48 protein-coding genes (1 of these 48 running past the window's edge) are annotated in these 57671 nt (G+C 73.9%); 27 read left to right on the top strand and 21 right to left on the bottom strand.

Translation table 11 applies throughout. The annotated features are described in order from the left end of the window. Positions 1-107: 107 nt before the first annotated feature. Entirely contained in the window at positions 108-539 is a 432-nt protein-coding gene (locus tag QC282_RS14375; protein WP_279549722.1) for an ATP-binding protein, read from the bottom strand. Between the two features lie 292 nt (positions 540-831). After that, positions 832-1470, bottom strand: a complete 639-nt coding sequence (locus QC282_RS14380; RefSeq protein ID WP_279549723.1) for a hypothetical protein — start codon at positions 1468-1470, stop codon at positions 832-834. Between the two features lie 221 nt (positions 1471-1691). Here QC282_RS14380 and QC282_RS14385 point away from each other — a divergent pair, with 221 nt between their 5' ends. Then, positions 1692-3221, top strand: a complete 1530-nt coding sequence (locus tag QC282_RS14385; RefSeq protein WP_279549725.1) for a transcriptional regulator — start codon at positions 1692-1694, stop codon at positions 3219-3221. 24 nt (positions 3222-3245) lie between these two features. Here QC282_RS14385 and QC282_RS14390 read toward each other — a convergent pair whose 3' ends face one another. Further along, positions 3246-4988 carry a pyruvate dehydrogenase gene (locus QC282_RS14390; protein WP_279549727.1) on the bottom strand — a complete coding sequence of 581 codons (1743 nt, stop codon included), beginning with the start codon at positions 4986-4988 and terminating at the stop codon, positions 3246-3248. Between the two features lie 77 nt (positions 4989-5065). Continuing rightward, entirely contained in the window at positions 5066-6409 is a 1344-nt protein-coding gene (locus QC282_RS14395) for a protein phosphatase 2C domain-containing protein (RefSeq protein ID WP_279549728.1), read from the bottom strand. Between the two features lie 450 nt (positions 6410-6859). On the opposite strand from QC282_RS14395, the gene QC282_RS14400 reads away from it, so the two are divergent. Together QC282_RS14400 and QC282_RS14405 are read left to right on the top strand one after the other, a co-directional pair. Then, positions 6860-7849: a LuxR family transcriptional regulator gene (locus tag QC282_RS14400; RefSeq protein ID WP_279549730.1), complete on the top strand. Its 990-nt coding sequence runs from the start codon at positions 6860-6862 to the stop codon at positions 7847-7849. 156 nt (positions 7850-8005) lie between these two features. Continuing rightward, a complete protein-coding gene (locus tag QC282_RS14405) occupies positions 8006-8488 on the top strand; it encodes a DUF456 domain-containing protein (RefSeq protein WP_279549732.1) in 483 nt (160 codons plus the stop codon). 46 nt (positions 8489-8534) lie between these two features. Here QC282_RS14405 and QC282_RS14410 read toward each other — a convergent pair whose 3' ends face one another. The 4 genes from QC282_RS14410 to QC282_RS14425 form a co-directional block, all read right to left on the bottom strand. Then, on the bottom strand, positions 8535-9113 hold the full coding sequence (locus tag QC282_RS14410; RefSeq protein WP_279549734.1) for a methylated-DNA--[protein]-cysteine S-methyltransferase: 579 nt from the start codon (positions 9111-9113) through the stop codon (positions 8535-8537). Continuing rightward, positions 9113-10498: a DNA-3-methyladenine glycosylase 2 family protein gene (locus QC282_RS14415; protein ID WP_279549735.1), complete on the bottom strand. Its 1386-nt coding sequence runs from the start codon at positions 10496-10498 to the stop codon at positions 9113-9115. Before QC282_RS14415 ends, QC282_RS14410 begins: the two co-directional genes overlap by 1 nt. A gap of 460 nt (positions 10499-10958) precedes the next feature. Continuing rightward, positions 10959-12035 (bottom strand): ribosome small subunit-dependent GTPase A, encoded by a 1077-nt coding sequence (rsgA, locus tag QC282_RS14420; RefSeq protein ID WP_279549857.1) that lies wholly within the window; start codon positions 12033-12035, stop codon positions 10959-10961. A gap of 354 nt (positions 12036-12389) precedes the next feature. Then, positions 12390-13835 carry an NCS2 family permease gene (locus QC282_RS14425; RefSeq protein WP_279549736.1) on the bottom strand — a complete coding sequence of 482 codons (1446 nt, stop codon included), beginning with the start codon at positions 13833-13835 and terminating at the stop codon, positions 12390-12392. 276 nt (positions 13836-14111) lie between these two features. Between QC282_RS14425 and QC282_RS14430 the strand changes: the two genes are divergently transcribed. Both QC282_RS14430 and QC282_RS14435 read left to right on the top strand, forming a co-directional pair. After that, a complete protein-coding gene (locus QC282_RS14430) occupies positions 14112-14789 on the top strand; it encodes a helix-turn-helix transcriptional regulator (RefSeq protein ID WP_279549737.1) in 678 nt (225 codons plus the stop codon). 100 nt (positions 14790-14889) lie between these two features. Next, a complete protein-coding gene (locus tag QC282_RS14435) occupies positions 14890-16101 on the top strand; it encodes a cysteine desulfurase-like protein (protein ID WP_279549739.1) in 1212 nt (403 codons plus the stop codon). Positions 16102-16149: 48 nt separating this feature from the next. Here the strand turns inward: QC282_RS14435 and QC282_RS14440 are convergent, their stop codons facing one another. Further along, positions 16150-17652, bottom strand: coding sequence for a cellulose-binding domain-containing protein (locus QC282_RS14440; RefSeq protein ID WP_279549740.1), 1503 nt, complete (start codon positions 17650-17652; stop codon positions 16150-16152). Between the two features lie 202 nt (positions 17653-17854). Next, the gene (locus tag QC282_RS14445) at positions 17855-19174 is read right to left on the bottom strand and encodes a radical SAM protein (protein WP_279549741.1); all 1320 of its coding nucleotides are present in this window, start codon (positions 19172-19174) and stop codon (positions 17855-17857) included. Between the two features lie 230 nt (positions 19175-19404). Between QC282_RS14445 and QC282_RS14450 the strand changes: the two genes are divergently transcribed. From QC282_RS14450 to QC282_RS14460, 3 genes are all read left to right on the top strand, one after another. Then, entirely contained in the window at positions 19405-20658 is a 1254-nt protein-coding gene (locus tag QC282_RS14450; RefSeq protein ID WP_279549742.1) for a D-arabinono-1,4-lactone oxidase, read from the top strand. A gap of 161 nt (positions 20659-20819) precedes the next feature. Continuing rightward, positions 20820-22064 (top strand): ROK family transcriptional regulator, encoded by a 1245-nt coding sequence (locus QC282_RS14455; RefSeq protein WP_279549743.1) that lies wholly within the window; start codon positions 20820-20822, stop codon positions 22062-22064. A 496-nt stretch (positions 22065-22560) separates the two neighbouring features. Further along, positions 22561-25437, top strand: coding sequence for a glycoside hydrolase family 2 TIM barrel-domain containing protein (locus QC282_RS14460; RefSeq protein WP_279549745.1), 2877 nt, complete (start codon positions 22561-22563; stop codon positions 25435-25437). Positions 25438-25498: 61 nt separating this feature from the next. Here the strand turns inward: QC282_RS14460 and QC282_RS14465 are convergent, their stop codons facing one another. Further along, on the bottom strand, positions 25499-26011 hold the full coding sequence (locus QC282_RS14465; RefSeq protein WP_279549746.1) for a hypothetical protein: 513 nt from the start codon (positions 26009-26011) through the stop codon (positions 25499-25501). Next, positions 26008-27717: a PHP domain-containing protein gene (locus QC282_RS14470; RefSeq protein ID WP_279549747.1), complete on the bottom strand. Its 1710-nt coding sequence runs from the start codon at positions 27715-27717 to the stop codon at positions 26008-26010. Before QC282_RS14470 ends, QC282_RS14465 begins: the two co-directional genes overlap by 4 nt. 286 nt (positions 27718-28003) lie before the next feature. Between QC282_RS14470 and QC282_RS14475 the strand changes: the two genes are divergently transcribed. Beyond that, on the top strand, positions 28004-28582 hold the full coding sequence (locus tag QC282_RS14475) for a TetR/AcrR family transcriptional regulator (RefSeq protein ID WP_279549748.1): 579 nt from the start codon (positions 28004-28006) through the stop codon (positions 28580-28582). Between the two features lie 21 nt (positions 28583-28603). Here the strand turns inward: QC282_RS14475 and QC282_RS14480 are convergent, their stop codons facing one another. From QC282_RS14480 to QC282_RS14500, 5 genes are all read right to left on the bottom strand, one after another. After that, on the bottom strand, positions 28604-29353 hold the full coding sequence (locus QC282_RS14480) for an isocitrate lyase/phosphoenolpyruvate mutase family protein (protein ID WP_279549749.1): 750 nt from the start codon (positions 29351-29353) through the stop codon (positions 28604-28606). A gap of 58 nt (positions 29354-29411) precedes the next feature. Then, a complete protein-coding gene (locus QC282_RS14485; protein ID WP_279549750.1) occupies positions 29412-31121 on the bottom strand; it encodes a DUF2264 domain-containing protein in 1710 nt (569 codons plus the stop codon). Between the two features lie 92 nt (positions 31122-31213). After that, positions 31214-32257: a rhamnogalacturonan acetylesterase gene (locus QC282_RS14490; RefSeq protein WP_279549751.1), complete on the bottom strand. Its 1044-nt coding sequence runs from the start codon at positions 32255-32257 to the stop codon at positions 31214-31216. 208 nt (positions 32258-32465) lie between these two features. Continuing rightward, the gene (locus QC282_RS14495) at positions 32466-33875 is read right to left on the bottom strand and encodes an RICIN domain-containing protein (protein WP_279549752.1); all 1410 of its coding nucleotides are present in this window, start codon (positions 33873-33875) and stop codon (positions 32466-32468) included. 1 nt (position 33876) lies between these two features. Continuing rightward, the gene (locus QC282_RS14500) at positions 33877-34968 is read right to left on the bottom strand and encodes a glycoside hydrolase family 43 protein (protein WP_279549753.1); all 1092 of its coding nucleotides are present in this window, start codon (positions 34966-34968) and stop codon (positions 33877-33879) included. Positions 34969-35157: 189 nt separating this feature from the next. On the opposite strand from QC282_RS14500, the gene mmuM reads away from it, so the two are divergent. Next, a complete protein-coding gene (mmuM, locus tag QC282_RS14505) occupies positions 35158-36096 on the top strand; it encodes a homocysteine S-methyltransferase (RefSeq protein ID WP_279549754.1) in 939 nt (312 codons plus the stop codon). Between the two features lie 369 nt (positions 36097-36465). Here mmuM and QC282_RS14510 read toward each other — a convergent pair whose 3' ends face one another. Further along, positions 36466-38046 carry a carboxylesterase/lipase family protein gene (locus QC282_RS14510; RefSeq protein WP_279549755.1) on the bottom strand — a complete coding sequence of 527 codons (1581 nt, stop codon included), beginning with the start codon at positions 38044-38046 and terminating at the stop codon, positions 36466-36468. 225 nt (positions 38047-38271) lie between these two features. Here QC282_RS14510 and QC282_RS14515 point away from each other — a divergent pair, with 225 nt between their 5' ends. Beyond that, positions 38272-39336, top strand: a complete 1065-nt coding sequence (locus tag QC282_RS14515; RefSeq protein ID WP_279549756.1) for a LacI family DNA-binding transcriptional regulator — start codon at positions 38272-38274, stop codon at positions 39334-39336. An 80-nt stretch (positions 39337-39416) separates the two neighbouring features. Then, on the top strand, positions 39417-39932 hold the full coding sequence (locus tag QC282_RS14520; protein WP_279549757.1) for a DUF3515 family protein: 516 nt from the start codon (positions 39417-39419) through the stop codon (positions 39930-39932). Between the two features lie 239 nt (positions 39933-40171). On the opposite strand, the gene QC282_RS14525 is transcribed toward QC282_RS14520, so the two are convergent. After that, positions 40172-40816 (bottom strand): ThuA domain-containing protein, encoded by a 645-nt coding sequence (locus tag QC282_RS14525; protein ID WP_279549758.1) that lies wholly within the window; start codon positions 40814-40816, stop codon positions 40172-40174. 145 nt (positions 40817-40961) lie between these two features. On the opposite strand from QC282_RS14525, the gene QC282_RS14530 reads away from it, so the two are divergent. Together QC282_RS14530 and QC282_RS14535 are read left to right on the top strand one after the other, a co-directional pair. Then, entirely contained in the window at positions 40962-41585 is a 624-nt protein-coding gene (locus tag QC282_RS14530) for a VOC family protein (RefSeq protein ID WP_279549759.1), read from the top strand. A gap of 238 nt (positions 41586-41823) precedes the next feature. After that, positions 41824-42243, top strand: a complete 420-nt coding sequence (locus QC282_RS14535; RefSeq protein ID WP_279549760.1) for a VOC family protein — start codon at positions 41824-41826, stop codon at positions 42241-42243. Positions 42244-42400: 157 nt separating this feature from the next. On the opposite strand, the gene QC282_RS14540 is transcribed toward QC282_RS14535, so the two are convergent. Beyond that, positions 42401-43084 carry a helix-turn-helix domain-containing protein gene (locus QC282_RS14540; RefSeq protein WP_279549761.1) on the bottom strand — a complete coding sequence of 228 codons (684 nt, stop codon included), beginning with the start codon at positions 43082-43084 and terminating at the stop codon, positions 42401-42403. Positions 43085-43201: 117 nt separating this feature from the next. After that, positions 43202-44338: a YihY/virulence factor BrkB family protein gene (locus QC282_RS14545; RefSeq protein ID WP_279549762.1), complete on the bottom strand. Its 1137-nt coding sequence runs from the start codon at positions 44336-44338 to the stop codon at positions 43202-43204. 121 nt (positions 44339-44459) lie between these two features. Between QC282_RS14545 and QC282_RS14550 the strand changes: the two genes are divergently transcribed. The 13 genes from QC282_RS14550 to QC282_RS14605 form a co-directional block, all read left to right on the top strand. Next, positions 44460-46094, top strand: a complete 1635-nt coding sequence (locus QC282_RS14550; RefSeq protein ID WP_279549763.1) for an acyl-CoA dehydrogenase family protein — start codon at positions 44460-44462, stop codon at positions 46092-46094. 316 nt (positions 46095-46410) lie between these two features. Next, a complete protein-coding gene (locus tag QC282_RS14555; RefSeq protein ID WP_279549764.1) occupies positions 46411-47733 on the top strand; it encodes a GAF domain-containing protein in 1323 nt (440 codons plus the stop codon). Positions 47734-48220: 487 nt separating this feature from the next. Next, positions 48221-49612, top strand: coding sequence for a hypothetical protein (locus QC282_RS14560; RefSeq protein WP_279549765.1), 1392 nt, complete (start codon positions 48221-48223; stop codon positions 49610-49612). A gap of 175 nt (positions 49613-49787) precedes the next feature. Further along, positions 49788-50360: a GNAT family N-acetyltransferase gene (locus QC282_RS14565; RefSeq protein ID WP_279549766.1), complete on the top strand. Its 573-nt coding sequence runs from the start codon at positions 49788-49790 to the stop codon at positions 50358-50360. A 127-nt stretch (positions 50361-50487) separates the two neighbouring features. Then, a complete protein-coding gene (locus QC282_RS32325; protein WP_310591794.1) occupies positions 50488-50571 on the top strand; it encodes a putative leader peptide in 84 nt (27 codons plus the stop codon). Between the two features lie 152 nt (positions 50572-50723). Then, positions 50724-52421: a nitrite/sulfite reductase gene (locus tag QC282_RS14570; protein WP_279549767.1), complete on the top strand. Its 1698-nt coding sequence runs from the start codon at positions 50724-50726 to the stop codon at positions 52419-52421. Further along, positions 52418-52600 carry a hypothetical protein gene (locus tag QC282_RS14575; protein WP_279549768.1) on the top strand — a complete coding sequence of 61 codons (183 nt, stop codon included), beginning with the start codon at positions 52418-52420 and terminating at the stop codon, positions 52598-52600. Before QC282_RS14570 ends, QC282_RS14575 begins: the two co-directional genes overlap by 4 nt. After that, positions 52597-53307 carry a phosphoadenylyl-sulfate reductase gene (locus QC282_RS14580; protein ID WP_279549769.1) on the top strand — a complete coding sequence of 237 codons (711 nt, stop codon included), beginning with the start codon at positions 52597-52599 and terminating at the stop codon, positions 53305-53307. The genes QC282_RS14575 and QC282_RS14580 overlap by 4 nt, the downstream gene beginning before the upstream one ends. 86 nt (positions 53308-53393) lie before the next feature. After that, on the top strand, positions 53394-53930 hold the full coding sequence (cysC, locus tag QC282_RS14585; RefSeq protein WP_279549770.1) for an adenylyl-sulfate kinase: 537 nt from the start codon (positions 53394-53396) through the stop codon (positions 53928-53930). Beyond that, positions 53927-54871: a sulfate adenylyltransferase subunit CysD gene (cysD, locus tag QC282_RS14590; RefSeq protein ID WP_279549771.1), complete on the top strand. Its 945-nt coding sequence runs from the start codon at positions 53927-53929 to the stop codon at positions 54869-54871. The genes cysC and cysD overlap by 4 nt, the downstream gene beginning before the upstream one ends. Positions 54872-54873: 2 nt before the next feature. Beyond that, a complete protein-coding gene (locus tag QC282_RS14595; protein ID WP_279549772.1) occupies positions 54874-56208 on the top strand; it encodes a sulfate adenylyltransferase subunit 1 in 1335 nt (444 codons plus the stop codon). A gap of 223 nt (positions 56209-56431) precedes the next feature. Continuing rightward, positions 56432-57535, top strand: coding sequence for an aliphatic sulfonate ABC transporter substrate-binding protein (locus QC282_RS14600; protein ID WP_279549773.1), 1104 nt, complete (start codon positions 56432-56434; stop codon positions 57533-57535). A gap of 36 nt (positions 57536-57571) precedes the next feature. Beyond that, on the top strand, positions 57572-57671 hold the 5' end (the start) of the coding sequence (locus tag QC282_RS14605) for an ABC transporter ATP-binding protein (RefSeq protein WP_279549774.1). The gene runs 689 nt beyond the window's last position; the window shows 100 of its 789 coding nt (coding positions 1-100); its start codon is at positions 57572-57574; its stop codon lies beyond the right edge, outside the window.

Below are 57671 nucleotides of genomic sequence, written 5' to 3' on the forward strand. Positions count from 1 at the left end.
GCCTGTTCGGGCCGCGCCCCGCCCCGTTGAGTGTCCTTCGTGTCCTTGAGCGGGCGTCGACCCGGGCCGCACAGCGGCCCGAACGGACATCGACCCCGGTGCGGGCCTCAGGCGGCGCCGGCGTCGAGTTCGAACCACACGGCCTTGCCCACGCCGTGCGGCCGGACCCCCCAGGAGTCCGCGAGGGACTGCACGAGGACGAGGCCCCGGCCGTTGGTCCGCTGCGCACCGTCGTCGGCGTGCGGTACGCGCGGAGCGGGCCGGCCGGCCACGAAGTCCCTGACTTCGACGCGCAGTCCGCCCGGCCGGACGGTCGCGGTCAGGACGGCGTCGTCGTCGGTGTGGACGAGCGCGTTGGTGACGAGTTCGCTGGTGAGCAACTCCGCTATCTCGGACCGTCCGGGCCGCCCCCACTGGCGTAACAGCTCGCGCAGCGCCCTGCGGGCCTCGGGCACGGCCCGCAGGTCCGCGCGCCCGAGTCTGCGTCTGAGCTGAGGGGCCGGGGCCCGCTCCGGTCCGCCGTCGGGCTTCTCCTCCATGGTCTGTGCCGAGGAGACGCCGGCCGCTGCCGGAAATCCCCCTCGTGACTGTCTCTTCATGATCCCCCGAGCGACGATGGTCGGTCCCTCCTCATCGAACACGTACACGGGGATCATTGCCCGATCGGGCACGGGACAGTCATGCGGAATGGTGAACGCCGGAAGGAACCGGTCCAACAGGCCGATGACGCCTGCCGGTCCGGCCGGGGCCGGGAGCCTCGCGGCAGGCGTCGTGGCGGGGCCGCCACCCCCACCCCCGGGCGGGAGGGCGGCCCCGCCGGTGGGCTCGCGGTCAGTACAGCTTGGCGACCGCGGCGGTGGTCGTGGCGCGGAACGCGGCGACCGGGGCGTCGTCGAAGTCGCCGAGCTGCGACCAGTCCACGACGGTGACGGTCCGGCCGTCCCGGCCGACGGAGAGCAGGCGGATGTCGCTCGCGCCCCACGCGGTCCGGGTGTGCAGGCCGTACACGTGGGCGCCTTCCTCGACCGCGACGTGACCGTGGTCCGCCAGTTCGGCCGCCACCTCCGGGTCGGCCTCGACGCGCTCCGGGCAGGAGCGGATCTCCTCGTTCAGGCGCGCGGCGAGGGACTTGGCCCCGGCGGTGCTGCCCGTGACGACGGTCAGCTGCCGGGCGCCGGTGTCGAGTTCGGTTCGGAAGTCCCGGTACCGCGAGCCGTGTTCGGGCAGGGCCCGCTCCAGGCAGAGCAGCAGTTCCACGGGCACGCCGTCGGTGATCTCGCCCGCCGTCCAGGCGGAGGACGGGTGCGGCGGCAGGTCGGCCGCGGAGAGGAAGGCGGGTGCGGCCTGCGCACGGGGCGCGGAGGCGGCGGGTACGGCACCGGCCGGCGCGGAGACGACGAGCGCCGTGGCCGCGGTGAGCGCGACGGCGGCGCATGCGGTGAGTGTGCCGACGCGGGTGCGTTCGGGCATGGGTGTCCCCCCAGACATGAGAGCGTGATGGTGTGGCGCCAGGCCTTCGGCGGCCGGCGACACACCAAGAGCATCAGCGGTCACGGCGGGGCGGCGCAACGGCCGTCGGCGGGTCGGCGGGGGTGGAACCGTCCCAGGCCGTCCGACGTGCAGGTACATGAGGTGCCTGGGACGCCGTCCCGGGACGGGGAGCACCGAGAGCACGGGGAGGGCACGGGGGCGTGGGGGCGGAACGGCAGGACGGGGTCGAGGAGTTCGCGGCGCTGCTGAGGCGTCTGAAGGAGCGGACGGACCGCAGCTACGGTTCGCTGGCCCGGCGCCTGCACATGAACACCTCGACGCTGCACCGCTACTGCGCCGGTGATGCGGTCCCCGTCGACTTCGCCCCGGTGGAGCGCTTCGCCGCCCTGTGCGGGGCGACGGCCGAGGAGCGCCTGGAACTGCACCGGCACTGGATGGCGGCGGTCGCGGCACGCCGACGGGCGCAGAAGGGACCGCTCGAGGCCGGTCCCGCGACGCCCTCGGAAGCGTCGGCGGACGAGGGACGGCCGGGCGACACGCAGGACACGGCACCCGGGGAGGACGCGGCCGAGCCGCACCCCGTGGAAGACGCGGCCGAGCCGCACCCCGTGGAAGACGCGGCCGAGCCGCACCCCGTGGAAGACGCGGCCGAGCCGCACCCCGGGGAAGACGCGGCCGGCGGCGAGGACGCGACAGCCGCGCGTCCGGCGCAGGCCCCGCCCGTCACCGAGCCCGACGCACCGTCACCCCTGCTGCCCCCGGCCCCACACCGCTCTCCGTCTCCCTCCCCCTGGTACCGCCGACGCCGTACCACCGTGGCCGCCGCCGCGTCGGCCGCGCTGCTCGTCGCGCTCGGCGGGCTGTCCGCCCTGTCGGCGAACCGGTCCCCGGCGGACGACGGCGCGCGGGCCGCGGCCCCGTCCGGTCCGGCCGCCGCCCCGCACGCGCGGCCCCGCCCGTCGGACGCGTCGCGCAGTCCCTCCCCCGGCACGGGCTCGCCCTCGGCCTCGGGCGGCGCGAAGAGGCCCGCACCGCAGGCCGGCCGCACCGCCGGCGGTCCGCGCGTCGCGCCCTCGGAAGAGGCCACCGGGTCGCCCGGCGCCGCCACCGGCACTCCCCTCACCTGGACCGCCGACTCGCACGTCTGGGCGGGCGGTTGCGGCCACGACTACGTCATCGGCGCGTCACCGGCGCGGGTACCGCCGCCCCCGGCCCCGCAGGACGCCGCGACGTGGGCGGCGACGCAGCGGGCGGTGCACGGCCGGGAGACGATGGTGGAGATCTCGGTGCAGGGCAGGTCGTCCACGGCCGTCGTCCTGGAGGCGCTGCGGGTCCGCGTCGTCGGGCGCACGGACCCCGCGCCGGGTTCCGTGTACGCGATGGACCAGGGCTGCGGAGGTTCCCTGACGCCCCGTCACTTCGCGGTCGACCTGGACAAGGACCGGCCGATCGCCCGCCCGGTCGGCGGCAACGACGCGGGCACGCCGGTCCCGGCGGTGCGCATGCCGTACCGGGTGTCCGCCGAGGACCCGGAGGTGCTGCTGGTGACGGCCCGGACCGGCGGCTGCGACTGCCGCTGGTACCTGGAGCTGGACTGGTCGTCGCAGGGCCGCACCGGCACCGTCCGGGTGGACGCCGACGGCCGCCCGTTTCGCACCAGCGCCATCGACGGACTGCCGCGGTACCTGTACGACACGTCGGCTCGCGCGTGGACGACGTACACCCCGTAGGCGTCGATGAGCGGCTGGACTCCGTTACGGGCGGGGCACGTTGCGCAGGTTGGAGCGGGCCATCTGGACCATCCGGCCCACGCCGCCGTCCAGCACGATCTTCGAGGCGGACAGGGCGAAGCCCGTCACCATCTCGGCGCTGATCTTCGGCGGGATGGACAGGGCGTTGGGGTCGGTGACGACGTCGACCAGTGCCGGGCCCTTGTGCCTGAAGGCCTCCTTGAGCGCTCCGGCGAGCTGCTTGGGCTTCTCGACGCGGATGCCGTGGGCTCCGCAGGCGCGGGCGACGGCGGCGAAGTCGGGGTTCTTGTTGGTGGTGCCGTACGAGGGCAGCCCGGCGACCAGCATCTCCAACTCGACCATGCCGAGGGAGGAGTTGTTGAACAGGACGACCTTCACGGGCAGGTCGTACTGGACGAGGGTGAGGAAGTCGCCCATCAGCATGCTGAATCCGCCGTCGCCGGACATGGCGACGACCTGCCGGGCGCGGTCGGTGAACTGGGCGCCGATGGCCATGGGCAGCGCGTTCGCCATCGAGCCGTGGGAGAACGAGCCGATGACGCGGCGCCGTCCGTTGGGCGTGATGTAGCGGGCGGCCCACACGTTGCACATGCCGGTGTCGACGGTGAACACGGCGTCGTCTTCGGCGACTTCGTCCAGGACGGCTGCCACGTACTCGGGGTGGATGGGGACGTGCTTGTCGACCTTGCGGGTGTAGGCCTTGACGACGCCTTCGAGCGCGTCGGCGTGCTTCTTGAGCATCTTGTCGAGGAACCGGCGGTTCTTCTTGGCCCGCACGCGCGGGGTGAGGCAGCGCAGGGTCTCCCGCACGTCGCCCCAGACCGCGAGGTCCAGCCGGGAGCGCCGGCCGAGGTTCTCGGGCCGGACGTCGACCTGGGCGATCTTCACGTCGTCGGGCAGGAACGCGTTGTACGGGAAGTCGGTGCCGAGCAGGATCAGCAGGTCGCACTCGTGGGTGGCCTCGTAGGCGGCGCCGTAGCCGAGCAGGCCGCTCATGCCGACGTCGAAGGGGTTGTCGTACTGGATCCATTCCTTGCCGCGCAGGGCGTGTCCCACCGGGGACTTGATCTTCTCGGCGAACTCCATGACCTCGGCGTGCGCGCCCGCCGTGCCGCTGCCGCAGAACAGGGTGACCTTGTCCGCGTCGTCGATCATGCGGACCAGCGCGTCGATCTCACCGTCGCCGGGCCTGACCGTGGGCCGCGAGGTGACCAGGGCGGTCTCGGCGGCCTTCTCCGGGGCGGGCTGGTCGGCGATGTCGCCGGGCAGGGAGACGACGCTGACGCCGGAGCGCCCGACGGCGTTCTGGATGGCTGTGTGCAGCAGCCGGGGCATCTGCCGGGGGTTGGAGATCAGCTCGCTGTAGTGACTGCACTCGCGGAACAACTGGTCCGGGTGGGTCTCCTGGAAGTAGCCGAGCCCGATCTCGCTGGACGGGATCTGCGAGGCGAGGGCGAGGACGGGGGCCATGGAGCGGTGGGCGTCGTACAGGCCGTTGATGAGGTGCAGGTTGCCGGGGCCGCAGGAACCGGCGCAGGCCGCGAGCTTCCCGGTGATCTGGGCCTCGGCGCCGGCGGCGAACGCGGCGGTCTCCTCGTGCCGGACGTGGATCCAGTCCATGGACCGGTGCCGCCGCACGGCGTCGACCACCGGATTCAGGCTGTCCCCGACGACGCCGTAGAGGCGTTCGACTCCGGCGCGGGCGAGGATGTCGACGAACTGCTCGGCGACGTTCTGCTTGGCCATGGCTTTCCTGTGCCCCTTCGGTCACTCGGCCCCGGGGGGACCGTTTCCGGACTTCCATGGAGGCACAGCGAGCGCCGTTACGCCTCCCACACGGCGGCGGCCGTACGGTCGTCGGCGTAGCCCTTGACCCGGACCTGGGCGTCGCTGAGGAACTGGGCGAGGCCGGGCGGCGTGGGGCCGGACCACCGCCCGGTCAGGTAGGCGGCCGCCTCGGGTTCGCCGCGCAGCGGCTCGGCGAGGCCCGCGGTGCACATCAGCAGGGTGTCACCCGGGCGGGCTACGCAGGCGCGGAAGCGGAAGGGCTCGCGGGGCGGCGCGGGCGCCGGTTCGTAGGGGCTGGGCGGGGCGGGTATGCCCAGGTCCATGGTGAGGCGGTCGCCCGTGGGGGTCTGGGCGGGCGGCGAGCCGAAGCCGACGACGGGTTCGCCGACGGCGTCGGTGACGCGGGGCTCGATGTCGTGCCACTGTCCGTCCCGCAGCCGGAACAGTCCGCCCGCGCCGACGCCGAAGAACACGCGCGTACGGCATTCGGGGTCGGCCGGCAGCAGCAGACAGCGCAGGCTGGCCGTGTACGCCTCGGGGTCGAGGCCCTGCTCGGCGGCGCCGGCGCGGAGCCTGCCGAGGCCGCGGTCGGTCAGCCGGTGCAGTCCGGACTTCAGGTCGCCGCGCCGGGCCGCCCGCATGTCCTGCGCGAGGCGGACATGGTTGCGGCCGACGGCCCGGCCGATCCAGTGGCAGACCTCGGCGGCGGCGCGGTGCGCGCCCGGTGTGCCCCGGGCGCCGGTGGCCATCGCGACCAGCACCAGGGCCTGTTCGCCGGTGCCGAAGCGGGCGGTGAGCAGGAAGTCGCGGCGGGGCTCGCCCCGGAACCGGGCGGAGTCCCCGCGCACGGACGCGGCGCGCAGCGTGCAGGTGCCGTAGCGGGCGCCGTCCAGCACGGTGTCGGGGACGAGGTCGGCGAGGGCGTCGGGCTCGGCGGGCGGCAGGGCGGAGGGTTCGGCGTCGTAGGTGGGCGGGCGGGCACCGACGTGGTCCGGGCCGGTGACGGCTTCCCCGCCGGGTGGCACGGGCGGGTCGGACGGGGTCCGGGCCGGCGGGACCGTCGCGCCGGGCGGTTCCACGGCCGGTGGCTCGACGACGGGCCGGACGGGGCCGGTGGTCGTGGTCGTGCGGTCACGGGGCGCCCGGGGCGCGGTCCCGCCGCCGGTGTCTGCCGCGGCCCGCGGCTCGACCGCTCCCGCCCCGGGTGAGACCGCACCCGGTGAGACCGTGCCGGGCGAGACCGTGCCGGCCGCCGAGGCGAACCGGTCGTCCAGTGAGTCTGGCGCGGGCGTGGAGCCCGTGTCACCGGTGGAGTCGTCGTACAACTGCCGCCACCAGTCGTCCTCGTGACCGGTAGGACTTCCCCCCTGCTGGCTCATGCCCCCGATTGTCCACCGAACGGGCCGTGTGCAACGGGTCAACCGCGAATTGTGGTCACGGCGTCGGCCGACGCCCGGCATCCAGGGTGAGGGGTCGAGGGAGCGCGCCGGACGGCCCCACCCCCCACGGGAAGGCCGCCCGGCGCTCCCAGTGACCGGGCCCAGATCCCCTATGTCGTGCGACGCACGTCGTGGGCCGGGTCACGCTGACTGCGCCGTTTCGCGCGTGGCCGGTGCGTGCCGAGGTGATCACACCTTGGCAGAGGGGCGGCCGGTACGGCGATGATGTGCCGAGGCGGGTTTACGCCGTGGCCGGTTTCCGCCACGGCCGGCACCGCGCGTCCGTTTTTCGGGGAGCTCGGGGAGTTCCGGGAGTTCCGGGAGTTCCGGGAGTTCCAGGGAGTTCGGGGAGTTCGGGGAGTTCGGGGAGTTCGGGGAGGGCGACGGCAGATGCTGGGTGTGCTGGGGCTGGACGAGACGCACGAGTCGGCGTACCGGGCACTGGTGTCCGTGGGCGCCGCCGACCTGCCCGACCTGGCGCGCCGGCTCGCGCTCGGCGAGCACGCCACGGAGCGGGTGCTGCGCCGGCTGGAGCGGCACGGGCTCGCCGCGCAGTCGTCGGCGCGGCCCGGCCGCTGGGTCGCGGCGCCGCCGGCGGTGGCGCTGGGCGCCCTGCTCACCCGGCAGCGGCACGAGCTGGAGAAGGCGGAGCTGGCGGCGACGCTGCTCGCCGAGGAGTACCGGGCGGCGGCGGCCGAGCCCGCGGTGCACGACCTGGTCGAGGTGGTGATCGGCGCGGCGGCGGTCGCGCAGCGGTTCCTGCAGATCCAGCTGGGGGCGAGCGAGGAGGTGTGCGCGCTGGTCACCGGCAACCCGGTGGCCGTGACCGGCGTGGAGAACGACGCGGAGGAGCAGGCCGCCGGACGCGGGGTGCGCTACCGGGTGGTCGTCGAGCGGGCCGTGCTGGATCTGCCGGACGGCATCTCGGAGCTGACCGCCGCGCTCGGCCGGGACGAGCGGGTGCGGGTCGTGGAGCGGGTGCCGACCAAGCTGGTGATCGCCGACCGGGCGCTCGCCCTGGTGCCGCTCACGTCGCCCACCGCGGAGCCGGCCGCGCTGGTGGTGCACGCCAGCGGGCTGCTGGAGCTGCTGTCCGGGCTGTTCGAGTCGGTGTGGCGCGACGGGCTGCCGCTGCGGCTCGGCGCGGCCGGCGTCACGGAGGAACGGCCGGACGCCCCCGACGGCACGGACCTGGAGATCCTGTCCCTGCTGCTGGCCGGCCTGACGGACGCGAGCGTGGCCAAGCAGCTGGACCTGGGGCTGCGGACGGTGCAGCGCCGAGTGAAGCACCTGATGGAACTCACGGGCGTGACGACCCGTCTGCAACTGGGCTGGCACGCGTACGAGCGGGGCTGGGTGACCCGGGACCACGAGGGCTGACCGGGAGCCGTGCCGGGAGCTTGGCCGGGTGCCGGGGCGGGAGCCGTGTGGTCGTCGTCGCCCCCGCCGTTCCCCGACGGGCGGTGCCCACGGAGCCGTGCGGCCGGGGCGTGCGGCCGGCCTGCAACGCCTGTCCGGGTCGGGCACTCTGGACAGATGGGAGCGTGGGGCCTGCTGCTGGTCGGCCTGGTCATCGGGCTCGGGCTGTACGGAGTGCTCGTGCCCGGCGTGCCGGGGTCGTGGCTGGTGTGGGCCGCCGTCCTGTGGTGGGCCCTGCAGGACCCCCAGCCGGTCGCCTGGTGGGTGCTGGTCGGCGCCACGGTGCTGCTGTTCCTGTCCCAGGTGGTCCGCTGGGCGCTGCCGCCGCGCCGGCTGCGCGCGGGCGGCGTCACCCACCGCACGGCGGTGTACGCGGGCGCCGGGGCGTTCCTCGGTTTCCTGCTGGTGCCGGTGGTCGGCGCCATCCCCGGCTTCATCGGCGGGGTCTACCTGTCGGAGCGTCTCCGTCTCGGCCGGCACGGCGAGGCGCGGGCGGCGCTGCGCACGGCGATGCGCTCGGGCGGCTCCAGCGTCCTCGCGGAGCTGTTCACCTGCCTGCTGATCGCGGCGGCCTGGCTGGGCGCGGTGCTGTGGGGCTGACCGGCGCGCGGCCGGGCGGGGGCGCGGCGGAGGCGCGGCGGGGGTCCTACGGCACGGAGCGCCGGACGGACGGGGACTGGAACCCGGCGGCGAGCGCGCCCTCGTGGGTGAGCAGGTGCACCTTGCGGTCCAGGCCGCCCGCGTAGCCCGTCAGGGAGCCGTCGGCGCCGATCACCCGGTGGCAGGGGCGGACGATCAGCAGCGGGTTGGCGCCGATCGCGCCGCCGACGGCGCGGACGGCGGCCCGGGACGCCCCGACCCGCGCGGCGATCTCGCCGTACGTGGTGGTCGCCCCGTAGGGCACGGAGTCGAGGGCGGCCCACACGCGTTTGCGGAAGGCGGTGCCGGCGGTGCGCAGCGGCAGCGTGAACTCCTTCAACTCGCCCGCGAAGTACGCGGCGAGCTGCCGCTCGGCCTCGCGGAACGGGCCCGGGTCGTACCGCCAGGCGTCCTGGACGGTGCGCCCGCCCTTCTGGCCGGGCACGGACAGCGAGGTCAGCGCGCCGGACGCGTCGGCGGTGAGCAGCAGCGGGCCGACGGGGCTGTCGACTCGGGTCCAGCGGACGGGGTCGGTGGCCGGGGCGGTGATCGGGTCGGTGATCGGGTCGGTGGTCGGGGCGGTCATCACAACTCCAACTCCCCTGCGGCGCGCAGGTGGTGCAGGGCATAGGTGCGCCAGGGGCGCCAGCTGCCGGGAGCGTCCACGCCGGGCGGCGCGACGTCGGGGTCGCCGAGGGCACGGCTGCGGACGACGGCCACGGTGCGGGCGTCCAGGCCGGGCAGTGCGCGCAGGGCGGCGTGGGCGTCGTCGCGGTCGGCGCCCGGGTCGAGGTGCACGGTGCCGTCGGCGAGGGCGGCGGCGAGTGTGCCGAGCGGGGTGTCCGGTTCGGCCTCGGCGAGGACGGCCGGTTCGGGGAAGACGTGGGTGAGGCTGCCGCAGGGGGCGTCGAGCGCCTTGCCGTGGCGCTGGACCAGCCGGGCCGCCTCCGTCGTACCGGTCAGGGCGCGTACGGCGACCTCCTCCGGGTCGGCGGCGCCGGGCGAGCGCAGGCCCGGGCGGGCGGCGACCAGCGGGGCGAGGCGTGGGTCGGCGCCGAGGCGTTCGTCCACGGCGTACGGGTCGGAGTCGAGGTCGAACAGTCTGCGCAGCCGCTGCACGGCGGTGGTCAGGTCACGCGGGTCGGTGAGGTGCAGCCGGGCGTCGAGCCAGCCGCCGGGATGGGTGCCGGTGGCGGTCCGCACGGTGCCGGACCGTTCCTGGACGGCGGCGATGCCGGTGCCGTAGGGCAGGCGCAGGGTGCGCCGGTAGGTGCGGGCGCCCACCGGTCCGGTGACCTCCTCGACACCGGCGACGGCCTCGTGCGCCAGGACGTCGAAGACGTACCCGGCCTGGTAGGGGCCGCGGTGGGCGAGGCGCAGCGGGATTCCCGCGGACGGGGTGGCCGTGCGGCGGGCCGGGGCGGCGGTGCGCAGTGCGCTGGGGGTCCGCGCGTACACGGCGCGGATCGTGTCGTTGAACTGCCGCACACTGGCGAAGCCCGACGCGAACGCGATCTCGGTGATCGAGAGGTCCGTGGTCTGCAGGAGCACGCGCGCGGTGTGCGCGCGCTGGGCGCGGGCCAGGGCGACGGGGCCGGCGCCGAGTTCGGCGGTGAGCTGCCGCTGCACCTGCCGGGCGCTGTAGCCGAGCCGGGCGGCGAGTCCGGCGACGCCCTCCCGGTCCACCACTCCGTCGCCGATGAGCCGCATGGCGCGGCCCACGACGTCCGCCCGGACGTTCCAGTCGGCCGAGCCGGGCACGGCGTCGGGCCGGCACCGCCGGCAGGCCCGGAATCCGGAGCCCTGCGCGGCGGCGGCCGTGGTGAAGAACCGCACGTTGTGCCGCTTCGGCGTGACCGCCGGGCAGCTGGGGCGGCAGTAGATGCCGGTCGTCTCGACGGCGAAGAAGAACGCCCCGTCGAACCGGGCGTCCCGGCTCCGCACGGCCTCGAACCTGGTGTCTGCGTCCATCACGGCTCCAGTCTCCGCCACCCGGGAGCCCGGGGCTGGCGGAAATCGGACATGGCGTTGCCGGGGGCCGCCGGCCGGGGAGCCGGGTGGTCGGCGACCGGGGAGCCAGGCGGTCGGGGAGGCAGGCGGTCGGCGGACAGGGAGCCGAGTGACCGGCGGGCGGGCAGCCGGGTGACCGGCGCGGCGAAAAGCCAGGCCACCAGCACGACGGGAAGCCGAGCCACCAGCACGGACGGAAACCGAGTGACCGGCGCGACGGAAAGCCAAGCCACCAGCACGACGGGAAGCCGAGCCACCAGCACGGACGGAAACCGAGTGACCGGCGCGACGGAAAGCCAAGCCACCAGCACAACGGGAAGCCAAGCCACCAGCACGGCAGGGAACCGAGCCACCAGCCCGGCCGGAAGCCGGGTGACCGGCGCGGCGGGGGCGCCCGGCGCGCCGCGCCCCCGCCCGTCGGTCACCGGATGCGCCCCCGCTTCGCCTCCATCGCCGCGCGGCCGATCGCGCCCTTGCGTTTCCAGTCCTTGCGGATCTCCGCCCGGAGGCGGGCGTCCGTCTTGGCGACGATGCGCTGGTTCTCCCGCTGCAGTTTGCGGTAGCTCTCCAGGCGCCGTTGCGGAAGGTCGCCGGACTCGATGGCGGCGCGGACCGCGCAGCCCGGTTCGCTCTCGTGGGCGCAGTCGTGGAAGCGGCAGTCCCCGGCCAGTTCCTCGATCTCGGCGAAGACCTGCCCGACGCCGGTCCCGGCGTCCCACAGTCCGACGCCGCGCAGCCCCGGCGTGTCGATGAGCACGCCGCCGCCGGGCAGCAGCAGGAGGTTGCGCGTGGTCGTGGTGTGCCGGCCCTTGCCGTCGACGTCACGGGTGGCCCGCACGTCCATGACGTCCTCGCCGAGCAGCGCGTTGGCGAGGGTGGACTTGCCGGCGCCGGACTGCCCGAGCAGCACGGCCGTGCCGCCCGAGACGACGGCGGCGAGCACGTCGAGCCCGTCGCCGTCGCGCGCGCTGACGGGGAGCACGGGCACGCCGGGCGCGCTCGTCCCGACGTCCTGGACGAGGTACGACCGGGTCACCGCGTCGGGCACGAGGTCGGTCTTGGTGAGGACGATCACCGGCTGCGCCCCGGACTCCCAGGCGAGCGCCAGGAACCGTTCGATGCGGCCGAGGTCGAGTTCGACGGCGAGCGACACGGCGACGATCGCGTGGTCGACGTTGGCCGCGAGGATCTGCCCCTCGGACCGCTTGGAGGAGGTGGACCGCACGAAGGCGGTGCGGCGCGGCAACAGCGTCCGCACGTAACGGGGTTTGGCGCCCTCGGGTTCGACGGCGACCCAGTCGCCGGTGCAGACGACGCGCAGCGGGTCGTGCGGGGTGACGAACGCGGTGTCGGCGCGCACGGTCCCGTCGGCGGTGACGACGTCGCACTGCCCGCGGTCGACCCGGACGACCCGCCCGGGCAGCAGCCCGTCGGTCTCGTACGGGGCGAACGACTCGGCCCAGGCGTCGTCCCAGCCGTAGGGGGCGAGCGGGGACATGGGGATGCCGGGTACGGATGAGCTGGAGCTCAAGGGGATGGCCCTTCGAGGAGGGTGGCCCCGGCACGCGCGCGTCGGCGCGGATGGTGTGAAGGTCAGCCGGAGGCCACGGAGGTGAACTGAACGAACGACTGGATGCGGGCTGGGCCCGTCACAGAGACAGCCATCGGTCACACCTCCCAGTTCTTCACTCGTCCGGCGGCGGCAGCCGTCGGCCACCGCTCGATTCGCCCTCACCCTAGGGGCGGGCACGCACGCGTGCCACCGGTTTTTCCGAAGCGTCGCTCCGGCACGTCGTCGGGGTGGCCTCGGCGGACGGCGCCGAGACCACCCCGGTGACAGGCGGTGGTGCGGTTACTTGATGCCGAGCACCTGCTCCAGCGGGTCGATGGCGAAGTACACGAAGAACAGCGCCGCGGTGCCCCACAGCAGCCAGTGGACCTCGCGGGCCTTGCCCAGGCACGCCTTGATGACCACGTAGGCGATGAAGCCGGCGCCGATGCCGTTGGTGATGGAGTAGGTGAACGGCATGACGACGATGGTCAGGAAGGCGGGGACGGCGAGTTCGTAGCGGTCCCAGTCGATGTGCTTGACCTGGGTCATCATCAGGAATCCGACCGCGACGAGCGCGGGCGAGGCGGCCTGCAGCGGCACGATGGTCAGCACGGGCGTGAAGAACAGCGCGGCGGCGAACAGACCACCGGTGATCAGGTTGGCGAAGCCCGTGCGCGCGCCTTCGCCGACACCCGCGGCGGACTCGATGTAGGTCGTGGCGGACGACGCGGAGGCGGCACCGCCCGCGACGGCCGCGGTGCTGTCGATGAGCAGGACGCGGCCGAGGCCGGGAACCTGGCCGCGCTCGTCGAGGAGGCCCGCCTCGGCGGTGACGCCGACGACGGTGCCCATCGTGTCGAAGAAGTCGGACAGGATGAGCGTGAAGACGAGAAGAACGACGGTCAGCACGCTGACCTGACCGAACGCGCCGAGAAGATCGAATTCGCCCAGCAGCCCGAAGTCGGGGCTGGCGACGGGCTTGTCAGGCAGCGCGGGCGAGGTCAGGCCCCAGGACTTGACGTCGGCCAGTTCGTTGATGATCACGGAGACGAGGGTCATCAGCACGATGCTGATCAGAATGGCGCCCTTCACCTTGCGGGCGAGAAGGACGATCGTCACCAGCACACCGAGACAGAACACCAGCATCGGCCAGCCGGTGAGAGCGCCGGTGCCGAGTTGCACAGGAACGGTGGTGTTCGCGGCATCCGGGATTCGCGTGACGAATCCGGCGTCCACAAAACCAATGAAAGCGATGAAAAGGCCGATGCCGACGCTGATGGCCTGCTTGAGAGGTTGCGGAATGGCGTGCATGACCGCTTCACGCAAACCGGTCAGCACCAGTACGCAGATGAGCAGACCTTCCAGCACGATGAGGCCCATCGCGTCGTCCCAGGCCATCAGCGGGGCGATCTGGAAGGCGACGACGGCGTTCAGGCCGAGACCGGCGGCCAGGGCGAGGGGCAGATTGCCGCCCACGCCCATGATCACGGTCATCACGGCGGCCACCAGTGCCGTGGCGGTGGCAAGTTGGGCGGGATCCAACTGGTTTCCGAACTTGTCCTCGGCGCTGCCGAGAATGATCGGATTGAGTACGAGGATGTACGCCATGGTGAAGAAAGTGGCGAATCCACCGCGTATCTCACGAGCGTAAGTGGAACCACGTTCGGTGATGCGGAAGAAGTGGTCGAGCGGGCCACTGCCTCTGGTGGGCGGGGCCTCGGCCGGGCCCGTCGTGCTGGTCTTCATGAACTGCGTCTCCTGGACCTGCAAGTGCGCGGAAAGCCTGAATGATGCCGCCGAGCGAGTGTGGTAGACGATGGTGCGAACACACATGCGGCACCTTGATGGCGGATCATACGCACGCGAGGGCCGATCTCAATTCCCCGGCGGCATCCATTGGATGACTTTCCGGCATCACTTCTGCCGGTTCCTGCAGAATGTTCGGCCAACTGTCCTGCCAAAACAGGATCCGGGCGGCAGCGCTCTGGAGTTCCCGACGGCGGAACTCCATACTCTCAATCCGTGCATTCACCACTCCCCTTCAACGCGCGCGCCGCCCGCATCCTGCGCGAGAAACTCGGGATGGCCCCCGGCCACGTCGCCTACGGCATGCGCGCCTCCTACGGACTCACTCACATCACCCCCGACCACATCGCCGCGTGGGAACGCGGCACCGCCGTGCCCACCGCGAACGAACTCACCGCGCTGGCCGGCGCCTTGTGGTGTGCTCCCCGCGAACTCATGGGCGCCCCCCGCACGTTGCGGGAGCACCGGCTGGCCCGCGGACTCGCCGCCGAGGACGTCGCCCGCGTCACCGGGGTCGGCCTCGACGCCTACCTCCACATGGAGGAGACCGGCCAGTGGACCGGCACCAAGGGGCAGTCGACGGCACTCGGCGACCTGCTCAAGCTGCCCCCGCGGGACTTCGTCTCCATCACCGGTCAGGAGGGCGAACTCGCCCACCTCCTCACCGAGGCGGTCTCCACACGCTGGCAGGCCCACATCCGCGCCATCGCCCGCCTGGTGTCCCTGGACCGGCGCGACCTCCAGGAGCCGCTGCGCGCCATGCACCAGGAGTACCAGACCCTGCTGGCGGCCACGCTCAGCCGGGCCGGCGGCGCCACCGCCTCCGGCGAGGCCGGGCGGCAGTTCATCGACGACATCGTGAACAACTTCTGGTCCCGGATCCCGGAGCGCTGAGCGCGCGGCGCGCGGCATCGACGGGGCCACCACCGATGTCCCGGACGGCGTTCCGAACGTATTCTCGACCCGTCCGCACCCGCACCGCCCTGGAGTACACATGGCCCTCGACGTCGCCGCGATCCGTGCCCGGGTCCCCGCCCTGAAGTCCGGCTCGGCCCGCTTCGACGCGCCCGGCGGCACCCAGACACCGCAGCCGGTCGCCGACGCGATCGCCGAGGCCCTCACGCGCCCGCTGGCCAACCGCGGCCGGCTGACCGAGGGCGAGCGCAACGCCGACGGCATCGTGCTGGAGGCCCGCCGCGCCCTCGCCGACCTGCTCGCCGCCGACCCCCGCGCCGTCGTGTTCGGTCGCAGCGCCACCCAGCTCGTGTACGACCTGGCGCGCACGCTCGCCAAGGACTGGGGTCCGGGCGACGAGGTGGTCGTCACCCGGCTCGACCACGACTCCAACATCCGGCCCTGGGTCCAGGCCGCGACCGCGGCCGGCGCCACCGTCCGGTGGGCCGACTTCGACCCGGAGACCGGTGAGCTCCGCCCGGAGCACATCGCGGCGGTGCTGTCGGAGCGCACCCGGCTCGTCGCGGTCACCGCGGCCTCCAACCTCATCGGCACCCGCCCCGACGTGCCCGCCCTCGCCGCGCTGGCCCACGAGGTGGGCGCGCTGTGCCACGTGGACGCCGTGCACTACGCCTCGCACGCCTGCGTCGACCTGGCCGGGCTGGGCGCGGACACGCTGGTCTGCTCGCCGTACAAGTTCCTCGGCCCGCACCTGGGCGTGCTGACCGGGCGGCTCGAACTGCTGGAGTCGCTGCGCCCGGACAAGCTGCTGCCGTCCGCCGACACCGTCCCGGAGCGCTTCGAACTGGGCACGCTGCCCTACGAGCTGCTGGCCGGGGCGCGCGCCGCCGTGGACTTCCTCGCCGGTCTGGCGCCGGGCGCCGCGGGCGGGGCGGGTGACCGCAGGGCGCGGCTGCGCGCGGCCTTCGCGGCGGTCGAGGAGCACGAGGACGCCCTGCGGGGGCGCATCGAGCGGGGGCTGGCCGGGCTGGGCGGCGTCACGGTGTACTCCCGCGCGGCGCGGCGCACGCCCACCCTGCTGTTCACCGTGGCGGGCCGGCGCCCGGCCGAGGTCGCGCGGCACCTGGCGGAGCGCTCCGTGGACGCCCCGGCCGGGTCGTTCTACGCGCTGGAGGCGTCCCGCCGGCTCGGACTGGGCGACGAGGGCGGCGTGCGGGTCGGGCTGGCGCCGTACACCTGCGACGAGGACGTCGACCGGCTGCTGGAGGCGCTCGGCTCCCTCGCATGCTGAGCGGCCCGGCACTGCTCAGCGGCCCGGCGCTGCTCAGCCGCCCGGCGCTCAGGACGTGGCGCAGCCGTACCCGTTGAGGGTGAAGGCGGGCGGCGGGGCGTTCCTGCCGCGCCAGGAGGCGAGGAAGCCGAAGGTGACGCTGCCGCCCGCGCGGACGGTCCGGTTGTAGTCGGCGGCGGTCGCCGTGACGCGGTCGCCGTCCTGGGTGTACGTCGCGTCCCACATCTGGCGCACCTGCTGGTCGTCGGGGAACGCCCAGGCGACGCGCCAGGCGTCCAGGGCGGCCTCGGTGGTGACGGTGACGGTGGCCTGGAAGCCGTCGGGCCACTGGTTGACGAGGTCGTAGCGGACGTGGCACGAGGGCGGCTCGGCGGTGTCGGGGGCGGGGGTGCTGCGGCCTCGGGACGTGGCGGACGGGGTGTCCCGGGGCGCCGGTCCGGGGCCGCTCCGCTTGCCGGGCGGCCGGGACGTGGCGCTGCGGGACGGCCGCGGCGACCGGGACGGGGACGGCGACGCGGCGGACGGCGACGCGGCGGACGTCGGCCCGGCGGTGGGCACGGCCAGGGTCGGGACGGCGACCGGTCCGCGGTCGGCGGTGCCCCCGGCCTCGGCGGCGTCGGTGGGCGGGCTCTGCGGCATCAGCGAGACGGCGAGCGCCAGCAGCGACACCAGGACGGCGGCGACGAGCAGGCCGCCGCGCACGACGCGCGCCCTGTGCGCACCGTCGTCCCCGAACGCGGGCTCGGCCTCCGGCGCGTCGGGCCGCCCGGCGCCGAGCCGTACGTCGGCCGCGCGCCTGCGGCGTTCCAGATAGGCGAGGCCTCCCCAGCCCAGCACTCCCCCGGCGAGCGCGCCGGGCAGCGCCGCGCCCTGGCGCAGACAGGCGGCGGCCTCCGCGCAGCGGGCGCAGGTGGCGAGGTGCCGGGCGAGGTCGGCGGGGGCCTCATGGGCGGGTGAGCGGGTGACGGCGTCCAGGAGCCGGGCGTAGCTGCGGCAGCGGGCGTCCATCGGGGTGTCGAGGTGGTTGCGGCGGCAGCGTTCCCGGAACAGGCCGCGGACCTGGGCGAGTTCGTCGGCCGCGTCGGCCGGGTCCAGGCCGAGCCGGCGGGCGGCGGTGGCCAGCGGCAGCGCCTCCACATCCACGAGCCACAGCAGCGCCGCGTCCGTCTCCTGGAGGTCGCGCAGGGCGCGCAGCGCGACCGGGCGTCGCAGCGGCGGCCCCGTCCAGCGGTCCGCCTGGCCGGAGTTGAGCCACAGCCGCAGGTCCGGGTCGAGCCCCTGGCCGCGCCCGCCGGCCTCCCAGGCCGCCGCGGTGACGCGGACGGCGGTCAGCAGCAGCGGGATGCGGGGCAGCCGGGGCGCGCGGCGGCCCCGGGTGGTGTGCTCGGCGGCGCGGGCCTCGCGCATGCCGCGCGCGAACGCCTCGGTGGCCAGCTCCGTGGCCGCCTCCGTGCCCGCCGTGCACAGGTCGGCGTAGGAGAGGACGGCGTCCCAGCACTCGGAGAACAGCGCGGCCTCGGTCGCGTCCCGAGGGGTCGGCAGGTCGGGCATGGGTCTCCCGCATCCACGAGCGAGGCCAACTCACCGCACGTGGGGTGGAGTTGCGAGAAACCTCGCGGCAGGGCACGAAGCCTTGCACGCCGCCCGCGCCACTGACAAGCGGCGCAGGGCAATCCGGTGACCGGGCCGCCGCCCCGGCCACCGGACGAGGCCGTGACGGCCGGGCCGGCCGACGGGGCGCCCGGCCCGGCCGTCACGCCTCGACGGGTTCCGTCGCCGACAGGCTGTCCATGAAGGAGCTGACGGAGAACACCGCGCGGCCGGGACCGGGCGGGCCGTACCCGGGCGGCGAGGACAGCCCGAAGTCGTCCATCGTGGCGCGGTAGGCCTCCAGCAGGCGGATGTGGTACTCAAGCGGCGCGCCCTGCGGATTGGCCTTGCCGAGCGGCGTGGTCGGCTCCGGGCACCAGGTGGTGAACCGGGGCGTGATGCCGTGCGACATGAAGAAGCGCAGGCCCTCGGTGGTGGAGGCGATGGCCTCGTCCACGCTCGTGAAGCCGAACGGCTCGGCCATCTCCACGCCCGCCACGAAGTTCGGGATGACGTTGCGAGCGCCGAAGACGTCCGCCGAGTCCAGGATGCGGCGGTGCCACTCGTCGCGGCCGACGTAGCGCTCCTTGCCGGGGCAGTACAGCTCGAACAGCCGCCGGTCCCACACCTCGAAGTTGGGGTGGTAGATCTGCACGCCGTAGTCCTTGAAGCGCTGCACGTCCGGCTTCGGCAGCGCCTGCGCGACGACCTTGCCGATCCAGCGGCCGGGGAAGCGCTCCTCGATGGCCTTGGCGTAGTGGCCGTAGAAGTCGGCCTCGTCCCGGCCGGCGATCTTCGACGTGATCGCGCCGCCGGTCAGCGTGTACGCGGTGGACGCCTTCTGCGTGTCGTACCGGTCGATGATCTCCAGGGCCTCGAGGACCTCGTCGACGTCCTTGACTCCTGTATACGGTCGACCGGCGGCCTTGTGCTGGCGCCAGTTGTGGTTGATGTCGCAGTACTGGCACTCCTCCTTGGCGCCGAAGTACTGGCAGACCCGGAAGACGGTCAGGTAGATCAGGTAGCCCCACTGGATGGTCGGGGCGACCTCCATGACGGACTTCCCGTTGGACAGGGTGTGCCGGTAGTACTCCGGCATCGGCGGCACGCCGACGTCCGCGATCCGCTTCCCGTCGAGGTAGAGGCCGAGCATGCCGTCGTCGTTCGCGGCGACGCGGTACGGCGAGGACGGGTTCACGCGCACCGAGACGACCGTGCGGCGCAGGTCGTACGGGCCGCCGGTGAGGATGATCTCCTCGGGCGGGCGCCTGAGGGCGGCCTCGCCCAGCTCGGGCAGGGTGCCGTGGTCGAAGGAGAAGATGAAGTACGACTTCGGCTTGACCTCGCCGCCCTCGTTGTCGCTGAGCGCCGAGGGGTCGAAGGCGAGGCCGCCCCGGAGCAGGTCCTCCTTGAAGACGGCTTCCCGCGGCACGTGCGGGAACCGCTCCATCAGATCCTCGACCAGCGCGGTCCGGCTGCCCATCGACGTGTCTCCTCCCGGTTCGGACGTACGACTCCTCACGGTATGCCCCGCGCCGGGCGCGGTCCGCGCCGGGTCCCCGGCGTGCGGTGGGCACGGCGGGCGGGGCCGGTCGCGGCGCCCGGCGGGAAAGCGCTTCCTCCCGGAGGGTCCCCGGCCGTGGCCGGCCGGCGGCGGGGAGGTAGGTTCCGGCGGGAACCTCCTGGTTCTCCATGCCTCGGGAAGGACGACTGATGACCGAGACCGTGACCAACTGGGCCGGCAACATCACCTACGCCGCCAAGGAACTGCACCGGCCGCGTTCCCTGGAGGCGCTGCGCGCGCTCGTCGCGGACAGCGCCCGGGTGCGGGTGCTCGGCAGCGGACACTCGTTCAACGAGATCGCCGAGCCCGGCGCGGACGGTGTGCTGCTGTCGCTGGCGGACCTGCCGGCCGAGGTCGACGTCGACACGGCGGCCCGTACGGTGCGGGTCGGCGGCGGCGTCCGGTACGCGGAGCTGGCCCGCCAGGTGCGGGCGCGAGGGCTCGCGCTGCCGAACATGGCGTCCCTGCCGCACATCTCGGTGGCCGGTTCGGTCGCGACGGGCACGCACGGCTCGGGCGTCGGCAACGGCTCGCTCGCCGCGCCGGTGCGCGAGGTGGAGATCGTGACGTCGGACGGCGCCACGGTGACGATCGGCCGGGACGACGAGCGGTTCGGCGGCGCGGTCACCTCGCTCGGCGCCCTCGGTGTCGTCACCGCGCTCACCCTCGACCTGGAGCCGTCCTTCGACGTCGAGCAGCACGTGTTCACGGAGCTGCCGCTGGACGGGCTGGACTCCGGCACGTTCGAGACGGTGATGGCGGCGGCGTACAGCGTGAGCCTGTTCACCGACTGGCGCGCGCCGGGCTTCCGGCAGGTGTGGCTGAAGCGGCGCACCGACCAGCCGCTGCCGAACTTCCCGTGGGCGCCGCCCGCCACCGAGAAGATGCATCCGGTGCCCGGCATGCCGGCGGTGAACTGCACGGAGCAGTTCGGGGTGGCGGGGCCGTGGCACGAGCGGCTGCCGCACTTCCGGGCGGAGTTCACGCCGAGCAGCGGGGCGGAGCTTCAGTCGGAGTACCTGATGCCGCGACGGTATGCCGTCGACATGCTGTATGCGATCGACGGGATCCGGGAGACGGTCGCCCCCGTACTGCAGACCTGCGAGGTGCGGACGGTCGCCGCCGACGAGCAGTGGCTGAGCCCGGCGTACGGCAGGGACACCGTGGCGGTGCACTTCACCTGGGTCGCGGACACGGCCGCGGTGCTGCCGGTGGTGCGGCGGCTGGAGGAGGCGCTGGAGGGCTTCGAGGCCCGGCCGCACTGGGGCAAGGTGTTCACCACCCCGGCGGAGGCGCTGCGCGAGCGGTACCCGCGGCTCGGTGACTTCCGGGCGCTGGCGCGGTCGCTGGACCCGGCGGGCACCTTCGCCAACGCGTTCGTACGGTCGGTCCTCGCCGGCTGACGCGGGCCCGGCCGGTCCCGTGGGGCGGGCCGGGAAGGGCTTCGTCGACCCCCTTTCCCAACCCCTTGTCGAATGTCCGGGCCGCCCATAGCCTTGCGCCGCGCCGGTACCGACGCGGGTCGGGACCGGCCGGGCAGAAGGGATGGGGAACGACGCCGGTGATGCGCACCTCACGTGACATCCGTACCGCGAACCGCTACGAGGTGCTGCGCCAGATCATCGCCGAGTCGCCCACGTCCCGGCCGGAGTTGGCGGCGGCCACCGGTCTGAGCCTCGCCACGGTCGCCACGCTCGTCGGCGAACTGCTCGACCTGGGGATGATCACGGAGGTCGGCTTCGAGGACTCGGCGGGCGGGCGCCCGCGCGGGCTGGTGGCCGTCAACGCGTCCGGGGGCGCGCTGATCGGCGTGGACATCGCGGAGACGTACGTCCGGGTCGAGCTGTTCGACCTGGCGCTGACCGTGCTGGCCCGCGCGGACGAGCGGATGCGCCCCGGCGAGAGCCGCCCGGAGCAGGTGGTCGGGCATGTCGCCGCGGCCGTCGGCTCGGTGGTCGCGCGGGCCGGTGTGGAGGGCGCGCGGGTGCTCGGCGTCGGGGTGAGCGTGCCCGGGCAGGTGGACCGCGCCACGGGGCGCTCGGAGTACGCGCCGAACTGGGACTGGCACGACGTGCCGCTCCTCGATCTGCTCGCCGAGCACATCGGCCATCCGCTGTACCTGGACAACCCGCTGCGGGCCTGCGCGGTGGCCGAGCTGTGGTTCGGGGCCGCGCGGGGCCGCGGGGACGCCGTCGTGGTCAACCTGGGAACCGGCGTCGGCGCGGGCCTCGTGCTGGGCGGCGGGCTGCACCGGGGCGTCAGCAACAGCGCCGGCGAGTGGGGCCACACCACGCTCGTCCTGGACGGGCGGCCGTGCCACTGCGGCAACCGCGGGTGCGTCGAGACGTACGTCGGGGCGCCCGGGATCATGCTGAACCTGCGGGAGTCGGACCCCGGCAGCGCGCTGCTGCGGCCCGGGGACCAGACCGCGACGATCGACGCGCTCGCCCGCGGGGTCGCGGCGCACGACCCGGTGGCCGTCGAGGTCGTCCGGGACACCGCCCGTTACCTGGGCGCCGGGATCGCGGATCTCGTCAACGTGCTCAATCCCGAGGTGATCGTGCTGAGCAGCTGGGTCGCGGCCACGCTCGGCGAGCCCCTGGTGCGCGAGGTGCGCGAGGCGGTCGTCCGGCACGCGCTCGGGCGGCCGCTCGCCGCCACCGAGATCGTCCTGTCCCCGATCCCCACCGACCCGGTGTGCCTGGGCGCCGCCACGTTCGCGCTGGAGGGCGCGCTCCAGTCGGTCGGGCAGCGCAACACCGCCGGGCGCGCCTCCCACGCGAGAAGCCGTATCGCACCGTCGTCGTGACGGCGGAGCGGCCGGGAGGTCACCGGGGCGGACCGGCGCGGCGGGCCGGTTCGGCGGGCTGGTCCGGCGGGCCAGTGCGGTGGGCTGGTGGCGGGCCAGTGCGGTGGGCTGGTCCGGCGGGCCGGTCCGGCGGGCCGGTTCGGTGGTTTCACCGGCCTCCTGTTCCGGCAGTACTTCCTGGGGTTCCCGAAGGAGCTGGAGGAGGCGGCGCGTGTGGACGGGCTCGGTGACCGGGGCGCGTACCGGCATGTCGTCGTGCCGGTACGCGGGTGCCCCGGCGCCCGGACGGTCCGGGCCGCGCTCTCCTCGCACCCGGCCGACCGGACCGTCGGCCACGACCTGCCACTTTCATGGCCACCGCCCCTTCCGTCCCGCCTCCGCTGTCCGTGTTCCCCTTCCTCCGGCGTTCCCCTTCCTCCGGCGTTCCCCTTCCTCCGGCGCCGGCTGGTGGAGGGGATCGCGCAGACCGGCATCAAACAGCTGAGCTAGGAGACCGATGACCTTCCGCCGATCCCCCGATTACGTCGAGGACGTCTCGCCGGGCCGCGGGACGCTGCCACCCCGCGCCTGGTACGCGTCGTCCGACGCGAAGGCCCTGTCCCTGAACGGGCGTTGGCGCCTGCGGCTGTCGGCGACCGCCGGCGCCGAGGACGACGCGTTCGCCGCGCCCGGGTTCGACGCCGGGGACTGGGCCGAGGTCACGGTCCCCGGCCACTGGGTCCTGCAGGGCGACGGGGCGTTCGGCGCGCCCGCCTACACCAACCACCGCTACCCGTTCCCCGTCGACCCGCCGCGCGTCCCGACGGAGAACCCGACCGGCGACCACCTGCGCACCTTCGACCTGCCGGACGACTGGCCCGACCCGTCGGCGGGCGACGCGGTCCTGCGGTTCGACGGTGTGGAGTCCTGCGCCCGGGTCTGGCTGAACGGCACCGAGCTGGGCGAGTTCAAGGGCTCACGGCTGCCGCACGAGTTCGCGGTCGGCCATCTGCTGAAGACTGTCGGCAATGTTCTGGCGGTCCGTGTGCACCAGTGGTCGGCCGGCTCCTACCTGGAGGACCAGGACCAGTGGTGGCTGCCCGGCATCTTCCGTGACGTGACGCTGCTGCACCGCCCGGCCCGGGCGGCCGGCGACTTCTTCGTGCACGCCTCCTACGACCACGTCACGGGCGCGGGCACCCTGCACGTCGACTCCGACGTCCCCGGCCGCGTCACGGTGCCCGGTCTCGGCGTCGACGTGGCGACCGGCGAGTCCGTGACCGTCCCGGTCGAGCCGTGGTCGGCGGAGACGCCGCGCCTGTACGACGGCGTGCTCGCGACGCCGGGCGAGCGGGTCCGGCTGCGGATCGGCTTCCGCACGGTGGCGCTGGAGGACGGCCTGATCAAGGTGAACGGCAGGGCGGTGCTGTTCAAGGGCGTCAATCGCCACGAGTGGCATCCGGAGCGGGGCCGCGCCCTCGACGTCGAGACGATGCGGCAGGACGTGCTGCTGATGAAGCGGCACAACGTCAACGCCGTCCGCACCTCCCACTATCCCCCGCACCCGGCGTTCCTGGACCTGTGCGACGAGTACGGGCTGTGGGTGATCGACGAGTGCGACCTGGAGACCCACGGCTTCACCGAGCAGGCGTGGCGGGACAACCCGGTGGACGACGACCGCTGGACCGCGGCCCTGCTGGACCGGGCGGCCCGCATGGTCGAGCGGGACAAGAACCACCCGTCGGTCGTGATGTGGTCCCTCGGCAACGAGGCCGGCACCGGCCGGGGTCTGACGGCGATGGCCGAGTGGATCCGTGGCCGGGACTCCTCGCGGCTCCTGCACTACGAGGGCGACATCACGTGCCGCGACACGGACGTGTACGCGCGCATGTACGTCCCCCACGCCGAGGTCGAGCGGATCGGCAGGGGTCTGGACGGGGGCTCGCGGCGGCGCAGGGGGCTGCCGTTCATCCTGTGCGAGTACGCGCACGCCATGGGCAACGGCCCGGGCGGACTCGCGGACTACCAGCGGCTGTTCGAGAAGTACGAGCGGTTGCAGGGCGGCTTCGTGTGGGAGTGGATCGACCACGGTGTGCGGCACCGGGAGTACGGCTTCGCGTACGGCGGGGACTTCGGCGAGGAGCTGCACGACGGCAACTTCGTGTGCGACGGGCTGCTGTTCCCGGACCGCACGCCGTCGCCGGGGCTGGTCGAGTACCGGAAGGTGCTCGAACCGGTCCGCATCGAGGGCGACGGCGCCGACGGCACCGTGCGCGTCACGAACGGGTACGACTTCGCGGACCTGTCGGCGCTGGCCTTCGAGTGGTCGTACCAGGTGGACGGCGAGACGGTGGAGTCGGGCCCGCTGCCCGTGCCGCCGCTCGCGCCGGGCGAGTCGGCCGAGGTGAAGCTGCCGCGGCCGGACGGCGACGCGGGCGGCGCGGAGACCCGGTGGACGGTACGGGCGCTGCTGGCCGCCGACACCGCATGGGCGCCCGAGGGGCACGAGGTGGCGTGGGGCCAGGTGGCCGCGGCCGGGTGGACGCCGCCGTCCGTCGCTCCGGCCGGGCGCCCGGTGGTCGACGGGCGGCGGATCACGCTGGGCCCGGCGGAGTTCGACGCGCGCACGGGTGCGCCGCGCACGATCTGCGGGGTGGCCGTCGAGGGGCTGCGGCTCGACGTGTGGCGGGCGCCGACCGACAACGACCTGGGCGCGGCATGGCAGCCGGACACGCGGTACGGGCTGCTCTGGCGCGGGCTGGGCCTGCACCGGATGCGGCACCGGCTGGACGCCGTCGAGGTGACGGACGAGGCGCTGACCGTGCGGACCCGGGTGGCGCCGGCCGGGGCGGAGGTCGGTCTGGCGACGGTGTACCGCTGGACGTCGGACGGCGACCGGCTGCGGCTGGCGGTGTCCGTGACGCCGGAGGGGGACTGGACGGTGCCGCTGCCCCGGCTGGGCGTGCGGTTCGGGCTGACGTCGGGTGCGGACCGGGTGCGCTGGTTCGGCGGGGGTCCGGGTGAGGCGTATCCGGACACCGGGTCGGCGTCGCGCGTGGGCCGTTGGGAGTCGACGGTCGACGGTATGCAGACGCCGTACGTCCGTCCGCAGGAGAACGGTGCCCGTGCCGATGTCCGCCGGGCGGAGCTGGGTGGTCTGCGCGTCGAGGGCGACCCGGAGTTCTGGTTCACGGCCCGTCGCTGGACGAGCGAGCAACTGGACGCGGCGGCGCATCTGAGCGATCTCGTGCCGGGCGGCACGGTCTGGGTGCATCTCGACCACGGCCAGCACGGCATCGGCTCGCAGTCGTGCGGCCCCGGCCCGCTGCCGCGGTACTTCCTGACGGTGGAGCCGGCGGAGTTCGCCTTCGTGTTCTCGGCCGCGCGGGACTGATCCCGGCGGCACCGCCCGCCGCGGCCGGCGAGCCGAGGGGCGCGCCGGCCGCGGCGGTCGGTCAGTGGTCCGCGCAGCAGGGCGTCGGGTCCGGGACCTCGATGGGCACGTGGACGCCGCGCGAGGCGGGCATCACGGTGAGGACCAGTTCGCCGTTCCGCCACTGCGGCCGCACATGGTCGCGGGTCGCCACGAGGGCGTCCGGCGGCGGCGCGTCCGGTGACCCGAGCCGGGCGACGCGGTCGATCGCGGAGCGGCCGAGCAGTTCCGCGACGGTGAGCGTGCCGGTCAGGGCGGCGGCGCCCGGGTAGAGCACCGCCCTGCCGTACGGGTCCGGGACGCCCGCCGTCACCCGGTGGCCGTCGGCGGTGAGCCGTTCCCGGGCGGTGCGCAGGAGCGGCTCGGACGCGAAGGTGAGGGACACGGCGACGCGCGGACGGTCGCCGCGCACGAGGTGGGTGCAGCCGAACACGTCCTCGGGGAGGGCGGGTCCGGCCGCCAGCGCGTGCAGCAGACGGTCGGCGGCGCGCAGTTCCCGGGCCCCCGTGTCCAGCGTGAGGGCGTGCGGGGTCACGACGGCAGGACCCACACCGGGTTGGAGTAGAACCACAGGTCGAGCCACGGGTCGGCGTCGCCGACGACGTCGAGGGCGGGGCCGGCCGGGTCGACGGCCGCGCCCATGGCGCCGACGGCGGACCGGTTGCCGTCGGTACCGCGCAACCGGACGTACAGCGGGCGGTCGACGCGGCCGAGGTCGTAGGTGAGGCGGACGGTGCCGGCGGTCTGGTTCACCTCGTAGGACTTCACGACCCTGGCGGTCGGGGCGGTGAAGGTGTCCTGGTCGGCGACGGGTCCGGTGACGTCGCCCTGGATGACGTCGACGCGGGCCAGGCTGGGGAGGAATCCGGCCCAGTTGGGGCCGCCGGCGAGGGCGACGTCGGCGGTGAGGGTGACGCGGGAGCCCTTCTTGACGTGCAGGGCGCCGCCGAGGGTGGCCCACTTGCCGGCGCCGGAGACACGCACGTCGAGGCCGCTGATCAGCTGGCCGTGGTCGACCCAGACGCGGCCGGCGCGGATGCCGTCCATGACGGCGGCGTAGGAGAAGCCGTCGGCGCCGACGTGGGTGCGGCTGTACTGGCCGGGCCAGTAGTCGCCCTGGGTGACGTCGATCCGGCCGCCGTAGACGGGGTCCTCGTAGCGGCCGTTGGCGTTGAAGTCGCCGCCGGGGCCGCGCACGGCGGTGTCGGCGTAGACCTGGTGGGAGTCGGAGTTGGCGGTGATCCACCAGGGCTTGCCCTCGGCGAGGAGGCTGTCCCACAGGCCGCCGACGGTGGCGGTCATCCAGTCGAAGCCGCCCCAGGTGCGGTAGCTCTCCAGGGGGTAGCCGGGGAAGGAGTTGGCACCGGGGTTGTTGTCGTAGATGCCGCGGGCGCGGCCCATGCCGAGCGGCTGGGGCAGGCCGGCGGCCTGGTGGCCGGGGGCGCCCTCGAAGCCGACGGCGATCTGGTGGGCCGGGTCGGTGGCGTCGCGCCAGGCGCGGATCTCGTGCGGGGAGTCGACGCCGCGGCGGGCCGGGTGGTTGGCGAGCATCAGCGCGTCCTTGATCATGCGGCGCTTGATCTGCTCGCCGAGGAAGGCCAGGCCGGCGACGGCCAGTGCCTCGTTGGCGGGGGTGGAGTCGGAGGCGCCCTTGACGCTGCCGTCGTAGTCGGTCTCGAACTGCTTGAGGACGGAGACCTCGTTGCTGCCGGGGTGCACGAAGACGGTGCCGTGCTCGGCGGCCGGGATGTTCCACTCCAGGCCCTGGAAGACGAGGGTGTCCTCGTGGGCGGCGCGGGCCGCCTTGATGTCCGGGTTGACCTTCTCGACGCCGATCCTGGCGTGCGTGGTGCTGCCGTGGTCGGTGATGACGAGCCAGTCCATGCCGTGCTTGGCGCCCTGGCGGACCTGGTCGACGACGCGGTACTTGCCGTCGCTGCTGTACTGGGTGTGGATGTGGTGGTCGCCGGCCAGCCACAGGAAGCCCTTGGTGCGGCGGCCGTTGGTGGCGGCGGCGGCCGGGGCGGCGCCGGCGGTCTGGCCGAGGACGCTGCCGGTGGCGAGCCCGGCGCCGAGGAGGCCGGCGCGGCGCAGCAGGGAGCGGCGCGACTGCTGGTCGGGGGTCAGGGCCTCGTCGGGTACGGAGGTGTCGAGGGCGGCGGGCAGGGGTGCCGTCGTCTCGTGCCCGTGGTGGTGGTCGTGTCCGTGACCGTGGTGGTGATGCCCGTGCCCGTGTCCCATGGTGTGCCTCCCGAGTGCCGCGGCCTTCTCGCGGCTGCCTTCCGCGGCGCGTTGTCGCCGCGTGGGGAGGATCAATGAGGAAGATGAACGTTGAACGACTCATGGGCGGGCGGTGCGCGAAGGCCCGTCGGCACGTGAGAGTCCGGGGCGGGAGCCGCTCCGCCCCGGCGGGCCGCGCCCGTGCCGGCCCCTGCCCGGCGCGTCCCCCCGCACTGTGGGAAACTGCGCCCGGCCCCCGGCCCGGGCCCCGCCCGTCCCTGGCCCCGCCCCCGGAGGAATCCCGCCCATGCCCCGTGCCGGTCTCAGCGCCGACCGACTCGCCGAAGCCGCCGTCGCCATGGCCGACGAGGCGGGCTTCGAGAACGTCACCCTGTCGGCGCTGGCGCGGCACTTCGGCGTGAAGGACGCCAGTCTCTACTCGCACCTCAAGGGGCTGCGGGACCTGCGGACGCGGATGGCGCTGCTCGCCGGCGCCGAACTGATCGAGCGGATCGCGGCGGACGTCGCGGGCCGCTCGGGCCGGGACGCGCTCGCGGCGTACGCCGACGCCTACCGGGCGTACGCGCTGGAGCATCCGGGGCGGTACGCGGCCACGCAGGTCCGCGTCGACCAGGACGTCGCCGCCGCGAGCCCGGTGCTGGCCAGGACCGTCGAGGTCACCTACGGCCTGCTGCGGACGTACGGTCTCGACGAACCCGATCTCACGGACGCCGTGCGGCTGCTGCGCAGCACGTTCCACGGTTTCTGCTCGCTGGAGGCGGACGGCGGTTTCGGCGCCCCGCGTGACCTGCGGGCGTCGTGGGAGCGCATCGTGGACGCACTGCACGTCGCCCTGGAGAACTGGCCCACCCGGCCTCGCGCGTAGCGCCGGCCCCGCACGCGGCCGTCAGCCCCGGCTCAGTGCGCGCACGTCGTCGTACGAGGGTGTCGTCCCGGCCGGTGTCCGGCCCGCCCGCACGTCGGCCGCCGCCGCCAGGGCCGCGCCCAGCGCCCGCCGGTACAGCAGCGAGCCGAGACTGACCCGGCGTACGCCGAGGTCGGCGAGGTGGGGCAGGCCGGGTCCGGCGGGCGTGTAGAGGACGTTGAGGGGGACGTCGAGCCGGCGCACCAAGGCGGCGATGGCGCTGGGGTCGGTGAGGCCGGGCACGAACACGCCGTCGGCGCCCGCCCGTTGGTAGGCGTCGAGCCGGTCGAGGGTGCCGGTGCCGTCGCCGAGCCAGTGGGTGTCGGTGCGGGCGTTGACGAACAGCCCGGGGGCGGCCTCCTTCACGGCGCGGATCTTCGCCGCGTGCCGGTCGGCGGGGCCGAGCCCGTCCTCCAGGTTGATGCCGGCGGCCCCGGCGACGTACAGCCGGTGCGCGAACCCGGCCACCTCGTCGGGGTCGTCGCTGAAGCCGTCCTCCGCGTCCACGGACAGCGGGAACGGCTCGGAGCCGAGGGTGAGCGCCAGTCGGAGGGTGTGCTCGCGGGTGGCCGACGTGCCGTCCGGGACACCGGCCGCCGCGGCCACGCCCAGGCTGGTCGTGCCGACGGCACGGAAGCCCTCGGCGGCCAGGGCGACGGCGGAGGCGTGGTCCCAGGCGTTGGGGAGCAGCAGGGGCTCGTCGGCGTGGTGGAGGTCGGCGAAGTCGCTCATGCGCCAACCGTAGGAGCGTGGTGCTTCGGTCTCCGCCGAAGTGTTCCGGCCGGTCCGCCTACTGCGGCCGCACGGACCAGGTGCCGTCCTGCGCCCGTGCGAACCGGAAGCGGCGGGTGGCTCCCGAGGCCCAGCGCACCGCGATCTCCTCGCCGTTCGGCACCTCCACCGTCACCAGATCCGCAGGCGGGGCCGGTGCGGGCTCGCCCGTCAGGCGGGCCAGCGCCACGAACAGGGTCGCGCCGTCCGTCGGACCCGTCACGCCGACGACCTGACCGGTGCCCGAGAGGCCGTGCACGGGCACGAGTTCGGCCCGCACGCCCTCCCCCGGCGTCCAGCCCGTCACCCGCACCGGCGTCCCCGGCGCCGCGCCCGCCACCAGGTGGGCGCGCACCTCGACCGGTCCCGACGCCACCACCAGGCTCACCACCTGGGCCCCGGCACCGGCGGTGTGCCGGGACGCCGCCCAGCCCTCCCCCACGCCGAGCGGAACGATGCCCGTGCGGCTCGGGTCCCCGCCGACGATCACGCTGTTGTCGTGGGCGGGCGACGGACGCGTGGCCGTCGAGTAGGCCAGGCGCGTGTAGTGGGGGTCGTAGCGGACGTCCTCGCTGCCGTGGTTGTGCAGCCGGACCAGTCCGTCCGAACGCGTCGACTGCAGCAGCCAGTTGGGTGCCGCGACAGGGGTGAGGGCGTCGGACCGCTCGGCGGGGCCCGGCTGTTCGACCGCCGTCCACACCTCGTGGTCGGCGGGCAGGAGCAGGCCGAGGAAGCCCTTGCTCGCCCAGTACGGGGAGGCGGGGCCCGAGTAGCCCTGCAGGACGGTCTCGTCGGGGCCGTGCCAGCCCAGGGTGAGCAGGCCCCGGTCGTCCACCGCGCCCCGGTCCAGGAAGTACCGCAGCGCCCCCGACGCCAGCCGGCGCGTCTCGCCCGGCGGCAGCGGGGTCCGGCCGGTCAGCGCGCCGAGCCACAGCGGTGCGGCGGTCGCGAACCGGTAGGTCAGGGAACGGCCCTGGTGCACGGGCGCGCCGTCACCCCCGAACAGCCGGGCACAGTCGGCGAGATGGGCCTCCAGCCGGGCCCCGTAACGGTCGAGGAGGCCGGCGTCGCCGGCGAGCCAGGCGTGCAGCACCGGGTAGAGGTGCAGGGCCCAGCCGTTGTAGTGGTCGAAGGCCCGGCGCGGGCCGTCCGTGTACCAGCCACCGCCGGCGTACCACTCCTCGACGCGTGCGAGGCCCCGGTCGACGGCCGCCCGGCACGCGTCCGGCTCGTGACCGGTCTCCTGGAGGAACCCGGCGACCGTGACCGGGAACAACTCCCAGTTGCACGGCCAGGGTTCGGCGGTCAGCGCGTCGCCGAGCCAGTGGGCCGCCCGCTGCCGCACGGAGTCGTCGAGGCGGTCCCAGAGCAGGGGGCGGGTGAGCCGCAGCGCGAGCGCGATCGACGCGGCCTCCACCAGGGGCTGACCGCGGTCCTCGATGCGGGGCCACACGCCGCCCGCCCCGGCCGCCAGGCCGTCGGCGTACCGTTCGAGGACCTTCTCGTCGCGCCGGAAGGCGGCGAGCAGCAGGGTGCGGGCGTAGCCCTCCAGACCGTCCGAGAGCCGGCCCGACCAGCTGGTGCGGTCGCCGGGCAGGTGGTAGAGCGCGCGGTCGCCGGTGGCGTACGGCTCGACGGCCGCGAGGAGCGTGTCGGCCGCGGCCTCCCAGTGGGCCCGGGTGTATCCGGTGTACGGGCTGCGGGTGCGGTCGGCGGGAGGCAGTTGCATGCGTCGTCCTTCTCGCGGGTCTCGTACGGACCTGGGGGCGCCCCGGTTCCGGTCGGGGCACCCCAGGAGCTCTGCCCGGATCGGGGCGGGGCTCACTCCTCGCGCGTGAGGCCGTCCGGGACCAGTGCCTGGGCGACGAGTTCGTCGCGGACGAGTCCGGCGTACACCGTGGCGCCGTGCACGGAGGTGTGCGTGTTGTCGCGCTTCTCGTCGTACAGGTACAGCGCCTTGGACGCCTCGACGCCGAGGGACTCGACGAGGGCCTTCGTCTTTGCGGTGAGGTCGATCAGCGGGACGCCCTCGGCGGCGGCCACCTCGCGGACGACGGCCGGGTGGTCGACGCCGAGGCCGTTCACCAGCAGGGCGGTGCCGTTGTTCAGGGTGCCGTCGGCGTTGAACCAGCGGCGCACGACGGGGGTGACCAGGACCGGCTCGCCGCCCTTTTCGCGCACGCCGGCCACCAGGGTCTCCAGATTGGCCCGGTAGGCCGGCCCGTCGGTGGTCTTGTCGTTGTGGGCGAGCTGGATCAGGACCAGGTCGCCGGGGCGGATCAGCGGCTGGACGGTGCCGAACAGCCGGGGGTCCCGCAGGTAGCTGACGGTGCTCTCGCCGGAGTCGGCGTGGTTGGCGACGGACAGGCCCTTGCGCAGGTACCGCGGCAGTTGCTGGCCCCAGCCCGCGTAGGGGGCGGCGTCCTGGTCGCAGACCGTCGAGTCGCCGATCAGGAAGATCTGCCGGGCGTGCCGGGCGGGGGTGACGCGGATGTCGGCGAGCGCGGGCGCCGTGCCGTGGAGGGTGAGGTCGAGGCCGGGTGTCCCCGCGGCGCCGGTGGGTTCGCCCTCGGGGTCGCGCACGTCGACGGTGAAGCTGCGCGCGACGCGCTCCCCGGCCGGTACGGCCGTCTCCGGGAGCAGGGCGCGCCGGGTCTCGCCACCGACGGCGGTGCTGGACGCGGCGTCGCCGCCGAGCAGCACCTTGACGTCGTACGTGCCGGGCGGCACGTCGAAGTGGCAGGCGGTGGCGGTGCAGTGGTCGGGGCCGAGCGACGGGGCGCGGTCGGCGGCCTGGGCGGGGACGGCGGACAGGGCGGTGCCCAGGGCGACCGCGGCCAGTACGGCGAGGTGGGGACGTCTCATGCGGCTCCTCCAGGAGGACGACGGGCGTGGCGGCTGGACCGTATCGCCTTGGGGTAAGCGCTTTCTAGAGGCCGGAACGCACTTTTCGCGCCGCGGAGCATGGCCGGTCGTGAAAGCTCTTTCGCAAGGGAATGCGATCGACCGGCGACAGCACACCGGCCGGTGCCCGTCGGACGGGCACCGGCCGGACGTGTGACCCGGTGGGGCGTCAGCCGCCGCGGGTCCACAGCTGGTTGGTGCCTCCGTTGCAGGTGTGCGTGATCAGAGGCGCGGAGTTGGCGGTGGATCCGCCGGACACGTCCAGGCACTCGCCGGTCGCACGGGACCGGACGGTCACATAGCCGCCGGTGCTCGTCACGGACCACTGCTGGGCGGCCGAGGCGGTGCAGTTCTCCTGCGTGACGGTGGTCGCGTTCTCCTGCACGCACAGGGAGCTGTTGCGCACCATCAGCTGGTGGTGGCCGTCGCCGACGGACTTGAACCAGTACCTCTGGTTCCCGCCGCCGTTGCAGTCGTACTGCTTGATCTGGGCGCCCTGCCACAGCGACTGGCTCGTGACGTCGGCGCACCGGCCGCTGTGCCGGGCGATCAGCGTCTGGTACGTGGCGCTCGTGCCGCCGACGGTTCCGGCGGCCGTGTCGACGGTGACCTCCGGATACCAGGACATGGACAGCGTGGTGGAGCTGGGGAACGTCAGCGGCAGCCATACGTAGCGGGAGTCGTTGACGGTGCCTCCGAAGGAGTTGCCCCAGCGGTCGCCGACGTAGAGGTACGACGTGCCCGTGGATCCCTGCACCGGTAGAACGTATGCGGTCTGCGATCCGTAGGCCGTGGAGTCGCCGACGTTCCTCATCGCCGACCAGGGGCCGGCGAGCGAGGTCGCCGTGGCGTACTGCTGCTGGTTGGGGTTCCAGCCGGTGGCGCCCGACGTCAGCATGAAGTACACGCCGTCGCGCTTGAAGAGGGCGGGCGCCTCGCGGTGCCCGCCCGGCCAGGGGTTGGCCACCAGGCTCGCGACGCCGGTGTAGTCGGCGGTCAGCCGGTAGATGTGCAGGTCGTAGTTCTCGCGGGCGGCGGACACCATGTAGCCGGCGCCGTCGGTGTCGGTGAACACCGTGATGTCGCGCGACATGTGCTGCCCGAGCGGCCGGAAGCTGCCGCGGTAGGCGTAGTTCCCGTCGACGGTGTCGGAGACGGCGACGGCGGCGCGGGCCTCGCTGTAGTCGGCGCCGTTCTCCTTGTGCATCCACATGACGAACTTGCCGGTGGCCGCGTTGTACATCACCTTCGGGCGCTCGATGTTGGCGGTGGCCAGCTCGGGCGCGCTGGACTGGGTGAGGACGTGGTTGCGGAACTCCCAGTTCTTGAGGTCGGTGGAGCGGTAGGCGTCGACGTACCGGAAGGTGTTGTCGGCGTTGCGGTGCTCGCCGAACCAGTAGTAGTACGCGCCGACCTTGAGCAGGCCGCCGCCGTGCGCGTGGACGGGACGACCCGAGGTGTCCGTGAACTGCGTACCGTTGGTGACCGTCTGCGGCGCCGCCTGCGCCTGGCCCGCACCGGCGAGGGCGCCGGACAGGGCGAGGCACAGGGCGAGCAGGACCGCGTGGACGCGCCTCATGTCACGCGCCCTCCCTCGCCGCGGCGGCGGGCGCCGTGTCGGCGACGGGTATGCCGAAGTCCGGGGTGCCGTCGGGTTTCCAGCCGAGCGTCTGGACGCGGGTGTGGCGGTTCGGGTCGTGCAGCGGGTCGCCGTCGATCTCCTTGTACTGGCGGGCGTGGTAGACGAGGACGTCGGTGCGGCCGTCCTCGGCGACCGTGAAGCAGTTGTGGCCGGGGCCGTACTGCTTGGTCGTGTCGTTGCTGGTGAAGACCGGGGTGGGCGACTTGGACCAGTTGGCGGGGTTCATGATGTCGCTGTCGGCGTCGGCGGTGAGCAGGCCGAGGCAGTAGTTGGCGTCGGTGGCGCTCGCCGAATACGACATGAAGAGGCGGCCGTTGCGGGCGATCACCGAGGCGCCCTCGTTGACCTTGTAGCCGATGCACTCCCAGTCGTATTCCGGCGTCGACAACCGCACCTGGGGGCCCGTCAGGGTCCAGGGGTTCGCCATTCTCGACAGCCACAGGGCGGTGTTGTTGTCCATGCCGGGCTCGTGCTGGGCCCAGGCGAGGTAGCGGGTGCCGCGGTGGGTGAAGGTGGTGGCGTCGAGGGAGAAGGTCTCCCAGGCCGTCTTCAGCTGGCCCTTCTCCACCCAACGGCCCTGGAACGGGTTGGCATTGGAGTTCTCCAGCACCCAGATGCGGATGGCCCAGACGTCCTCGGCGGGCGCGGCGGCGAAGTAGATGTACCACTTGCCGTCGATGCGGTGGATCTCCGGCGCCCAGATGTGCGCGCCCATGGCGCCCGTGGCGTGCTTGCGCCAGATCACGGACTCCCCGGCGGTCGCGAGGCCGTTCAGGGTCCGGGAGCGGCGCAGGACGATGCGGTCGTACTCGGGGGCGGTCGCCGTGTAGTAGTAGAAGCCGTCGGTGTGACGGTGGATGTGCGGGTCGGCGCGGTTCAGGACGAGCGGGTTCACGTACGGCGCTGCTTTCGGGGACGGGGTGGCCGCCCGGGCGACTCCGGGGACCGCGGCCAGGGCGCCGGCGGCTGCGGCACCCTTCAGCAGCAGTCTGCGGCTGGGGACTTCGGGCAGATCGTGCGCGCGGCTCATGCGGCCTGCCTCTCGGTGGGGGCGTGCGGGCTCGTTCAGAATGTCCGTGATTTCGAACAACATCTGTCATTCCGAACGCCGAAAAGGTACGGCCGAGGCGGGGGGAGGTCAACGGGGTGTGCCGAGGTACCCGTGCGGAGGCCGTGGCGGGCCGCCGCCCGGCGGTGGCCCGTCGACTACCGTCGTCGCATGACCGGCACGCCCACCCTCCTCGAAGCCCTCACCGCCTGGACGGTCGTCCTCGACGGCGGGATGTCCAACCAGCTCGAGTCGGCCGGGCACGACCTCGGCGACGAGCTCTGGTCGGCGCGGCTGCTCGCCGACCGGCCCGAGGCGATCACCGAGGCGCACCTCGCCTACTTCGAGGCGGGCGCGGACGTGGCGATCACCGCCAGCTACCAGGCCACGTACGAAGGTTTCGCGCACCGCGGCATCGACCGCGCCCGCACCACCGAACTCCTCGCCCTCAGCGTCGGGTCGGCCCGCGAGGCGGCCCGCCGGGCCCGGGCCGGCGGCGCCACGCGCCCCTTGTGGGTGGCGGCCTCGGTCGGCCCCTACGGGGCGATGCTCGCGGACGGCTCCGAGTACCGGGGCCGGTACGGCCTGACCGTCGATGAGCTGGAGCGCTTCCACCGCCCGCGCGTCGAGACGCTGGCCGCCGCAGGTCCCGACGTCCTCGCCCTGGAGACGGTGCCCGACGCGGACGAGGCCGAGGCGCTGCTGCGGGCGGTGCGCGGGGCGGGGGTGCCGGCCTGGCTGTCGTACACGGTCGACGGGGACCGCACCCGCGCCGGGCAGCCGCTGGAGGAGGCCTTCGGCCTGGCCGCCGACGCGGACGAGGTGATCGCGGTCGGCGTCAACTGCTGCGCGCCCGGGGACGCGCGGACGGCGATCGAGACGGCGGCCCGCGTCACCGGCAAGCCGGTCGTGGCCTACCCCAACAGCGGCGAGTCCTGGGACGCCACCGCCCGCTCCTGGACCGGCCGCACCACCTTCACGCCCGATCAGGTCAGGACCTGGCACGCCGCCGGCGCCCGCCTGATCGGCGGCTGCTGCCGGGTGGGGCCGGAGGCGATCGCGGGGATCGCCCAGGTGCTGGCGGGGGCACGAGAGGCGCGGGGCCGGTAGGCGGTACGGGGCGGGCGGCGGCTGTCGGCGCGCAGGGGCGGCCGGTCGGTCAGGGCGGGCCGGTCAGGGCGGGTCGGCCGCGTCGGCCGCGCCGGGTCATTGGGGGCGGCCGGGGCGAGTCGCCCCGGGTCGGGCCGGGTCGGCCGTGTCGGGTTCCCCGGGTGGGGTCGGGTCAGTCGGGGCAGCCGGGGCGGGTCGAGTCGCCCGGGGCGGCCGGGTCGGGCCGGGCGGCCGGGGCGGGCCGGGCGGCCGGGGCGGGTCGCCCGGGTCGGGGCGCCTGAGTCGGGGCGGCCGGGTCGGTACGAGTCAGTCGAGGCAGCCGGGTCGGGCCAGGCCGCCCGGGTCGGCCGCCTCGGCGCCAGGTCGGCGTCAGGGGCGTCGCAGTGCGCCGGAGCGCCGCAACCGGCCTATCACCGAGCGGAGTTCGGCGGCCCGGCCCTCGGTGTCCTCGCCTCGGGTCTGGGCGGGGGCCGCCTGCCGCAGGATGCTGTCGGCCGTCCACACGGCGTATTCGCGATCCCGTGGACCGAAGACCGTATGCGGTATACCGTCGCCGAACATCCGTACAGGGTGCGTACTGTCCCAGCGGTCCCAACCCGGGTCGCCGTCCGTGGCGAAGCGGACCCAGGCCGCGTGCATGGCCTCGGCCAGTTCCCGCGGCGGGTCCTCGCCCGCCAGCCGGGCCGACTCGGGCGTCGCGCCCGTCTCGAACACGAAGCCGAGCTCCAGGGCGTGGCAGGCGCCGAGGCCGGGCCGGCCGGAGGGCCAGGCGAACTCGTAGACGTACGACGCCTCCCGGCGCCCGTCGGCCAGGCGGTGCAGCGGGACGCGCAGCAGGTGGTCGGTGACCATCTGGCCGACGATCTCGGCGGCGCCTGCGTCGGGGTTCAGGTCACGGTAGGCGCGCGGCACATCGGGACCGCAGCGGCAGCGGGCACGGGCACCGGCCAGGGCGAACGAGCCGAGCCGGTCGACGCGTTCGAGCAGCCCGCCGGGCACCAGCCACAGCCGGTACTCGTCCCGGGTCCAGCCCATGAGCAGGTCGACGCCACGGGCCGCGCCGCCCTCGGTGAGCGCCTCCAGCGGGTCGCGCGGCACGACGTCGCCGTCGACGACGATGCCGAAGGCGGGCCCGCCGAGGACGGGGCTGCTGAGCCTGCCGACCTCGGCCTGGGTGCGCAGCAGCAGGTCGCGGTCGACGGCTGCGAACGCCTCGGCGGTGGCGGGCACCTTCAGCCGGGCCGCCATGCGGCGCACCACGCGCCGTACCTTGTCGCGTTCGGCGGCCTCGGGGGCGCCGCTCTGCAGGACGGCCCGCCGCACCAGGCCCCGGGTCTGCGGCGCGGCGAGCAGGGCGCCGATACTGATGGCTCCGGCGGACTGGCCGAACAGGGTGATCCGGTCGGGGTCGCCGCCGAAGGCGCCGATCGCCTCGCGCACCCAGGTGAGGGCGGCGATCTGGTCGCGCAGCCCGGCGTTGGCGGGAGCGTCCGGGAAGAGGCCGTAGCCCTCCACGCCGAGGCGGTGGTTGAGCGAGACGCAGACGACGCCGTCGCGGGCGAAGGCGCGTCCGTCGTACACCGGGACGGCGGACGAGCCGCGGGTCAGGGCGCCGCCGTGCAGCCAGACCATGACGGGGAGCCGGGCGGCGGGGTCGGGGCCGGGGGTCCAGACGTTGAGGTTGAGGCAGTCGTCGCCCGGCAGGACGGGGTCGGAGAGGTACTGCGCGAAGGCCTCCGAGTACGGCGGCTTGGGTGCCGTCGGGCCGAAGGCGCCGGCGTCGCGGACGCCGTCCCAGAGCTCGGGCGGCACGGGCGGCCGGAACCGGCGGGGGCCGAAGGGGGGTGCCGCGTACGGGATGCCGCGGAAGACGGCGGTGCCCTGTTCGTACCGGCCGCGCACCGCCCCGTACGGGGTCCTCACCACGGGGTCCGTCCGGTCCGCCGTCATCCGCCCACCAGCTCCCTCGCCCGCGCTCGTCGTGGTTTCGAAAGTTTTACCCGCCGCGCCCCCGTCGATCCCGGTGCCTTCCCCTCTCTTCCCGCCGCGTTGCCGCACACCTACAGTAGGAAGCGCTTTCTACCGCTCGGTCCGCGATCGCGGCACAGCCGAGCGGCCACTGCGCTGGTCGAAACTTTCCCAGGCCCTCGGGCGGGCCGGAGAGGTGGCTTCCCGATGGTCCGTACCGGGAGTGCGAGCACGGCTGCGGGGCCGACCCTCGCGGTCGTGGCCCGCGAGGCGGGCGTGTCCGTGCCCACCGCGTCCAAGGTGGTCAACGGCCGGGAGGACGTCGCTCCCGAGACCCGCCGCCGGGTCGCGGAGGCGCTGGAGCGGCTCGGCTACGTGCGCCGGCCCCGGTTCGACATGGCCAAGGCGCCCCGGCTCGTCGATCTCGTGGTGCACTCGCTGGAGAGCTCCTGGTCGGGCGCCGTGCTGCATGGTGTGGAGGAGGCGGCCCACGACGCGGGTCTGGAGGTGGTCGTCTCGGCGGGCCTGGCCCGGACGCGGGGCGGACGCCCGGAGCGGGGCTGGCTGGACAAGCTGGTGGCGCGCGGGTCGTCCGGGGCGCTGTTCAATCTGGCCGAGCTGAGCGAGTCGCAGTACGCGTGGCTGGAGCAGCACCGCATCCCGTTCGTGATGATCGACCCGGTCGCGGAGCCGCCGGCGGGCGTGGTGTCGGTGGGCGCGGCGAACTGGCAGGGCGGGGTGACCGCGACGGAGCATCTGCTGGCGCTGGGGCACGAGCGGATCGCCGTGCTCGCCGGGCACCGGCGCAAGATGTGCAGCGGCGCACGGGTCGCCGGTTACCGCTCGGCGCTCACCGCGGCGGGTGTGCGGCACCGCGCGGAGTACGTCCGGCACGCCGGGTTCGAAGAGTCCGTGGCGCGGCGCCGGATGCTGGAGCTCCTCGATCTGCCGGAGCCGCCGACGGCGGTGTTCGCCTGCTCGGACCGGATGGCGCTCGGGGTGTACGAGGCGCTGGCCGAGCGGGGGCTGCGGGTGCCGGACGACGTGAGCGTGGTCGGTTTCGACGACCTGCCCGAGGCCCGCTGGGTGAGTCCCGCCCTGACCACGGTGCGGCAGCCGCTGGCGGAGATGGCGGCCACGGCGTTGCGGCTGCTGGTCCGCATGATGGACGGCAACCGGCCGGAGGGCACCCGCACGGAACTGTCGACCCGGCTGGTGGAGCGGGCGAGCACGGCCCCACCTGCTGACCGGCCGCCGCGCGGGCGGAGCTAGGCTGGCGGTCGCCCGGTCGGCCGGCCGGAGACGGCAGCCGGCGACGGGCGGCACGCACTCCCTCGACAGAGGATCGGAACATGCAGGCCGCAAGCCCTCCAGCGAGCAGGTGGCGCAAGAAGCCCGGCCTCGGCGCGTGGATCGCCCTCGCGGTCGTCGTGGCCGCGGTGGTCGTCGGTCTGCTGGTCGTCGACAGTCACCGGATCTCCGCCGCCCCGCACGCCGGCGACCCGAAGTGCGAGAAAGTCCTCTCGCGCGTCCCCGACGACATCCCGGGCATGTCGCGCGACTGGGCGATCGGGGACGCCGTCGCCTCCTGGGGCGGCCGGGCGGCGGTGCTGCGCTGCGGCGCGGAGGAACTCCCCCCGAACGTCAATCTGTGCGTCACGGTCGACGGCGTCGACTGGGTCCTGGACGAGACGCGCCTGAAGGAGGACGGCGTGAGCGTCCTGAGGACGTACGGCCGCTCCCCCGCCGTCGAGTTCACGTACACGGGGTCGCGCTCGGAGGTGGGCGGCATCCTGACCGAGCTGAACCGCACCGTCGACTGGATCCCGCAGCAGCGGCAGTGCATCGGCCTGCAGGACGCCCTGTAGCCGCGGCCGGCCCCGAAGGCGCGCCGCGCTCGGTCCCGGCCACGCCCCGGAACCATGTCGCTGCGGCCCCGGCCACGCCCCGGAACGACGTCGCCCGGTCCCGTCCACGCGCCCCGGAGCCGCGCCGCGCAGTCGCCGCCACACCCCGGGCCGCGTGGGCGAAGTGACGCCCCCGCCGCGCGTACCGCCTGCCGCCCGGGCCGGGCGACGCGCGGCAGGCGCCACTTCGCGGACCCGGCCTAGCGGCGTGCCGCCCAGGTGATGCCGCCCAGCAGGTGGGAGCGGAAGTCGGGATCCCGGTACGCCTCGGAGGTGTGGCCCAGGGCCGTGTAGAAGACGCGGCCCCGGCCCTGCTCCCGGCACCAGGCGAGGGGATGGTCCTCGCCCATGCCGCCGCCCTCGTACGACGTCTCGTCGGCGCTGACGAGGACGCGCACCGCCGGGCGCGGGTTGGTGCGGAAGTCGTACCACTCGTCGGTGAAGTGCCACACGGCCGGCAGGTGCCGGGTCGCCGGGTGGTCCCGGTCCTCGACCACGGCCTTGCCGGGCTGGAGGGCGGGGTGGCGGTCGAAGCGGGCGCCGAGCAGCTCGCCGTAGTGGGGCCAGTCGTACTCGGTGCAGGCCGCGGCGTGCACACCGACGAAACCGCCGCCGGCGTCGACGTACGCGGTGAGCCGGTCGCGGCCGGGCGGGGTCAGCACCTCGCCGCTGGTGGAGAGGAACACGACGGCGGCGAAGGCGTCCAGGGGCGCTTCGAGGGCCGCGGGGTCCTCGGTGGCGGTGACGTCGAAGTCGCCGAGGGTGCGCAGGGCGGCGACGGCGGCCGGGATGGAGTCGTGCCGGTAGTCGGTGGTCCGGGTGTAGACGAGGAGTCGGGGCGCCATGCCGCCGAGCCTATGCCGGTGACGCGGCGGCGCCCAGGGAGTCGATCATGGCGAAATTTTCGGCGGGCCCGGGGAAGTGCGCCACGGTCACCGGCGGGGGTGCGTAGCCTCGGCGGCCAGGAAGGCGCCGGCAGCGACGGAGGCCGTGAAGGTGATTCCCGCACTGCTCGACCATCTCGTCCTCGCGACCCCGGACCTGGCGGCGACGGTCGCCGACTTCGCCCGCCGTACGGGGGTCACGCCCGCGCCGGGCGGTGCGCACGTCGGGCTGGGCACCCGCAACCACCTGGTCGGCCTGGGCGGCGACAGCTATCTGGAGATCGTCGGCCCGGACCCGGAGCAGGCCGCGCCGCCGGGTTCCCGTCCCCTCTGGCCGGCCGGACTGACCGCGCCGCGGACGCTGGCGTGGGCGATTCGTCCACCGGATCTGGACGCGGCGGTCGCGGCGGCACGGGCCCGGGGGCACGATCCGGGCGAGGTGCGGCCGATGAGCCGCCGCCGGCCGGACGGCACGCTGCTCCGCTGGCGGCTGACGGACGGCACGCATCCCTCGGGTCTGGTGCCGTTCCTCATCGACTGGGGCACCTCGGCCCACCCGGCGACCGGGCTGCCCGTCACACCGCTGCGGTCCCTGTCGGCGAGCGCGCCCGACCCGGACCGCGTCCGCCCCCTGCTGTCCGCACTCGGCGTCGACCTGCCGCTGAGCACCGGCCCGGCCGGTCTCGCCGTCACCCTGGAAACGCCCCGCGGCCCGGTGACCCTCGGCTGACCGAGACGCCCGGCGCGTCACCCGTCCGCCGGCCTGGCGCGCGAGCCGCTGAACGTGTTCTGCGGCGAGCTCCTGACCGGCCCGGGCGCGGACAGCGACGGCATCGCGGTGCTGGCGGTGCTTACGGTGCTCGTGGTGCTCGCGGTGCGGCCCGCTCCGGACGGCTGACGTCCCGCGGCGCCGGGCGACGTCCGATTCCTTCAAGACCGGCCGGGGCGGCGCCGCCTACGGTGACCGCATGAGTGCACGATTCGATGCCGTGGGCCTGGTCGTCTCCGACATGGCCGCTTCCGTCGCCTTCTACCGCCGGCTCGGGTTCGCCTTCCCGGAGGGCGCCGAGGAACTGCCGCACGCCGAGGCCGTACTGCCCGGCGGGCTGCGGCTGTTGCTGGACACCGAGGAGACCGTGCGGTCCTTCCACCCCGCCTGGCGACCGCCGTCCGGCGGCGGCCGGGCCTCGCTCGCCCTGCGGTGCGACGGTCCGGGCGAGGTGGACGCGTGGTACGAGGAGCTGGTGGGCGCGGGCTGTCACGGGGAGCTCAAGCCGTGGGACGCCGTGTGGGGGCAGCGGTACGCCGTGGTGCTGGACCCCGACGGCAACGGTGTGGACCTGTTCGCGCCGCTGGAGCCTGTCGTCACATTCCCGCCTGCCTCGTGACGCCCTGCACGCACTCTCGCCGCGCCGGGCACAGACCGAGTACGTCCAGTACGACCGAGTACGTCCAGTACGAGGGGCTACGCCCGGCACGCCGAGAGCACGCACCCGACGCGGCGAGGCCGCCCTTCGGGCGACGACGGGAATGTGACGACAGCCCCTACCGGCCCAGTAGCCCGCGCGGCGTGAGCCCCGTCAACTCGCGGACGTCCCGCGTCAGATGGGCCTGGTCGGCGAATCCGGCGCGGGCGGCCGTCGCCGCGAGGGGCATGCCGGTGCGGGCCATCGCGAGGGCCCGTTGCAGGCGCAGCACGCGGGCCAGCGTCTTGGGGCCGTAGCCGAAGGCGGTCAGCGAGCGGCGGTGCAGCCGGCGTGCGGTGAGGCCGAGTTCGCCGGCGACCGCGCCCACGGGGCGGCCCGCGTCGAGGGCGGTGACGAGGTGCCGCAGCAGGGGGTCGGGGGCGTCGGCCCCGGTCTCGGCGGCCCGGCGCAGCGCGAGGTCCTCCAGGCCGGTCGCGGGGTCGGCGGCGGCGTTGACGCGGGCGGTCAGGCGTCGTACGAGGGGCGCCGGCCACAGGTCGGCGAGCGGCACGCGCCGGTCGCGCAGTTCGTGGGCGGGCACGCCGAGGAGGGCGGGCGCGGTGCCGGGGAAGAAGCGGACGCCGGCCCAGGCGGTGGGCGGGCCGTCGGTGACGTGGGCGCGGGTGTCGGGGCCGGCGACCAGCAGGGTGCCCTCGCTCCACAGCAGGTCCATGCAGCCGTCGGGCAGGACACGCCCCGGCCCGGTCGGGACGTTGGTCCACACGACCGCACCGGTCAGCCGGGCCGCGCGCTCCTCATACACGCGAGCCAGGCTACGCCGCCCCACCCGGCCGGTACCCGCGCCGGGGCGTCACCCCGGCCGGCCGTGCCCCACTCCCGCGGGCACCCGGGCCGGGCGGGCCACCCCGGCCGCCCGGTGTCACTTCTCGTCGTGCGGGGGCGTGTCCCCGTGGCGCGGGGCGCTCTTGGCGTGGGCGCGCAGCCGGGCGGTGACGTCCTCGGGCGGCAGGAAGCGGGACCAGCGCTCGGGGAACTCGGACGGCATGTCCGGGTCGGACCCGCCGCTGGCCGCCGTCCGCGCCACGTACTCGGCGACCTGCGCCTGCCGCAGCCGCTCGTTCGCCTCGCGGGCGGCCGCGGTGGCGGCGGCCGGCCACACCCGGTCGATCGCGGCGTTGACGGCGGCCCCGACGAGCACGGCGAACGCGGACACGCCGATCCACAGCAGCACGGCGACGGGCGCGGCGAGCGAGCCGTAGATGGTGGGGCCCTCGACGGTGCTGGTGAGGTAGATGCGCAGCAGGAAGCTGCCGAGCACCCACATGCCGAGGGCGACGAGCGCGCCGGGCACGTCCTCGATCCACGGGGAGCGCACCGGCACGGACACGTGGTACAGCGTCGTCAGGAAGGCGATCGACAGCAGGATCACCACGGGCCAGTACAGGACCTGCACGACGGTCGTCGACCAGGGCACGATCCGGACGACCGCGTCGGGCCCGGCGACCATCAGCGGCAGCGCGACGGAGCCGATCAGCAGCGCCACGACGAACAGCAGGAAGGCCAGCAGGCGGGTCTTGACGATGCCGCGGACGCCGTCGAGGCCGTACATGACGGTGATCGTGTCGATGAAGACGTTCACGGCCCGCGAGCCGGACCACAGGGCGAACAGGAAGCCGATGGAGATGATGTCGGGCCGGCCGCCCTTCATCACGTCGTGCAGGATCGGCTCCGCGATCTGTTCGACGCCCCGGTCGGACAGCACGGTGCGGGCGGCGTCGAGGATGTTCTCCTGGAGGCTCTGGATGGTGTCCGCGCCGGTCCAGGCGTCGACGTAGCCGAGCAGTCCGATCATGCTCAGCAGCAGGGGCGGCACGGACAGCAGCGTGAAGAACGCGGCCTCGGCCGCCAGGCCCAGGATGCGGTACTCGATGCAGGAGTTGACGGTGTCCTTCAGCAGCAGCCAGGCCGTCCTGCGTTTGGAGACGTTCCGGTAGAGCGCGCGGGCGCGGTGGAGTCGGCCGGAGGGCTCGTCGGGGGTTTCACTTGCTGACTGCACGCACTAAAGGTATCCGCCGCGCAGGGCCCGGCTCATCCACCGGGCCCGGTGCCGTCCGCCCCGGCCCGCCCGTCGTGTCACTCTGGTGACCTTTGCCGTGCCGAGGGGTAGGTTCGCAGACATGTCAGGCAGCACCCACAGCGTGACCAATCAGGCTCCGCCGCTGGTCGGGCACGACGTCTTCACCGCCGACCGGGCCCTGGCGGCAGCGGTCGAACGGCACCTGGACCCGGCGCTCCTGGACGAGGCGCGCGGCGAGTTGTCGGCGCTGGGGCGGTCGGCGGGGTCGGCCCAGCTGCAGGAGTGGGCGACGCAGGCCAACGACAACCCGCCCGTGCTGCGCACCCACGACCGCTACGGGAACCGCGTCGACGAGGTCGACTTCCATCCGGCGTGGCACCGGCTGCTCGGCAAGGGCGTGTCGGCGGGTCTGACCTCGGCGTGGACACGCCCGGGCGGGCATGTGCGGCGCGCGGCCGGGTTCGTGGTGTGGACGCAGGCCGAGGCGGGCAGCGGCTGTCCGCTGTCGATGACGCACGCGGCGGTGCCCGCGCTGCGCGCGGACCCGGCGCTCGCCGCGGAGTGGGAGCCGCGGCTGACGTCCACGATCTACGAGCGGGAGCTGCGGCCGGCCCGGCAGAAGTCGGGTGCCCTTTTCGGGATGGGCATGACGGAGAAGCAGGGCGGCAGCGACGTCCGTGCGGGCACGACGGCGGCCCGGCCGCTCGCCGAGGACGGCACGTACGAGCTGACGGGGCACAAGTGGTTCTGCTCGGCGCCGATGTCGGACGCGTTCCTGGTGCTGGCGCGGGCGCCGGGCGGGCCGACGTGCTTCCTGGTGCCGCGCGTGCTGGAGGACGGCTCGCGCAACGTGTTCCTCATCCAGCGGCTGAAGGACAAGCTGGGCAACCGGTCGAACGCCTCTGCGGAGGTCGAGTTCGACGGCACCTGGGCGCGCCGGGTCGGCGAGGAGGGGCGCGGGGTGCGCACCATCATCGGGATGGTGGCGGCGACCCGGCTGGACTGCGTGCTGGGCTCGGCGGGTCTGATGCGGCAGGCCGTCGCGCAGGCGGTGCACCACTGCACGTACCGGGAGGCGTTCGGCGGGAAGCTCGTCGACAAGCCGCTGATGCGCAATGTGCTCGCCGACCTCGCGCTGGAGTCGGAGGCGGCCACGACGCTGGCGCTGCGGCTGGCCGCCGCGTACGACGACGGCGGCGAGCAGGAGCGGGCGTTCCTGCGGCTGGCGCTGCCTGCCGCGAAGTACTGGGTGACGAAGCGCTGCGCGCCGGTCGCGGTCGAGGCGGCCGAGTGCCTGGGCGGCAACGGTTACGTCGAGGAGTCGGGGCTGCCGAGGCTGGTGCGGGAGTCACCGCTCAACTCGATCTGGGAGGGCGCGGGCAATGTGCAGGCGCTGGACGTGCTGCGGGCGCTCGGCCGGGAGCCCGCGGTCCTCGACGCGTATCTGCGGGAGGTGGGTCTGGCGCGCGGCGCGGACCACCGCCTGGACCGGGCGATCAAGGACCTGCTGACCGAACTCGCCGATCTGGAGGGTGTCGAGGCGCGGGCGCGGCGGCTCGCGGAGCGGCTCGCGCTGGTGCTACAGGGCTCGCTGCTCGTGCGGTTCGCGCCGCCGGAGGTCGCCGACGCGTTCTGCGCGGCGCGGCTGGGCGGCGACGGTGGGGCGGCCTTCGGGACGCTGCCGCACACCCTGGACCTGGCGTCCGTGGTGGAGCGGGCCCGGCCGGAGAGCTAGCCCGGGGCCTTCCTGCGACACGGCCCGGTCCGCCGTGCGGGCGCGACACGGGGGTGGTGCTGCGCCGACACGGCACCACCCCCGCCGCACTGGCCCTGTCGGGCCACGCGCGTCGCTCGGGGCGACGTCGCTCAAGTTTCAATCACCGTACGCGTGTCCCACCAGGGTTGCGGGGGGTTGCAACTTGGTGGTCGCTATGAGCGGACTGGACCCCTCCGTCCGCGCCGGACGGCACTATGAGACGAGCAGTCAGGAGAGGCTCGGCCTCCCCTTTTTCCTTCCCCGTTCTTCCTTCGCTCTACTTCCGGGAGGACCAGTGGCGCTCTCGCCGATGGACGTGACCCGGCTCGCCGTCGTCGATGCGACGCGCGCGGCTCGGGTACTCAGCGAGATCCGCTCCGCGGCGCTCTCCGGTCAGCCGACCCCTTTCCCGCCGCGCCCGGTGATCGGGCAGTCGTGGGACCGGATGCTGCGGGGCGGCCTCGATCCGGAGCGCGAGTCCAGAGCCACGCCGCTGAGCGTGGACGAGGTGCGGCGCCGGCGCGAGGTGTCGGAACTGCGCCATGTGCTGCCCGTGCTGCGCGAGGGCCTGGTGTCGATCGCGGACGTCACCCGGCACATCATGGTGGTGGCCGACGCGGACGGCCGGGTGCTGTGGCGGGAGGGCAGCGCGCCGGTGCTGCGCAAGGCCGACGGAATCGGCTTCGAGGTGGGCGCGGACTGGCGGGAGAGCGTCGTCGGCACCAACGGCGTGGGCACCGTCGCGGTGACCCGGCGTCCGGTCCAGGTGTTCGCCTCCGAGCACTTCTCCCGCTCGCAGACCGGCTGGACCTGCGCCGGCGCGCCCATCACGGACCCGCGGGACGGCCGGCTGCTCGGCGTGGTCGACGTGAGCGGGCCGCTGGACACGATGCATCCGGCCACGCTCGCCTGGGTCGACTCGGTGGCCAAGCTCGCCGAGGCGCGGCTGCGCGAACTGCACCTGCGGTCACTGGAGCGGCTGCGGGCGGTGGCGGCGCCGGTGCTGGCCCGGATCGCGGGGCGTGCGCTGGTCGTGGACCGGGACGGCTGGACGGCGGCGGTGACCGGGACGCCGTACACGGACCGGATCGCGCTGCCCAAGTCGCTGACGGCGGGCCCGCGGTGGCTGCCGGCGCTGGGGCTGTGCTCGGTGGAGCCGATGGCCGGGGGCTGGCTCGTGCGGGTCGAGGACCAGCCGGTGCGGCACGGGGTCACCCGGATCGTGCTGGACCTGCGCCGGCCGCGCCGCTGGTCGCTGGAGGTGGTCGGCAGCGCGGGGTCCTTCAGTCACGAACTGAGTCCCCGGCACGCCGAGTTGCTGTTCCTGCTGGCGGTGCATCCGGCGGGGCGCAGCGCGTCGGGGCTCGCCGAGGACATGTTCGGCGACGCGGGCCGGACGGTGACGGTGCGGGCCGAGATGTCGCGGGTCAGGCGGTATCTCGGGGGGTTCCTGGAACACCGGCCGTATCGTTTCTGCGACGAGGCGGAGGTCGAGATCCTCTTCCCGGACGACCCGTCCGACCTGCTGCCGCACTCGACGGCACCGGCGGTGGACCGGCGCCGGGCACGGGGACCCGGGGGCACCGACCCGAGCCGCCGGACGGGAGGCCTGGCCTGAGCCGCCGGACGGGAGGCGCCCGGCGTCCGACGCCCGACGGTTCGGTCGGCGTGCGCTGTATGCGATCGACGGGATCCGGAAGACGGTCGCCCCCGTACCGGATACGTCGTACCGCATACGCCGTACCGAATACGCCGTACCGGACACGCCGTGCCCCACGCGCCGGAGTGGGCCGGACCGGCGTCCCGCCCCGCCCCGCACCGCACCGCACCCCGCACCCCGCACCCCGCGCCACTCGCCACTCGCCCCTCGCCCCTCGCCACTCGCCCCTCGCCCCTCGCCCCTCGCCCCTCGCCCCTCGCCCCTCGCCCCGGCACGACGACACCCCTCCCCCACAGGGGACAACTCTCATGTCTGCCGCATATTTGCAGGGTCTTCGCCCCCGACCCACCCCGTCTGCCGTAGCATCCGTCTTCGGGTCACACCACCTGCTCCTCGATCAACCCATGGATCACCCGGCGCAGTTGGCCCGGCTCGGGAGGACGGCATGAAGCAACGCGGCAGACACCGCCGACGCAGGCGCGGCCGGGCGCTGCGCGGCGCCCTGGCGGGTGCCGCGCTCGCGCTGACGGCCGCGGCGACCATGATCAGCGCTTCACAGGCCACGGTCGCCGAGGGTCCCCGCGCCTCACGGGCCGCGACCGCCGGCGGCCCCGCTCCCTCACCGACCAGGACCACTGACGCCCCCGGCGCCCTCAAGCCGCTCACCTCGGCGGCCGAGACCGGCAAGCTGAGGCTGACGGAACGACCGGTGACGGCCCGGTCCGAGCGGCTCGCCTCCGCGCTCGGCCGCGCCGTCGGCGTGGGCGCCGTCCTCGCCGACGCCGACCGCACCCTGCGCGACCGGGCCCGCTGCACGAGCCGGGAGCGGGCTGCCCTGCCCGTGTCCCCCGCGGCCACCCGCGCCTACTGCTGGGACGACGCCGACACGGCGGGCTGGCGGCCGGGCGCGGTCACCACCTCGGGGGACGCCGACGACGACGGCCACTGGGGCGACCACCGCGTGATCCTGTCGGCCTGGAGCCGTCAGGCGCCCGAGGGGCGGGACCCCGCCCGGGGCACCTCGGCGGGCGACGGCCTCGCCCGGGTCGCCTTCGTCGACGCCGACGACCCCGAGCGCCTCGCCTACACCTGGGTGCTCCTCGCCGCCCCCGCCCCCGACGGACGCGACCTGCGAGGGCTGGAGTCGTCGGTGTCCGGGATGGTCTGGTACCAGGACAAGCTGCTCGTCACCGCGGGCCGCGCGGACCGCACCGCGCTCTACGTGTACGACGTGGACCGCATCCGGCGCGCCACCGACGGCTCCGACGCCGCGGGCCTGCTCGGCGACGATCCGTCCGCGTACGGTTGCCGGTACGTGCTGACGCCGGTCGCGTCCTACCGGCTGTCCGGCGGCGACGGCGCCCCGCGGCCCGACAGCGTCTCCCTGGACCGCAGCACGGCCCCGGACAGCCTGGCGTTGGGCGACTGGGTCCCCTCCGACGGCGACGGCCGCACCCGGCTGTGGCGCTACCCGTTCAGCGGCGACCCGGCCCGCGCCGGCCTGCTGGACACCGACGCGGCCGGGCACGTGACGGCCGGTGAGGCGTACGAGAGCGGGGTGACCGGCGTCCAGGGCGTGTTCGCGCACCGCGCCGCCTGGTACCTGGGCCGCCCCGCCGGCGACGGGCACGGCGCGCTGTGGCGCCAGGACACCGACGGCGCCCGCCCGGCCCGCTGCGGCACCGACCGCACCCACCGCTGCTGGAGCGGCCCGGCCGCGTCCCTGTCCCACTGGACGACCACGGGCGAGGTCTGGTCCCAGTCGTCCCGCACCCTGTTCGCGGTCCCGCTGGCCTCCCTCACCGGGACAGGGGACGAGGCCGCGCCCGCGAGGTGACGCCTGCCGCGCGACGCCACCGCGGGGACACGGCCCGGGCGTAGCGCGGCAGGCGGCACGTCGCGGACACGGCCTGTGCCGCGCCCCCACATCCCGGGCCGCGCCCCACATCCCGGGCCGCGCCCCGACTGTTCCGGATCGACAGATTCCGGAGCGGGATGATTCCCTGGCCGGCATGACCAACATCGCCGTGACCACCTGGTCCCTGGAGCAGACCGCCCCCGGCGACCTCCTGCCGGCCGCCGCGCCCGAGGGCGACGTGCGCGTCGTGCGCGCCGAGGTGCCCTCCCCCGAGTTCAGCCGCTTCCTCTACGCGTCGGTCGGCGGCGACATCCGCTGGATCGACCGGCTGGGGTGGACGTACGGGCGGTGGCAGGAGCACCTGGACCGGCCCGGCGTGGAGACGTGGGTGGCCTACGACCGCGGCACGCCCGCCGGGTACGTGGAGCTGGAGGCGCAGGACGACGGCGTCGTGGAGATCGTCTACTTCGGTCTGATCCCCGCCTTCCGGGGCCGCCGCATCGGCGGGCACCTGCTGTCGTACGGCACCGCGCGCGCCTGGGACCTGGCGGACCGCTGGCCGGGTCTGGCGCCGACGAAGCGGGTGTGGCTGCACACGTGCAGCAAGGACGGTGAGCACGCGATGGTGAACTACGTGCGCCGCGGCTTCAAGCTGTTCGACACCAAGGTCGAGGAGGAAGCGGACGGTCCCACTCCCGGTCCTTGGCCGGGCGCCTACCCGGTGTGACCTGGGCGGACAAGACCGCTCGCACGGCGTGTGACCAACGACACCCTTGTCTCTCACTTCGAGACAAGGGTGTCCGCATATTGGACGAAGCTGGACTGTGTCCAGATCGCCGTGACACGCTTCCGTCATGTCCGGAACTGGAATTGCCTTGGTGAGTCGGCGGCACGTCGACCTCGGCCGCATGTCCAGCGCCATCTGTCCGGCGCGCTGACGCACCGCCCCCGGCCCTGAGGCCACGGGTTCCAGCAGCGCCGACACCCCCTTCTTGACTCCTCCCCGCGCAATGACGCGCACGTATGCCCATGCGCCCGTATGCGCAGGTCAGAGCCGATTCCCACGCCTGTCCCGAAGGACGTATCAACCATGGCCGCCACCCCGCAGAACCCTGCCGCCGCGACTCCCCGCCGCAAGGTGAGCCGTCACCGCGGTGAGGGTCAGTGGGCCGCGGGGCACTTCACCCCGCTCAACGGCAACGAGCAGTTCAAGAAGGACGACGACGGTCTCAATGTGCGGACACGCATTGAGACGATCTACTCCAAGCGCGGCTTCGACTCGATCGACCCCAACGACCTGCGCGGCCGTATGCGCTGGTGGGGGCTCTACACCCAGCGCAAGCCCGGCATCGACGGCGGCAAGACCGCCGTGCTGGAGCCGGAGGAGCTGGACGACAAGTACTTCATGCTGCGCGTCCGGATCGACGGCGGCCGGCTCACCACCCAGCAGCTCCGCGTGATCGGCGAGATCTCGCAGGAGTTCGCGCGCGGCACCGCCGACATCACCGACCGGCAGAACGTCCAGTACCACTGGATCCGGATCGAGGACGTGCCGGAGATCTGGAACCGCCTGGAGGCCGTCGGCCTGTCCACCACCGAGGCCTGCGGCGACACGCCTCGCGTGATCATCGGCTCCCCGGTGGCCGGCATCGCCGAGGACGAGATCGTCGACGGCACCCCGGCGATCGAGGAGATCCACCGCCGGGTCATCGGCAACCCGGCCTACTCGAACCTGCCGCGCAAGTTCAAGACGGCGATCTCCGGCTCGCCGCTGCTGGACGTGGCGCACGAGATCAACGACGTCGCGTTCGTCGGCGTCGTCCACCCCGAGCACGGCCCCGGCTTCGACGTGTGGGTCGGCGGCGGCCTGTCCACCAACCCCAAGATCGGCGTCCGGCTCGGCGCCTGGGTCCCGCTGGACGAGGTCCCGGACGTCCACGAGGGCGTCGTCGCCATCTTCCGCGACTACGGCTACCGGCGGCTGCGCACCCGCGCCCGGCTGAAGTTCCTGGTCGCCGACTGGGGTCCGGAGAAGTTCCGCCAGGTGCTGGAGGACGAGTACCTCAAGCGCAGGCTGACGGACGGACCGGCGCCCGCGCAGCCCGTGGAGCGCTGGCGCGACCACGTCGGCGTGCACCGCCAGCGGGACGGCCGCTACTACGTCGGCTTCGCCCCGCGCGTCGGCCGCGTCGACGGCACCACCCTGACGAAGATCGCCGACCTCGCCGAGGCGCACGGCTCGGGTCGGGTGCGGACCACCGTCGAGCAGAAGATGATCATCCTCGACGTCGAGGAGCCGCAGGTCGAGTCGCTGGTCGAGGCCCTGGAGGCGCTGGACCTCACCGCCCGGCCGTCCCCGTTCCGGCGCGGCACGATGGCCTGCACCGGCATCGAGTACTGCAAGCTCGCCATCGTCGAGACCAAGGCGCGCGGCGCCTCGCTCATCGACGAACTGGAGCGCCGCATCCCGGACTTCGACGAGCCGATCACCATCAACCTCAACGGCTGCCCGAACGCCTGCGCCCGTATCCAGGTGGCGGACATCGGTCTCAAGGGCCAGTTGGTCGTCGACGACCGGGGCGAGCAGGTCGAGGGCTACCAGGTGCACCTGGGCGGCGCGCTCGGCCTCGAAGCCGGCTTCGGCCGCAAGGTGCGCGGTCTGAAGGTCACCGCCGAGGGCCTGCCGGACTACATCGAGCGTGTCCTCACGCGGTTCCGGGCGGAGCGCGAGGAGGGCGAGCGGTTCGCCGTCTGGGCCGCGCGGGCCAGTGAGGAGTCGCTGTCATGAGCGAGCGTGCGGCGCCCTTCTACTGCCCCTACTGCGGCGACGAGGACCTGCGTCCGGGCGAGCAGGGCCACGGCGCCTGGGAATGCGCGGCGTGCAATCGAGCCTTCCAGTTGAAGTTCCTCGGGCTGCTGGCCCGGGGACTTCAGCGACCCGACTCGGGAGGGGCACAGCGGATATGACGGCGATTCAGGAAGAACGCACGACCGAGGACCTCAAGGCGCTGGCCGAGCAGGCGGGCCGGGACCTGGAGGACGCCTCCGCCCTGGAGATCCTCCGGTGGGCGGCCGAGACGTTCGGCAAGCGGTTCTGCGTGACCTCGTCGATGGAGGACGCGGTGGTCGCCCACCTCGCCTCCCGCGCGATGCCCGGCGTCGACGTGGTGTTCCTCGACACCGGCTACCACTTCGAGGAGACCATCGGCACCCGGGACGCGGTGGACGCCGTGATGGACGTCAACGTCATCACCCTGACCCCGCGCCAGACGGTCGCCGAGCAGGACGCGCAGTACGGCCCGAAGCTGCACGACCGCGACCCCGACCTGTGCTGCAAGCTGCGCAAGGTGCGGCCCCTTGAGGAGGGCCTGAAGGGCTACCTCGCCTGGGCGACCGGACTGCGCCGCGACGAGTCCGAGACCCGGGCGAACACCCCGGTCGTCGGCTGGGACGACAAGCGGCAGAAGGTCAAGATCTCCCCCATCGCCCGCTGGACGCAGGACGACGTGGACGCCTACGTCGCCGAGCACGGCGTGCTCACCAACCCGCTGCTGACGGACGGCTACGCCTCCGTCGGCTGCGCCCCCTGCACCCGCCGGGTGCTGGAGGGCGAGGACGCGCGCGCCGGCCGCTGGGCGGGCCGCGCCAAGACCGAGTGCGGGCTGCACGGATGACGACCACCGAGCCCGCTCACACGGCATCCGCAGCCGCGGCTGTGACCTCTGTCAACCATGCGAACACTGCGACCCAGGAGACATACGTGACGACCGGAGCCACCGTCTGGCTCACGGGTCTGCCGAGCGCCGGCAAGACCACCATCGCGTACGAGCTGGCCGGCCGGCTGCGCGAGGAGGGCCACCGCGTCGAGGTGCTCGACGGCGACGAGATCCGCGAGTTCATCTCGGCGGGCCTCGGCTTCAGCCGCGAGGACCGGCACACCAACGTGCAGCGCATCGGCTTCGTCGCCGAACTGCTCGCCCGCAACGGCGTCACGGTGCTGGTCCCGGTGATCGCGCCCTACGCCGACAGCCGCGAGGCGGTCCGCAAGCGCCACCAGGCGAACGGCACCGGCTACCTGGAGGTGCACGTGGCCACGCCGGTCGAGGTGTGCAGCGAGCGCGACGTGAAGGGCCTGTACGCCAAGCAGGCCGCGGGCGAGCTGACGGGGCTCACCGGCGTCGACGACCCGTACGAGGAGCCCGAGTCGCCCGATCTGCGCATCGAGTCGCAGAACCAGACCGTCCAGGAGTCCGCCGCGGCGGTGTACGCCCTGCTCAGCGAAAGGGGACTGGCATGACGACGACCGTCGCAACGGTCAAGGAGGGCGAGGGCACCGACAGCCCGTATGCCCTGTCGCACCTGGACGCGCTGGAGTCCGAGGCGGTGCACATCTTCCGCGAGGTCGCGGGCGAGTTCGAGAAGCCGGTGATCCTGTTCTCCGGCGGCAAGGACTCCATCGTCATGCTGCACCTGGCGCTGAAGGCGTTCACGCCGGCGCCGGTGCCGTTCGCGCTGCTGCACGTCGACACCGGGCACAACTTCCCCGAGGTCATCGACTACCGCGACCGAACCGTGGCCCGGCACGGGCTGCGGCTGCACGTCGCCTCGGTGCAGGACTACATCGACCGCGGCGTCCTCAAGGAGCGCCCGGACGGCACCCGCAACCCGCTGCAGACGCTGCCGCTGACGGAGAAGATCCAGGCCGAGCGGTTCGACGCGGTGTTCGGCGGCGGACGCCGCGACGAGGAGAAGGCCCGCGCCAAGGAGCGGGTGTTCTCGCTGCGCGACGAGTTCTCCCAGTGGAACCCGCGCCGCCAGCGCCCCGAACTGTGGAACCTGTACAACGGCCGCCACGCGCCCGGCGAGCACGTCCGCGTCTTCCCGCTGTCCAACTGGACCGAGCTGGACGTGTGGCAGTACATCGCCCGCGAGAACATCGAACTGCCCGAGATCTACTACGCGCACGAGCGCGAGGTCTTCCGGCGGGACGGCATGTGGCTGACGGCCGGCGAGTGGGGCGGCCCGAAGGACACCGAGACGGTGGAGAAGCGGCAGGTCCGCTACCGCACCGTCGGCGACATGTCCTGCACCGGCGCCGTCGACTCCGACGCCGACACCATCGAGAAGGTGATCACGGAAATCGCCGCCTCCCGGCTCACCGAACGCGGCGCCACCCGCGCCGACGACAAGCTCTCCGAGGCCGCGATGGAAGACCGCAAGCGCGAGGGGTACTTCTAACCATGAGCACGACCACGACCGAGGAGCTCTCGGCCACCACCCTGCTGCGGTTCGCCACCGCCGGCTCCGTCGACGACGGCAAGTCCACCCTGGTGGGCCGGCTGCTGCACGACTCCAAGTCGGTCCTGGTGGACCAGCTGGAGGCCGTCGAGCGCGCCTCGGCCGGCCGCGGCCAGGACACCCCCGACCTCGCGCTGCTCACCGACGGCCTGCGCGCCGAACGCGAGCAGGGCATCACCATCGACGTCGCCTACCGCTACTTCGCGACGCCGCGCCGCCGGTTCATCCTCGCCGACACCCCGGGCCACGTGCAGTACACCCGGAACATGGTCACCGGCGCCTCCACCGCCGAGCTGACGGTGATCCTGGTCGACGCCCGCAACGGCGTCGTGGAGCAGACCCGCCGGCACGCGGCCATCGCCGCGCTGCTGCGCGTCCCGCACGTCGTCCTCGCCGTCAACAAGATGGACCTGGCCGGCTACCGGGAGCCGGTGTTCGCGGCGATCGCCGAGGAGTTCACCGCGTACGCCACCGAGCTGGGCATCCCGGACGTCACCGCGATCCCCATCTCGGCGCTGGTCGGCGACAACGTCGTGGACCCGTCGTCGCACATGGACTGGTACGCGGGCCCGACCGTGCTGGAGCACCTGGAGACGGTCCCGGCCGCGCACGACCTGACGCACTGCCACGCCCGGATGCCGGTGCAGTACGTGATCCGGCCGCAGACCGCCGAGCACCCCGACTACCGCGGCTACGCGGGCCAGATCGCCGCCGGCACCTTCCGGGTCGGCGAGTCCGTGACGGTCCTGCCGTCCGGCCGGGCCACCCGGGTCGCCGGCATCGACCTGCTGGGCGAGTCCGTCGACGTGGCGTGGACGCCGCAGTCGGTGACCCTCCTGCTGGAGGACGACATCGACGTCTCGCGCGGCGACCTCATCGTGCCCAGCAAGGACGCGCCGCCGACCACGCAGGACATCGAGGCGACCGTCTGCCACGTCGCCGACGCCCCGCTCACCGTCGGCCACCGCGTACTGCTCAAGCACGGCACCCGCACGGTCAAGGCGATCGTCAAGGACATCCCGTCCCGGCTCACCCTGGACGACCTGTCCCTGCACCCGCACCCGGGACAGCTCGCCGCCAACGACATCGGCCGCGTGAAGGTCCGCACCGCCGAGCCGCTGCCCGTCGACTCCTACGCCGACTCGCGGCGCACCGGCTCGTTCATCCTGATCGACCCGAACGACGGCACCACCCTCACCGCCGGCATGGTCGGCGAGTCGTTCGCCTCGCCGGAGCCCGTCAAGGACGAGGCCGGCGACGACGGGTGGGACTTCTGAGCATGAACTCCTCCGACTTCTACTCGATGTTCGCGAAGGAGGGCGGCCGCGTCGGCAGCGGTGCTCTCGGCAGCGGGCAGGGCGGAGTGGCCCGATGTGCGCGTTGACGTACGCGCACCGCTCGCGCGCCCTCACCCCCCACCGCCGTAGACACCGACCTGCCGACCTCCCGGCCACGACCTGAGAGACCGTGACCGCCGGGCCAACGAGAGGAACACCTCCCGTGCCTGCCAGCCAAGCCGTCCGCCGTACCCTCGCGGTGATCGCCGCACTGCCCCTGCTCACGCTCGCCGCCTGCGGGTACGGCTCCCAGGCCAAGGACGACGACTCCGTGAAGGTCGCCGCCGGGGCCAAGAAGATCGACGGTCTCGACTCCGTGCGGATCGGGTACTTCGGGAACCTGACCCACGGCACCGCGCTCGTCGGACGCCAGAAGGGCTTCTTCCAGAAGGCGCTGGGCGCCACCGAGGCGAAGTACGCCACGTTCAACGCCGGCCCCTCCGAGATCGAGGCGCTCAACTCGGGCTCCATCGACATCGGCTGGATCGGCCCCTCCCCGGCGATCAACGGCTACACCAAGTCCGGCGGCAAGAACCTGCGGATCGTCGGCGGTTCCGCGTCCGGCGGGGTGAAGCTCGTGGTGAACCCCGAGAAGATCAAGTCGCTGAAGGACGTCAAGGGCAAGCGGATCGCGACGCCGCAGCTCGGCAACACGCAGGACGTGGCGTTCCTCAACTGGGTCGCCGAGCAGGGCTGGAAGGTCGACGCGCAGAGCGGCAAGGGCGACGTCACGGTCGTCCGCAGCGACAACAAGGTCACCCCGGACGCCTACAAGGCCGGTTCGGTCGACGGCGCGTGGGTGCCGGAGCCGACCGCGTCGAAGCTGGTCGCCGAGGGCGGAAAGGTCCTCCTCGACGAGGCGACGCTGTGGCCCGGGAAGAAGTTCGTGATCACGAACATCATCGTGTCGCAGAAGTTCCTCAAGGAGCACCCGAAGGCGGTCGAGGCCGTGCTGAAGGCCTCCGTCGAGACCAACCAGTGGATCAACGCCAACCCGGACGAGGCGAAGACGGCCGCGAACAAGCAGCTGGAGATCGACTCGGGCAAGGCGCTGCCGGCCGAGGTCCTGGACCCGGCGTGGCAGTCGATCGCGTTCACCGACGACCCGCTGGCCGCCACCCTCGGCGCCGAGGCGGACCACGCCGTCAAGGCGGGCCTGCTGGAGAAGCCCGATCTGACGGGCATCTACGACCTCACCCTCCTCAACAAGATCCTCGCGGCCGAGGGCAGGGGCAAGGTCGACGACGCCGGTCTCGGCGCGAAGTAAGCCCGGATCCCGAAGAGTTCCCAGGAGGTGACGACCATGGCCACGACCCTCGCCAAGGCCGCCGACGGCACGGAGGCGGGCACGCACGCCGCCCGGATCGAGCACGTCTCGAAGTCGTTCGCGGGCCCCGCCGGGC

This window comes from Streptomyces sp. DH24 (assembly GCF_029813775.1).
GTDB lineage: Bacteria > Actinomycetota > Actinomycetes > Streptomycetales > Streptomycetaceae > Streptomyces.

Coding starts and splice junctions, on each gene's coding strand:
- QC282_RS14415 (WP_279549735.1), bottom strand. CDS start 10,498: ATGGACGCAGACACCAGGTTCGAGGCCGTGCGGAGCCGGGACGCCCGG.
- QC282_RS14435 (WP_279549739.1), top strand. CDS start 14,890: ATGGCCCTCGACGTCGCCGCGATCCGTGCCCGGGTCCCCGCCCTGAAG.
- cysD (WP_279549771.1), top strand. CDS start 53,927: ATGACGACGACCGTCGCAACGGTCAAGGAGGGCGAGGGCACCGACAGC.
- QC282_RS14450 (WP_279549742.1), top strand. CDS start 19,405: ATGACCGAGACCGTGACCAACTGGGCCGGCAACATCACCTACGCCGCC.
- QC282_RS14570 (WP_279549767.1), top strand. CDS start 50,724: ATGGCCGCCACCCCGCAGAACCCTGCCGCCGCGACTCCCCGCCGCAAG.
- QC282_RS14500 (WP_279549753.1), bottom strand. CDS start 34,968: ATGAGCCGCGCGCACGATCTGCCCGAAGTCCCCAGCCGCAGACTGCTG.
- QC282_RS14565 (WP_279549766.1), top strand. CDS start 49,788: ATGACCAACATCGCCGTGACCACCTGGTCCCTGGAGCAGACCGCCCCC.
- QC282_RS14375 (WP_279549722.1), bottom strand. CDS start 539: ATGGAGGAGAAGCCCGACGGCGGACCGGAGCGGGCCCCGGCCCCTCAG.
- QC282_RS14485 (WP_279549750.1), bottom strand. CDS start 31,121: ATGCAACTGCCTCCCGCCGACCGCACCCGCAGCCCGTACACCGGATAC.
- QC282_RS14595 (WP_279549772.1), top strand. CDS start 54,874: ATGAGCACGACCACGACCGAGGAGCTCTCGGCCACCACCCTGCTGCGG.
- QC282_RS14510 (WP_279549755.1), bottom strand. CDS start 38,046: ATGACGGCGGACCGGACGGACCCCGTGGTGAGGACCCCGTACGGGGCG.
- QC282_RS14455 (WP_279549743.1), top strand. CDS start 20,820: ATGCGCACCTCACGTGACATCCGTACCGCGAACCGCTACGAGGTGCTG.
- QC282_RS14400 (WP_279549730.1), top strand. CDS start 6,860: ATGCTGGGTGTGCTGGGGCTGGACGAGACGCACGAGTCGGCGTACCGG.
- QC282_RS14425 (WP_279549736.1), bottom strand. CDS start 13,835: ATGAAGACCAGCACGACGGGCCCGGCCGAGGCCCCGCCCACCAGAGGC.
- QC282_RS14410 (WP_279549734.1), bottom strand. CDS start 9,113: ATGACCGCCCCGACCACCGACCCGATCACCGACCCGATCACCGCCCCG.
- QC282_RS14550 (WP_279549763.1), top strand. CDS start 44,460: ATGTCAGGCAGCACCCACAGCGTGACCAATCAGGCTCCGCCGCTGGTC.
- QC282_RS14405 (WP_279549732.1), top strand. CDS start 8,006: ATGGGAGCGTGGGGCCTGCTGCTGGTCGGCCTGGTCATCGGGCTCGGG.
- QC282_RS14480 (WP_279549749.1), bottom strand. CDS start 29,353: ATGAGCGACTTCGCCGACCTCCACCACGCCGACGAGCCCCTGCTGCTC.
- rsgA (WP_279549857.1), bottom strand. CDS start 12,035: ATGTCCCCGCTCGCCCCCTACGGCTGGGACGACGCCTGGGCCGAGTCG.
- QC282_RS14580 (WP_279549769.1), top strand. CDS start 52,597: ATGACGGCGATTCAGGAAGAACGCACGACCGAGGACCTCAAGGCGCTG.
- QC282_RS14395 (WP_279549728.1), bottom strand. CDS start 6,409: ATGAGCCAGCAGGGGGGAAGTCCTACCGGTCACGAGGACGACTGGTGG.
- QC282_RS14535 (WP_279549760.1), top strand. CDS start 41,824: ATGAGTGCACGATTCGATGCCGTGGGCCTGGTCGTCTCCGACATGGCC.
- QC282_RS14470 (WP_279549747.1), bottom strand. CDS start 27,717: ATGGGACACGGGCACGGGCATCACCACCACGGTCACGGACACGACCAC.
- QC282_RS32325 (WP_310591794.1), top strand. CDS start 50,488: ATGTCCGGAACTGGAATTGCCTTGGTGAGTCGGCGGCACGTCGACCTC.
- QC282_RS14515 (WP_279549756.1), top strand. CDS start 38,272: ATGGTCCGTACCGGGAGTGCGAGCACGGCTGCGGGGCCGACCCTCGCG.
- QC282_RS14495 (WP_279549752.1), bottom strand. CDS start 33,875: ATGAGGCGCGTCCACGCGGTCCTGCTCGCCCTGTGCCTCGCCCTGTCC.
- QC282_RS14380 (WP_279549723.1), bottom strand. CDS start 1,470: ATGCCCGAACGCACCCGCGTCGGCACACTCACCGCATGCGCCGCCGTC.
- QC282_RS14560 (WP_279549765.1), top strand. CDS start 48,221: ATGAAGCAACGCGGCAGACACCGCCGACGCAGGCGCGGCCGGGCGCTG.
- QC282_RS14460 (WP_279549745.1), top strand. CDS start 22,561: ATGACCTTCCGCCGATCCCCCGATTACGTCGAGGACGTCTCGCCGGGC.
- QC282_RS14475 (WP_279549748.1), top strand. CDS start 28,004: ATGCCCCGTGCCGGTCTCAGCGCCGACCGACTCGCCGAAGCCGCCGTC.
- QC282_RS14490 (WP_279549751.1), bottom strand. CDS start 32,257: ATGAGACGTCCCCACCTCGCCGTACTGGCCGCGGTCGCCCTGGGCACC.
- QC282_RS14440 (WP_279549740.1), bottom strand. CDS start 17,652: ATGCCCGACCTGCCGACCCCTCGGGACGCGACCGAGGCCGCGCTGTTC.
- mmuM (WP_279549754.1), top strand. CDS start 35,158: ATGACCGGCACGCCCACCCTCCTCGAAGCCCTCACCGCCTGGACGGTC.
- QC282_RS14525 (WP_279549758.1), bottom strand. CDS start 40,816: ATGGCGCCCCGACTCCTCGTCTACACCCGGACCACCGACTACCGGCAC.
- QC282_RS14520 (WP_279549757.1), top strand. CDS start 39,417: ATGCAGGCCGCAAGCCCTCCAGCGAGCAGGTGGCGCAAGAAGCCCGGC.
- QC282_RS14445 (WP_279549741.1), bottom strand. CDS start 19,174: ATGGGCAGCCGGACCGCGCTGGTCGAGGATCTGATGGAGCGGTTCCCG.
- QC282_RS14390 (WP_279549727.1), bottom strand. CDS start 4,988: ATGGCCAAGCAGAACGTCGCCGAGCAGTTCGTCGACATCCTCGCCCGC.
- QC282_RS14575 (WP_279549768.1), top strand. CDS start 52,418: ATGAGCGAGCGTGCGGCGCCCTTCTACTGCCCCTACTGCGGCGACGAG.